Genomic DNA, 56,722 nt, shown 5'->3' with positions numbered 1-56,722 from the left:
GAGGGCGACGACACGCAGTTCCTGGTCGGGGAGCGGGTGGTCAGCCTGACGGACATGCAGGCGGTGCTCGTCAACGCCTGGGAGACCCACGCCTACCTGCACGATCCGCGCCGCGAGCCGGCGATGATCCTCGCCCTCTACATCGAGCCGGCGTGGCTCGGCGCCTTCCGGCACAATTGGTCGGCGAGCGGCGCCCCGGGCTTCTTCCACGAGCCCGCCGGGCAGGTGACGGCGCCGATCCGCGCGCTGGTGCGCGACCTCGCCGCCGAGATGGTCTACGCGCCCGGGTCGCGGCGCGTGCGCGACGAATTGCTGCCGGGGCTGATGATCGCCCTGATCGAGCGCTTCACGAAATGGCGCGAGATCGGCACCTCCCTGCGCGAGGCGAGCCGGTCCGCGCGGGGGGATTGGCGCGTGCGGCGCGCCATCGCGCGGATGCGCGGGGAGGAGGGGCTCGGCCTCGGCGCCGACGCCCTGGCGCGGGAGGCCGGCCTGTCGCGGGCCCATTTCTACCGCCTGTTCGAGCGGACCACCGGCGCCTCGCCGCACGTCTTCCTGAACGCGATCCGCGTCGAGCGAGCCGTGGAGGCGATCGTCGGCGGCGACGAGAGCCTCGCGGATCTCGGCACCAAGCTCGGCTTCTCGGCGCCCGCGCATTTCTCGCGCTTCTTCCGCGACCATGTCAGCGTGCCGCCGAGCGTCTTCCGCACGATCGTGCGCCGGACCGCCGCCTGCGCGGCCTGACCCGCGGCGGCGCGTCCCGGGAGCGCTGCCCGCCGCGTCGAGGACCCCCTCAGGGATCGCCGCTCCGCGCCTGGCTCACGAGGCTCGTGAGATCGGACCCGCCCGAGCAGTAATTCTCGGTCCCGGTCAGAAAGACGTTCCCGACGGCCGACACGACCGCGACCACGAAGGGACCGTCGGACCAGAACCCGAACATCGGCCCGCCGGACTGGCCCGGCATCAGGTCGGCCGCGGTCGTCATCGCCCGGCCGGAGCCGTAATCCCACGCGTCCTCGTCGAGCTTCTTGTTGCGCTGGTAGATCGGGAACAGGCCCGCCGACACGTCGTCCGGATAGCCGATGTTCCACCACCAATCCTCCTCGTCCCAGGCGCTGTCGTAGGTCCGCACGCCCATCCAGCCGAAGCGGTCGCCCAGGCGCTGATCGACCACCAGGACCGCGTAATCCTCGTCGACCGTGCTGGCGCCGGGATCGCCGGTGATCTTGGTGAAGGTCCACCGCCGGACGGTCCTGGCGGTCGCCGCGGCGGTCGCGCCGGCCCGGTGCACCTCGATCGTCTCGGCGGTGCCGCCCCAATTCACCACGTGGCTCGCCGTCAGGACGTGGCGCGGGCCGACGAGCACGCCCGACCCGGTCTTCCCGGAACTCAGGATCTTGCACACGCAGCCCCACGGGTACCGGGTGTCGTCGTAGCTCCGCCGGTCGTCCTCCCCCCAGACGACGAGCGGGTCGACCGGGATCCCGCGATGGACCAGGCGGGGCGGCAGCCTTCGGGGTGCCTGCACCGGCCTCAGGGCGGACGAGACCCAGGCCGGGCGATGCGGCGCGATCCGCTCGCGCGGGCTGCCCATCCCCTTGCGCGTCGTCTGGTCCGGGACCGCCCTGGCGACGGAGAGGTCGGACCAGAGGTGGCGCAGGGTCTCCGGCACCGGCTCGCTCGCCTCGATGCACGGATCCCGGTCGCGCAACTCGTCCCAGGTCAGCGGCCTCTCCTCGCGCCGCGCCCGGGCGGGCTGCGGCGGGCCCGAATTGTCCAGATTCATGTCCGACCCCTCGATCCGGCGCTCTGCGGAGGGGAGGATCGGACCATAGTTGAGGATCGGCAGCATCCCCGGATCGAAGGACAGATCTGATCGGGCCTCCGGCGAGGACGCGGCCGCGGATCGGCCCGCGCGGCCGCCCCGCTCGGATTTTGAGACGTTTCGGTAAGTCGTGAGACGGGCGCGCCTCACGGCCCGCCGGCGCCCGGAGGCAGATTGTCCGCGACGAGGCCTGCCAAGAGGCTCGGGTCAAAGAGACTCGGGTCAAGAGCCTCGGGCGAGGAAGCGAGCATTGGGCATCGAGCAACGCCGCTCCGTCGGGCAGTCGGTCGAGCGCGTCGAGGACGCGGCTCTCCTGTCCGGACGCGGCCGCTACATCGACGATCTCGGGCACAGGCCGGGCACGCTGCACGCGGCAATCCTGCGCTCGCCGCACGCGCACGCGGACATTCTCGCCATCGACGCCGCGGCCGCCCGGGCGCTCCCGGGCGTGGCGGCGGTGCTCACCGGGAGCGACCTCCTCGACCTCGCCGGGCCCCTCGTGCCGGCCCTGCGCGCCGCCGTCGACGCGCGCGCGATCGCGGTCGACCGGGTCCGCTACGTCGGCGAGCCGGTCGCCGTCGTGCTGGCGCAGGACCGCTACCTCGCCGAGGACGGCTGCGACCTGATCGAGGTCGCCTACCGGGCCCGTCCCGCCGTCGTCGACCCGCTGGCGGCGCTGGAGCCGGACGCCCCGGTGCTGCACGAGGGCGTGGGCCGCAACCTCGTCAGCGACCGCTCCTTCCGGTACGGCGACCCGGAGACCGCCTTCGCGCAGGCCCCCCGCACCCTCTCGGTGACGGTCCGCTACCCGCGCAACACCGGCTCGCCGATGGAGACCTACGGGGTCCTCGCCGAGTACGACCCGGGCGACGGGTCCTACGACATCCTCGCCAACTTCCAGGGGCCCTTCAGCATCCACGCGGTGATGGCCCGCGCGCTCAAGGTCCCGGGCAACCGCCTGCGCCTGCGCACGCCGCCGGATTCCGGCGGCAGCTTCGGGGTCAAGCAGGGGGTCGCGCCCTACGCGGTCCTGATCGCCGCCGCCGCCCGGGCGGTCGGGCGGCCGGTCAAGTGGATCGAGGACCGGATGGAGCACCTCGCCGCCTCGGTCTCGGCGACGAACCGCGTCACCACCCTGACGGCGGGGTTCGACGGGGAGGGCCGCATCGCCGTCCTCGACTGGGACCAGGTGGAGGATTGCGGCGCCACCCTGCGCGCGCCGGAGCCGGCGACCCTCTACCGGATGCACGGCAACATGACGGGCGCCTACGCGATCCGGCACGTGCGCATCCGCAACCGGGTGGTGCTCACCAACAAGACGCCGACCGGCCTCGTGCGCGGCTTCGGCGGCCCGCAGGTCTACTACCCGCTCGAGCGCCTCGTGCAGCGCATCGCCGCGACGCTCGGCCTCGACCCGCTCGACGTGATCCGCCGCAACCTGATCCCGGCCGACGCCTTCCCGTACCGGACCGCGACCGGGGCGCTCTACGATTCGGGCGACTACCCGCGCGCCCTCGACGAGGCGGTCCGGGACGGCGACCTCGCGGCCCTGCGCCGCCGCCGCGACGAGGCCCGGGCGGCGGGCCGGCTCTACGGCATCGGCTTCACGGCCGCGGTCGAGCCCAGCGTCTCGAACATGGGCTACATCACCACGGTGCTGAGCGCCGCCGAGCGGGCCAAGGCCGGCCCGAAGAACGGCGCCCAGGCCACCGCGACCCTCACCCTCGACCCGGTCGGCTCGGTGACCGTGCAGGTCGCCTCCGTGCCCCAGGGCCAGGGCCACCGCACCGTGCTCGCCCAGGTGGTGGCGGACGTCCTCGGCATCCCGATGGATCAGGTGCGGGTGACGGCCGACCTCGACACCGCCAAGGACGCGTGGTCGATCGCCTCGGGCAACTATTCCAGCCGCTTCGCCGCCGCGGTCGCCGGGGTGGCGCACCAGGCCGCCACGCGCCTGCGCGCGCGCCTCGCCCAGGTCGCGGCGGCCCAGCTCAACGTGCGGGCCGAGGACCTCGTCTTCGCGGGCGGCCGCGTCGCCTCGCGCACGAACCCGGACGCCGCCCTCCCCTTCGCGCGCGTCGCCGCGACGAGCCACTGGTCGCCCGGCCTCGTGCCGGACGAGGTCGGCGCGGTCATCCGCGAGACCGCCTTCTGGTCGCCGCCTGAACTGACCGCGCCGGACCCGGCCGACGCGGTCAATTCCTCCCTCTGCCACGGCTTCATCTTCGATTTCTGCGGCGTCGAGGTCGATCCGGTGACCGGCAAGCTCGCCGTCGACCGCTACGTCTCGATGCACGATTGCGGCCGGATCCTGCATCCCGGGATGGTCGAGGGGCAGGTGCGCGGCGGCTTCGCGCAGGCCCTGGGCGCGGCCGTCTACGAGGAATTGTCCTACGGCGAGGACGGGGCCTTCCTGGCCGGGACCTTCGCCGACTACCTCCTGCCGACCGCGACCGAGATCCCGGACCTCACCGTCCTGCACCTCGAGAGCCCCTCGCCCTTCACGCCGCTCGGCGCCAAGGGGGTCGGGGAGGGCAATTGCATGTCGACGCCGGTCTGCCTCGCCAACGCGGTCGCGGACGCGCTCGGCGTCGAGACCATCGACCTGCCCCTGACCCCGGCCAAGCTCGCGGCCCTGGCCGCGGGCGGCGACGAGCCCGCCCCGCCGGAGGGCCGCGCCGCGGCGGCCGCCCGGCCCGGCGACCGCACCATGCGGGGCGAGGGCGCCGCCGCGGTCGCGGCCTCTCCCGAGGCGGTCTGGGCGATGCTCCTCGATCCCGCCGTGCTGACCTCGGTCATCCCCGGCGCGCACGGGGTGCGCAAGCTGTCGGACACGCATTTCCGCGCCGACGTCACCCTCGGCGTCGGCCCCGTGAAGGGGCGCTACAAGGCCGACATCACGCTCTCCGACCTCGATCCGCCCCGCGCCGCCACCCTCGCCGGCGCGGTGACGGGGGCGCTCGGCAATGGCGGCGGGCGCGGGCGGATCACCCTGGAGCCGGACGGCCGGGGCGGCACCCGGATCGGCTACACCTACGAGGCCTCGGTCGGCGGCAAAGTCGCGGCGGTGGGCGGGCGGCTCCTCGACGGGGCGGCCCGGGTGATCATCGGCGGGTTCTTCGCGGCGCTCGCCCGCCGGGCCGGCGGGGGCGCGGCCGCGGGCGGCGCGCCCGGCCTCCTGCGCCGCCTCCTCGCGATGCTCGGGATCTCGGCATGAAGCCCGCCCGCTTCGACTACCTGCGCGCCGAGAGCCTCGACGAGGCCCTGCAGGCGCTGGCCCGCCACGGCGACGAGGCCCGGATCATCGCCGGGGGCCAGTCCCTCGTGCCGATGCTGAACATGCGGCTGACCAAGCCCGCCCTCCTCGTCGACGTGATGCGGATCGAGGCCCTGCGCGCGCCCCGGCGCGCCGACGGCGCCCTCGTGGTGCCGGCGGGCGTGAGGCAGGCCGCCCTCCTCGACCGGCCGGGCTTCGCCGAGGCGCAGCCCCTCCTCGCCGCCGCGATGCCCTGGGTAGGCCACGTCCAGACCCGGGCCCGCGGCACGCTCTGCGGCTCCGTCGCCCACGCGGATCCGAGCGCCGAGATCCCGCTCTGCCTCGTCGCCCTCGGGGGCGAGGTGCACCTGCGCTCGGCCAAGCGGGCGCGGCGCGTGCCCGCGGAGACGTTCTTCGCCGGCATGATGGTGACCGACCGGGCCGACGACGAACTCGTCGAGGCGGTCGGCCTGCCCGCGCGCGCCCCGGGCACGGGCTACGCCTTCGCGGAGGTGGGCCGGCGCCACGGCGACTTCGCCATCGTGGCCTGCGCGGCCGTCGTGGACGGCGCGCGCATGCGCCTCGCGGTCGGCGGCGTCGCCGACCGGCCGACCGCCCGCGACTGGCCCGCGCTCGACGGGGCGGCCCTCGACGACGCGCTCAACGCCTTCGCGTGGGACCTCGGCGCGGGCGACGACGTCCACGCCACGGCCCGCTACCGCCGCGACCTCGTGCGCCGCCTCGGCCGCCGGGTTCTGGACCACGCCGCAGAGGAGGCGCGCCGATGCCGAAGCTAGGGGCGGGAGCCCGCCACGCGGTCGCCTTCACGCTGAACGGCAGCCCGGTTCGGGTCGAGGTCGAGCCGCGCACGCTGCTGACCGATGCCCTGCGCCACGGGCTCGGGATGACCGGCACCCATGTCGGCTGCGAGCACGGCGTCTGCGGCGCCTGCACGGTGACGATCGACGGCGCGTCGGCCCGGGCCTGCCTGACCCTCGCGGTCGCGGTCGAGGGCTGCGACCTCACCACCGTCGAGGGGCTGGCGCCGGAGCCCGGACGGCTCGGCCTGCTCCAGGCGGCCTTCCGGCGCCACCACGCCCTGCAATGCGGCTTCTGCACGGCCGGCATCCTGATGTCGCTCGACGCCTATCTGCGCCGGCACCCGCGCGCGTCGCGGGCGGACCTCACCGAGGTGATCGGCGGCCATCTCTGCCGCTGCACCGGCTACGCCCCGATCATCGAGGCCGCCTGCGAAGCCGCCGCCGCCCTGCGCGGCGACGCGATCGAGGAGACCCCATCCCATGCTTGACCTCGGCACCAGCTTCCTGGCGAGCGTCTCCCGCGACCCGCGGGGCCTCGCCATCGTGGACGGCGAGACCCGCCTCACCTACGCCGAATGGTACCGGATCATCTCCGGCGTGGTCGCGGGGCTCGACGCGCTCGGCCTTGAGCCCGGAGATCACCTGGTCACGGTGCTGCAGAACCGCCTGGAGGCGGCGACGCTCCACTGGGCCTGCCAGTTCGCCGGCCTCGTCCTGACGCCGATCAACTGGCGCGCCAGCCCCGAGGAGATCGACTTCGCGGTCGGGAACGCGGGCGCGAAGGCGCTCGCCTACGAGGAGGTGTCGGCGCCGAGCGTGCGGGCGAGCGGGGGCGCGCGCGCCTGCCCGCGCATCGCGGTCGGCCTGCCGCCCGAGCCCGGCGAGACCGCCTTCGCGGCCCTCGCGGCCCGGGACGCCGCGCCGGCCGCGCCGCGGGCGGATGCCGAGGCGATCTCGCTGATGCTCTACACCTCGGGCACCACGGCCAAGCCCAAGGGCGTGCCGCGCCGCCACCGGGCGGAGCGGGCCGCCGCCCTCGCCCACGTGGCCCAGAACCTCTACGGGCGCGGCGAGCGCACGCTCGGCGTGATGCCGCTCTACCACACGATGGGGGTGCGCTCGCTCCTCGCCATGTCGTTGATCGGCGGCGCCTTCGTGTGCCTGCCGCGCTTCGACGTGGCGGCGGCTCTGCGCCTGATCGCGGCCGAGCGGGTGACGAACCTCTACCTCGTGCCGACCCTCTACCACGACCTCGTCCACCATCCGGACTTCGCGGCCACCGACACGTCCTCGGTGCGCAAGCTCGGCTTCGCGGGCGCGCCCATGACGGACGGGCTCCTGCGCCGGCTCACCGAGGCCTTCCGGCCGGACCTGTTCGTCAACCATTACGGCTCGTCGGAGGTCTACACCTTCACGATCAACCAGGACGCCGCGGGCAAGCCCGGATCGGCCGGGCGCGCCGGCCTCAACACGATGGTGCGGATCGTGCCGCTCGGCGCCACCGATCCGGAGGCGGCGGCGCCCGGCGAGGAGGGCGAGATCGCCGTCATCGCGCGCGGCGACGAGGCCTTCGAGGGCTACTGGCACCGCCCCGAGGCCGACGCCAAGGCCTTCCGGAACGGCTGGTACTTCACGGGCGACACCGGCTTCATGGACGCGGACGGCGACGTCTTCGTCACCGGCCGGGTCGACGACATGATCATCACGGGCGGCGAGAACGTCTCCCCGGTCGAGATCGAGAGCTGCCTGTCCCTGCACCCGGCCGTCTCGGAGGTCGCGGTGGTCGGCCTGCCCGACGAGCGCTGGGGCAAGGTCGTCACCGCCTTCGTGAAGCGCCGCGGCCCGGCCGACGAGGCCGCCCTCGACGCCCATTGCCGCGCCGCCGGCCTCCCGAGCCACAAGCGCCCGCGCGCCTACGTCTTCGTTGCCGAGATCCCGAAATCCCCCGTCGGCAAGCTCCTGCGCCGCCAGCTCGTCGCCGGCGCCTACGAGGCCGAGGGCGACCCCTCCGCCGCCGCCTGACGCGGCCCCTCCCCCGACGACCAACCAGAGAGTTCCGCCATGACCAGCGATCCCCGCCTGTCCGACCTCGACGGCTTCCGGGTCGAGATCGACCCCGCGCGCGAGCGCGCCGACGTGATCCTCGCCCGTCCGCCCATGAACGTGATCGCGATGCCCCAGCGCGACCAGATCCGCCGGGTGTTCGAGGCCCTCGACGAGGACGACCGCGTGCGGGTGATCGTGCTGCGGGCCGAGGGCGAGCACTTCTCCTCGGGCGGCTACATCAAGGGCTTCCTCGACGCCTCGCCCGAGCACGTCTCCAAGCTCGCCTGGAACATCGCGGCGCCCGCCCGCTGCACGAAGCCGGTCATTGCGGCCAATCGCGGCTACACGTTCGGGGTCGGGTTCGAGATCTCCCTCGCCTGCGACTTCCGCATCGTCTCGGAGACCTGCCAGTACGCCCTGCCCGAGCAGAAGCTCGGCCAGATCCCGGGCTCCGGCGGCTCGGCCCGCCTGCAGAAGATCGTCGGCATCACCCGCACCAAGGACATCGTGATGCGCTCGAAGCGCATCCCGGGCCGGCAGGCGCTCGACTGGGGCATCGCCACGGAATGCGTGCCGGACGGCGAACTGGAGGCGACGGTCGACGCCCTCGTGGAGGAGCTGCGCGCCTTCTCGCCGATCGCCCAGCGCACGGCCAAGAAGCTCCTCAACGACACCGAGGATTCGACGCTCGCGATCGCCATCGAGCTCGAGGGCCATTGCTACAGCCGCCTGCGCCAGTCGGACGATTTCCGCGAGGGCGTCGAGGCCTTCCACGCCAAGCGCAAGCCGAATTTCCGCGGCTCGTAGGCCGCCCCCCGCCCGGCGCCCTCCGCCCGGCGGTCCCCGCCCAGATTCCCGCCCCCGAGCCGGCCGCAAGACCGGCGGGGCGGACCCGCCCGCGCGGCCGACCCGGCCGCGTGATCCACGACGCCTGCCCGGCGCAGCGAGGCTGCCCGGAGCCTCGCGCGTTCCCAGAGGAGGAACCCCGTGACTGCCGCCACGACGATCCCGGCGCCGGACGCCGCGCTGACCAAACCCACGACCCGCCAGACGGCCACCGCCGTGATGGCCTCGCTGTTCGGGTGGGGGCTCGACCTGTTCGACCTCTTCATCCTGCTCTACGTGGCGCCGGTCGTCGGGGCGCTGTTCTTCCCCGCCGACAAGCCGATGCTGTCGCTGGCGGGCGCCTACGCGTCCTTCGCGGTGACGCTGCTGATCCGGCCGCTCGGCTCGGCCCTGTTCGGCTCCTACGCCGACCGCCTCGGCCGGCGCCGCGCCCTCATGGTGGCGGTGATGGGCGTCGGCCTCTCGACGGCGGCCTTCGGGCTGCTGCCGACCGTCGGGCAGATCGGCTGGCTCGCCACCGCGGTCTTCCTGGCCTTCCGGCTGATCCAGGGCATCTTCGTGGGCGGCGTGGTCGCGGCCTCGCACACGATCGGGACCGAATCCGTGCCGGAGCGCTGGCGCGGCCTGATGTCGGGCGCGGTCGGCGGCGGCGGCGCCGCCATCGGCGGCCTGCTCGCCTCGATGATCTTCTACGTCGTCTCCCTGATGGCGCCGGGCGAGGCCTTCGCGTCCTGGGGGTGGCGCGCGATGTTCTTCTCGGGCCTGCTGACCTCGGTGGTCGGGCTGATGCTGTTCCGCAACCTGGAGGAATCGCCGATCTTCCGGCAGCTCCAGGCCGACAAGGCGGCCCGCCGCGCCGGGGCGCCCGTCGTGGCCTCGCCGGTCCGCGCGCTGTTCTCCGCCGAGCACCGGCGCGCCTTCCTGGTCGCGATCCTGGTCTCCTTCGGCGGCGGCGCGGCCTATTACCTGACCTCGGGCTACCTGCCGACCTTCCTCAAGCTCGTGAACGGGGTGCCGAACGCGACCGCCTCGATCATGCTGGTCGGCGCCAACGTCGCGGCCGCCCTCGGCGCCTGCGCCCTCGGCGAGCTGAGCCAGCGCATCGGGCGCAAGCCCACCTTCCTGCTGATGGGCGTCCTGCGGCTCGTCGCCTTCCCGGCCCTGTTCCTCGCCATGGCGAAGACCTCGGACACGACCCTGCTCGCGGTCTACGTCCTCGTCCTCTCCTTCGTCGCCAATGCGAGCTACGGCCCGCTGCTGATCTTCCTCAACGAGAAGTTTCCGACCGCCCTGCGGGCGACCGGCACCGGCCTGACCTGGAACGTCGGCTTCGCGCTCGGCGGGATGCTGCCGACGCTAGTCTCGCTGGCGGTCGACGGGCCGAGCCAGATCCCCATGATGCTGGCGATCTTCACCACCGTCGTGACGGCCGTCTACCTGATCGGCGCCGCGCTGACGGAGGAGACCCGGGGCAACCTCGACCGCGTCTGAGCGGGCGGCCGCGCGGGCCCGGACCCGTCGCGGCGTTCGCGGGCCGGCGGGGCGCGTCCCCGGCACCATTCGCCGAAGCGGTCACCGGTTCGGCGGCACGCACGATGCGGGAATGCGACACTCAGCGGAATCGCGTCGGGCCGGTCTGCTTGGCCGGTCTGCTTGGCCCGTCTGCCTGGCCATTCTGCCTGGACGGGCCGCTCCCATGGAGGTGTGGATGCCCGAGGAGCCGCTCTGGACCTTCGCCCTCGCCCTCTACGGCCGGCCGGGCGCCGCGCCGGCCTGCCTCGCCCTTCAGGACGAGGCCGGCGCCGACGTCCCGCTCGTCCTCCATCTCCTCTGGTGCGCCGCGACGGGCCGCACCCTCGACGCGGCCGCGATCGCCGCGACGGACGCGGCCCTGGCGCCCTGGCGCGACGCCGTCGTGGCGCCGCTGCGGCGGGTGCGCCGCGCCATGAAGGCGCCGCTCCTCCCCGCGCCGGGGGCGGAGGCGCTGCGGGAGCGGGTCAAGGCCGCGGAGATCGAGGCGGAGCGCCTCGCGCTCCGCGCGCTCGCCGCCCTGGCGCCCCCGCCCGGCGCACGAACGGACGCGACCGCCGCGGCCTGGCGCCACCTCGATCTCTATGCCGCGCATCTCGGCCGGCCGCTGCCGCGGGCACCCTGCGCGGCGCTGGTGCACGCCCTCGCGGGCGGCTGACCTTCCGCGAGACGCCCCGCGTGCGGGGGCCGCGGCGCCTGAGCGACGCCCACATCCGCCATTCCGAAGGGATCTGGCGGATCACGAGCCCGCGCGGCGCCTGAGCGAAGCCCCAATCCGCCATCCCGAAGGGATCTGGCGGATGTGGCATGGGACGGCCGAGGCCGCCGCATGACGGCCCTAACCCTCCGCCTCGCGCCAGCGCCGCACCCCGCCCGAGTCGATGTCGAACAGGTCGAGGACGCGGCCCACCGTGTGGTCGATCATCGCGGCGAGGCTCTCCGGCCTCGCGTAGAAGGCCGGCACCGGCGGCGCCACGATCGCCCCCATCTCGGAGAGGGCCGTCATGGTCCGCAGGTGGCCCGTGTGCAGGGGCGTCTCGCGCACCATCAGCACGAGGCGGCGGCGCTCCTTCAGCGTGACGTCCGCGGCCCGGGTCAGGAGGCCGGAGGTCGCCCCGGTGGCGATCTCCGCCATGCTGCGCATCGAGCAGGGGGCCACGATCATGCCGCGGGTCCGGAAGGAGCCCGAGGAGATCGCCGCCCCGATATCGGCCTGCGCGTAGGTCCGGGCGGCGAGCGCCCGCACCTCCGCCACCTTCAGGTCCGTCTCGTGCGCGAGCGTCACCTCGGCCGAGCGCGACATCACCAAGTGGGCGGGGATCGCGAGGTCGCGCAGGATCTGGAGCAGGCGGATGCCGTAGATCACGCCCGAGGCGCCCGAGATGCCGACGACCAGGGGCAGGTCCGTCACGCCGCGGGGCCCCCGCCGCGCGCCCCGCCCCTCCCGTGGCGTGTCGCCCCCATGCCGTCCCCCCGCCTCGTCCCGCGCCCGCGCGCCGGGTCGGGGGCGATCCTAGGAGCGGGCGCGGCCGGCTGTCGAATAAGGATGGCTGATGGCCGCGATCAGCGGGACCTCGCTGCCGGGTCAGGGGCCCGCCACGATGTGGGTCTGGAGCGCCGCCGCCGCCGCCGAGAGCTCCTCGGCGAGGATCTCGACGAAGCGCGTCGCGGCCTGCGTCAGCGGGGTCTTCGGGTGATGGATGATGACGAGCTGGCGGGTGATGCGCGGCGCGACGATCCGGTAGGCCTTGAGCGAGCCCTCCGCGAGCTGCCGGCTCACCGCGATGCTGGGCAGCACCGTGAACCGCGCCGAGCGCGCGACGAAGTCGGCGATGGCCGAGGGAAGGTCGAGCTCGATCTGCGGGCTCAGGCTGACATCCTGCGCGCCGACCCTCCGGTCGAGTTCGAGACGCAGGCCGTGCCGGGCCGAGGGCAGGACGAGGTCGAGCTCCACGAGGTCGCGCATGCGCACCGGAACCGGGATCGGCAGCGGCGTCGCGCTCGCCCCGACCACCACCATCTCCTCGTCGAGGAGCGGCTCCATCATCAGGCCGAGGCGCCGGTTCGGCTTGTTGATCACCGCGAGGTCGAGGCTGCCGTCGCCGACCCCGTCGATGAAGGTGCTGGAATAGCCGTCCGCCAGCGAGAGCTCGACCTGCGGGTAGGCGGCGGAGAAGCGCGCGAGCACGCTCGGCACCACGCTCATCGAGAGCGACGACAGGATCCCCGCCGTGACCCGGCCGGACACGCTTTGGGCGAGCCGCGCCATGGCGGCCCGGGCCTCGGCCACGTCCCGCAGGATCGGCTGCACCAGCCGGTGCAGCATCCGGCCGGCCGCGGTCGGCACCATGGCCTTGGGCTGGCGCTCGAACAGGCGCTGGTCGAGTTCCCGCTCCAGCTTGGCGATCTGCATGCTCAGCGCGGGCTGCACCACGTTCATGCGCTGGGCGGCGCGCGTCACGCTGCCCTCCTCGAACAGGGCGACGAAGTAGGAGATCTGACGCAAATCCACCGACGGGAATCCAGACTTCCGGACGCGCGGGCCCGGCCTCGCGCCGGGCAAAAAACACGTCCGGCGACAAGATCATACCGGCGCGGCCGGGGCAATTCAGACGGCCTGATCCGCCCCATCAGCAATCCTTATTTCAGTCCCCGACGCGGAGCGCCTAACCAGGCGGGACGAGGCGCCCGGGAGCGCCCGACCGGGAGGCGACGATGATTCTGCAGGCCCCTGCCCGATCCCTGCGCGACTGGCTCGGCCGCCTCGCCGAGAGCGGCCGGCTCAGCGTGGCGCGGCCCGGAATCGGCCTGAGGCACGAGGCCGCCGCGGTGGCGAACCGCCTGGACGGGCGGAGCGCCACCCTGTTTCCCCGCCCCGGCGGGCAGGACGGCACCATCGTGTCGGGGCTGGTGTCGAGCCGGGCCTGGATGGCCGAGGCGCTCGGGACGAGCGAGGACCGCCTCGTCTCGCATTTCCAGCAGGCCTGCGCGGCGCCGCTACCCTGGCGCGAGCAGGAGACGGGACCGGCCCAGGAGGTGGTCCACCGCGCCGGCATCGACCTGCTGCGCCTCCTGCCCGTGCCGACGCTCAACGAGCACGACGGGGGGCCCTACATCTCGGCCGGGCTGATGATCTCGCGCGATCCCGAGACCGGCGCGCAGAACGTCGCCATCCTGCGCTGCCAGATCAACGGGCCGGACCGCATCGGCGTGCTGGTCCTGCCCCGCCACACCGACCACTTCTACCGGCGGGCGGAGGCCGCGGGCCGCGGGCTCGACGTGGCGCTGGTCGTGGGGGTCGACCCGGCCTGCCTCCTCGCCTCGCAGGCGATCGTGCCGCTCGGGCAGGACGAGCTGGAGATCGCGGGCGCCCTCACGGGGGCGCCCCTGCCGGTGGTGAGGTGCCTCACCAATCCGGTGCGCGTGCCGGCCGAGGCCGAGATCGTCATCGAGGGGCGGATCCTGCCGGAGGTGCGCGAGCCCGAGGGCCCGTTCGGCGAGTTCCCGCAATATTACGGCGAGCGGGCGAGGCGCCACGTCATGCAGGTCGACGCGGTCACCCATCGCGCCCGGCCGATCTTCCACATGATCGTGGGCGGCGGCCTGGAGCACCTCCTGCTCGGCGCGATCCCGCGCGAGGCTACGATCCTGGCCACCCTGCGCCGCAGCTTCCCGGGCGTCGAGGACGTCCACCTCTCCCTCGGCGGGGTCGGGCGCTATCACCTCTACGTCAAGCTGCGCAAGACCCAGGAGGGCGAGGCCAAGAACGTGCTGCTCGGCGCCTTCGCGGCCCATTACGACATCAAGCACGCGGTGGTGGTCGACACGGATGTCGACATCCACGATCCCGGGGAGGTCGAGTGGGCCGTCGCCACGCGCTTCCAGGCCGACCGCGACCTCGTGGTGGTGGCGCAGGCGCAGGGCTCGAAGCTCGACCCCTCGGCGCGCGACGGCGTCGGCGCCAAGATGGGGCTCGACGCGACGGTCCCCCTGGACGCGCCCCCCATGAAGTTCACGCGCATCCGCGTGCCGGGCGAGGCCGAGGTCGACCTCGCGGCCGTGATTGCGCCGGGCGCGGATTGGCGCGACGCGGTCGCCGATCGGCGCGACGCGGTCGCGGGCTGAGCGCCGTGCCCGACCTTCCCGCATCCGTCGACGTCCTGATCGTCGGCGGCGGCTCGGCCGGCTGCGTCATGGCCAACCGGCTCTCGGCCGATCCCGGCCGCCGCGTCCTGCTCGTCGAGGCGGGGCGCGACACGCCGCCCGGGCGCGTGCCGGCCGAGATCCTCGACAGCTACCCGATGCCGCTGTTCTTCGGCGACACCTACATCTGGCCGGGCCTCGACGCCGCCGTGACGCGCGGGGCGGACGGGCGGGTCCGGCGCCGCGCCTACGAGCAGGGCCGGGTGATGGGCGGCTCGTCGAGCATCAACGTGCAGGCCGCCAATCGCGGCCTGCCCCGCGACTACGAGGCCTGGGTGGAGGCGGGCGCGGCGGGCTGGGGCTGGGACGACGTCCTGCCCTATTTCCGCCGGCTCGAGACCGACCTCGACTGCGACGGCCCGCTGCACGGCCGGGACGGCCCGGTGCCGATCCGGCGCATCCTGGAACCCGCCTGGCCGCCGTTCGCGCGGGCGGTGGCGCGGGCCTTCGACGCCACCGGCCTGCCGCGGCGCCTTGACCAGAACGGCGAGTTCGAGGACGGCCTCTTCCCGCCCGCCTTCTCCAACCGCGACGACGCCCGGGTCTCCGCCGCGGCGGCCTACCTGGACGCCGAGACCCGGGCGCGGGACAACCTCGTCATCGCGGCGCAGACCCGGGTGACCGCCCTCACGCGCGACGGGCGCCGGGTCACGGGGGCGCAGCTGCGCGGACCCGGCGGGCGCCCGCACCGGGTCGCGGCGCGGCGGGTCGTGGTCTGCGCCGGGGCGCTGCAATCGCCGGCGCTGCTCCTGCGGGCGGGGATCGGGCCGGCCGAGCACCTGCGCGCCTGCGGGATCGCCGTCGTCGCCGACCGGCCCGGGGTGGGCGAGAACCTGCGCGACCATCCGGCCCTGACGGTGGCCCAGTACCTGCCCCGCCCGCTCCGGCTGCCGCCGAGCCAGCGCCGGGCGAGCTTCCTGGCGGTGCGCTCCTCCTCCGGCCTGCCGGGCGGCAGCGCCTCCGACATGTACCTCACCGCCTCCGCCCGCGGCGGCTGGCACGCGCTCGGGGCCCGCCTCGCCCTCTACTTCCTGTGGGTGAACCAGCCGCACTCGGTCGGGCGGCTGCGGCTCGACCCGGCCGACCCGTCCGGCCATCCCGACATCGACCTCAACCTCCTCTCCGACCCGCGCGACCTCGACCGGCTGGCGGCCGGCCTGCGCGACCTCGTCGCGCGCGTGGTCTCGCCCCACCTCAACCCCGACCCGGCGGCGCTCGTCCCGGCGAGCTTCACGCCGGCGATCAAGCGGCTCAGCCGGTTCAGCCCGGGCAACCGGCGCGTCACGGCGCTCCTGGCGGCCCTCCTCGACGGCCCGGCCCCGCTGCGGCGGCGGATGCTGCGCCTCGTCTCCGGCGGGGTCGCGCTCGGCGAGGTCGTGGGGGACGATGCGGCCCTGCGGGACCTCGTGCGCGACCTCGTCTTCGGCGTCTGGCACGCGAGCGGCACCTGCCGCATGGGCGATCCGCAGGATCCGGGGGCGGTGGTCGACCCCGCCGGCGGCGTGATCGGCGTCGCCGGCCTGACGGTCGCCGACGCCTCCGTGATGCCCAGCCTGCCGAGCGCCAACACCAACGTCCCGACCATGATGGTCGCCGAGAAGATCGCCGACCACCTCGCGGGCCGCCCGCCCCCGGCCTGACGGACCGGGGCCGGGCCCGCCGAGGGCGCGCGGCCGAAAGGTCCAGCGCATGGCCTGCCACGACACCGACGCGGCGGCGCGCGAGGACCTGATCGGCGCCCCGACGCTCTCGCTCGCGCATCGCCGCCGGGACCGGCACGCCGCGTCGATGCTGCGGCCGATGGACCACCGCGTCCGCCGGGCCCTTCGGCTGCTCCGGCAATCGGGCGCGGCGGCCGACTCGGGGCCGGAGCGGGACCTACGCCGAAGGGCCGCGCGCGATCCGGCTGAGGTAGTCGAGCTTGCTCGACCGCATGTGGTCGACGCACAATTGCGCGAAGGCCCAGCGGTCGCGGCCGCGCAGCAGCTCGATCATCGTCTCGTGCTGGCTCAGCGACAGGCGCAGACCCTCCGCATCCGCGAGGTTCTTGGCGCGCATCGGCAGGGTCAGAGCCATGTAATCCTGCAGGGTGCGCACCAGGTAGGCGTTGCCGCAGGCCGAGAACAGCGCGAGGTGGAAGGCGTCGTTGGCCCCGTGGATGGCGAGGAGGTCCCCTCTCTCGGCCTCGCGCCGATAGGCGTCCTGCAGGCGGCGCAGCTCGGCGAGCAGCCCGGGCGGCGCCGGCAATCCGATCAGCAGCGCGGCCTCGCGGGTGAGGAACTCGCGCACGTCGTAGATCTGGCGCACCTCCTCGGCCGCGTAGGAGCGCACCGTCGCGCCGACGTTCCTCTCCCGCCGCACGATGCCGCGCCGCTCCACCGCCACCAGGGCCTGCCGCACGAAGTGGCGCGAGGCGCCGTAGCGCGCCATCAGGGCATCCTCGGTCAGGCGCGCTCCGGGGGCGAGGCGCCCGAAGATGATGTCCTCCTCCAGGCGCGCCGCGACCGCCTCGGCGCCCGCGCGCGGCGGGGCGAGGAGATCCGCCAGCGCGCCGCTCACCGGGCCGCCCCGCGGCCGGCCAGGCGGTAGCATTCCTCGACGAGGCGGAGCGTGGCGAGGTTGTCCTCCGGCGCGGTCTCGAACGGGCCGCCATCCGCGAGCCGCTCGACGAAGTGCGCGATCGCCGCGTCGTAGGAGCCCTGGTAGGTGGCGGCCGGATCGAAGTGCCACGCGCGCCCCTCGCCGGGCGCCTCGCGCGCCTCGGGCGCCGTGAGGGTCAGGTCGCCGCCGGCGAGGTGCAGGGCCCCGTCCGGCCCGTAGATCTCGAGCCGGTCCGCCGCGCCGGGCGGCGCGCCGTGCGCCGCGAAGCTCGCGAAGAGCTGCACGGCGAGGCCCCCCTCCCCCGCGAGCTGGACGAGCGCGCTGTCCTCGCCCCGCAGGGCCGCGCAGGTGCGGCTCATCGCGCAGGCCGCGACGGTGAGGGGGCCGAGCAGCATGCGCAGGGTGTCGAGGTGGTGGATCAGCACCTCGGCGGTGAGCATGCGCGCCTCGTCGCGCATGAAGGGCTGGCGCTCGAGGGCGGGGTAGCGCCCGTCGGCATCGGGCAGCGTGCCGCTGGTCAGCACGGTGAGCCGCGCCGCGAAGGGACGGCCGACCGCGCCCGCGCGCAGCAGCGCGGCCGCCTGCCGGTAGGTGTCGCGGAAGCGCCAGTTCTCGTGCACCATCAGGCGGCAGCGCCCGCCGACCTCCGCCGCCAGCGCCTCGGCCTCGGGCAGCGTCGGCGCGAGCGGCTTCTGGCACAGGACCGGCAGCCCGCGGGCGGCCGCGAGGCGCACGAGGTCGGCATGCGCGGCCCGCGGCGCCGCGACGTCCACCGCGTCGATCCCGCCCTCCGCCAGCATCCGGGCGGCGTCCGCGTAGGTGCGGGGGATCCCGAACTCCGCGGCCCGGGCGGCGCGACGGGCCTCGCTCGGGTCGGCGACGGCGACGACGCGCGCGCGGCCCTGCAGGGCCGCCCAGGCGCGCAGGTGATACTGGGTGACGAAGCCCGCCCCGACCAGCCCGACCCGCAGCCCGCTCACTGCAGCGCCTCCGGGCGGCGGGCCACGTCGGCGGGGATCGCCCGGCGGGTCGCGGCGTCGAACAGGTAGGCGGCGTCGGCCGCGAAGTGGAGCTCGACCGCCTCGTCGACCCGCGCCCGGGTGCCCCGCGGCAGGCGGGCGGTGCACTCGGCCCCGCCCTCCCCCTCGACGACGAGCAGCGTCTCGGCCCCGAGGGGCTCGACCGCGACGACCCGGCCGCGCACGCTCCCGCCCGCCTCGCCGGCCGCGGCGCGGTCGAGGTGCAGGTCCTCGGCCCGCACCCCGAGCACGATCTCGCGCCCGGCGGGCCCCAGCGTGCCGCTCCGCCAGCGCGCCAGCGGGGCGGTCACCGCCGCCTCGGCCACGCCCGCCTCCGCCAGCCGGGCCGGAAACAGGTTCATGGGCGGCGCGCCCAGGAATCGCGCCACGAAGGTGTCGGCGGGGTTCCAGTACACGTCGAGGGGCGCGCCGATCTGCGCCACGCGCCCGCCATTCATCACGCAGATGCGGGTGCCCATGGTCATGGCCTCGACCTGGTCGTGGGTGACGTAGATCATCGTGGCGCCGAGGCGGTGGTGCTGCTTGATCAATTCGTTGCGGGTGTTGACCCGCAGGGCGGCGTCCAGGTTGGAGAGCGGCTCGTCGAACAGGAACACCATCGGCTCGCGCACCATCGCGCGCCCGAGGGCGACGCGCTGGCGCTGCCCCCCGGAGAGCGCGTGGGGCTTGCGCGCGAGGAGCGGCACGAGGCCCAGGATCTCGGCGGCCTGCCGCACCCGCCGCTCGATCTCGGGGCCGGGCGTGCGCCGCCGCCGCAGGCCGAAGGCCATGTTCTCGTAGACGCTCATGTGCGGGTAGAGGGCGTAGGACTGGAACACCATCGCCATGTCGCGGTCCTTGGCCGGCACGTCGTTGACGACCCGCCCGTCCACAGAGAGGGTGCCCGACGAGATCGTCTCCAGGCCGGCGATCATCCGCAGCGTCGTCGACTTGCCGCAGCCCGAGGGGCCGAGCAGGACCATGAACTCGCCGTCGCCCACCGTGAGGTCCACCTCGTCGACGGCGACGACGCCCGCGCCGTAGCGCTTGCTGATCCGGTCGAGGCGGACGACGGCCATGCGGGGCTCCTACTTGACCGCGCCCGCGGTCATGCCGCGGATCAGCTTTTCCGAGAAGAACGCGTAGGCGAGGATCACCGGCACCACCGAGATCATCACGCCGGCCGCGATCATGCCGATGTCCTGGAAGTGGTCGCCCATGAAGGCGCGGATGCCGACCGGCAGCGTGCGCTTGTCGGGGTCGGTGATCAGCACCACGGCGAACAGGAACTCGTTCCAGAGCTGGATGACGTTGAGGATCACCGTGGTGGCGATGGCCGGCATGCCGACCGGCAGCACGATGCGCCGGAAGATCTCGACCTCGCCGTAGCCGTCCATCCGCGCCGCGTCGAACAGGTCCTGCGGGATGCGCGCGAAGAAGCCTTCGAGCAGGTACACGGTGAGCGGCAGCTGCAGCGAGACGTACACGACGGTGAGCCCGGCGAGGCTGTTGTAGAGGCCGTAATCGACCAGGATCTGGTAGAGCGAGATCAGGGTGATCTGGGGCGGGAAGATGATCGACGAGAACAGGATGCCGTAGATGAGGCGGTTGCCGGGGAAGCGGTAGCGCGCGAGCGCGTGCGCCGCCGCCGCCCCGATCAGCGTCACGGCCGCAACCGCCGTGACCACGACCGCGGACGAGTTCCAGAAATAGGTGGCGAAGTCGGAATCGACCCAGGCGATCCGGAACTGCTCCCAGTGCACCGGGCTCGGCCAGGCGTAGTGGTCGGCCGAGATCTCGCCGGTGGTGCGCACCGACATGGTGGCGAGCCACAGGAAGGGGCCGAACGTGTAGAGCGAGTAGAGGGCGATGACGAGGCCGAGCGCCCCGCGCCCGAACAGCCGAGCGGACGCCACGTCAGTACTCCAGCCTCTCCGAGGATCTGAACAGCCGGTTGAGCACCAGCACGCAGGCGCAGACGACGCCGAACCACACCGCCGCGATGGCGGACGGGTAGCCGAGATCGAAGGTGTTCCAGTTGAACGCGCGCTTGTAGACGTAGGTCGAGACCGTCTCGGTCGCCCAGAGCGGGCCGCCTCCGGTCATGATCCAGACGAGGTCGAACACCTTCATCTTGCCGATGAAGGCGAGGACGTAGAGGTTGAGCAGCGTCGGGCGCAGCATCGGTACGATGATGTGGCGCAATTTGGCGCCCCAGCCGCAATTGTCGAGCTCGCTCGCCTCCAGCACCTCGGAGGGCAGCGCGTGGATGGCGGCGAGGCAGACCACCATGTTGAACCCCGCCCATTTCCACGCATGCGTGACGATGAGCGCGGCGAGCGCGGTGGCGGGGTCGCCGAGCCAGGAGCGGGTGAGCGCGTCGAGGCCGAGCGCCCGCAGCGCCACGTTCACCACCCCCCAATCGTAGTTGTAGATCCACATCCACAGGATCGCGACGACCACGTAGGAGAGCAGCACGGGGGCGAACCACGCCACCCGCAGGAATCTCCCGAAGGGCACGCCCGCGTAGAGGGCGAGCGCGAGGAGCAGCCCGGTGGCGACGTCGAGGACCGGCGCCGCGAAGGCCCACACGAAGGTGTTGCGCACCGCGACCCAGAAGGTCTCGTCGGCGAGGAGGTCGCGGTAATTCGCGAGGCCGACCGCTTGGCGCTCCATCCCCTCGATGGTGAAGAAGCTGTCGTAGAAGGTCCGGATGGCCGGGTAGGCGGTGAGCCCGGCATAGACCGCCAGCGCCGGCCCCACGAAGAGCGCCACCACCGGCAGGCTCGCCCGGCGGGGATCGAAGGCGCGCGCGCGCGCCGCCGCGGGCGGGGCGGCCGGCGCCGCCGCGTCCACGCCCGCCGTGCCCGACATCGCCTCAGCTTCCCTTGTGGCAGGCGGCGTCCATCCGCTCGGCCGCGTCCTTCACGGAGATCAGCCCGGCCGGCAGCGCGTTATTGATCACCTGGGTGTAGGTCTCGGCGCACTTCGCCCGGTAGTGGAACAGCGGCGTGCCGAAGAAGTACGTCACGCCCTGGTTGCGGGCCTGCAGCTGGCGGAAATAATCCTCGTGGGCGGACTTGATCCGGCTCGGGTCGGACTTGAGGCCGGTCTGGAGCGAGACCTGCTCCATCCACTTGGTGCCGTTCTCGACGCTGCCGATGGACCTGAGCAGCGCACCGGCGCAGTCCTTGTTGCGGCTGCGCGCGTAGACCACGAAGCTGCCCGCGACCGAGAGCGTCTTGCAGGTCGGGCACCGGCCCTCGTCCATGGCCGGGAACTGCATGATGCCGAGGGGAAAATCCGCCGGCATGCCGCCGCTCTCCGGCGGCGCGAAGGCGCGGCCGGTGAACCAGCTCGGGTCGGGGAAGACCAGCGCGCCGGGCTTCTGGTAGAAGTAGTAGTGCGACTCCCCGAGCTTCAGGGTCGAGAAGCTCTTCGGATAGGCCCCGGCATCGACCAGGTCCTTGAACCACGTCATCACCGCGAGGACCCGGGGATCGCGGAAGGACAGGTCCCCGCTGAGGAGCTTGCCGTAATCCTCGGTCCCGAGCTTGCGCAGCAGCGACTCGAACAGCAGCAGGCCGCCCGGGAAGGGCCGGTCGCCGACGCCCTGCGCCACGGGCGTCACGCCCGCGGCCACGCCCTTCCTGACGAGGTCGGCGAAGGCGCCCTGCGTCAGCTGGCCGGATTCCGGCACCGCGACGCCGACCTTCCTGACGAGATCCCGGTTGTAGTAGAGTTCGACCGTGTAGGCCTCGACCGGCAGGCCGTAGAGGTGGCCCTTCGCGGTCCAGGCGGGCTTCGCCCATTCCTCGATTGCCCCCGTGTCGACGCGGGTCTCGAGCGGTTCGAGGAAGCCGCCCTGCAGGAATTCGGGCTGGTCCGGCTCCATGTAGAAGACGTCCGGCGCCTGACCGGTGCGCACGGCGGACTTGGCCTGCGTGTAGATGTCGGCCTTGGGGATGAAGCTCAGCTTCACCCGGCACTGGGCATTCGCGGCCTCGAACTCCTTGACCCGGGCGCTCACCCACTCGCGCTTGGCGGGCTCGTCGGGCCAGTTCGACCACATGGTGATCTGCGTCGGCTCCGCGGCCCGCGCGCCGCCGGCCGCCAGCGCGGCCCCGAGGACCAGCGCGGCCACCCTCCCTCGTCCCATGCGGCGCTCCTCACGGCCACCTTGTCGTTGCGCGGCAAGGGATCAGGTTGCCGGGACATTGTCAATAACGAACCGCCTGATTGGCCGTGAAGACCGGTAGATCGCCGTTGACGCGGCGGTTTTATTGACAATGCACCGGGCCGTCGTAGAAGCGGACGGGCGACGGAGCGGGGAGGAGCGGGATGGCCGGCGACGCGGGCAAGGGGTTGCGCAAGGGGCTCACCAGCTACGGCGACGCGGGCTTCTCGCTGTTCCTGCGCAAGGCCTTCATCAAGGCCATGGGCTATTCCGACGACGCGCTGAACCGGCCGATCGTCGGCATCACCAACACCTTCAGCGACTACAATCCCTGCCACGGCAACGCCCCGGCCCTGATCGAGGCGGCCAAGCGCGGCGTGATGCTGGCGGGCGCCATGCCGATGGTGTTCCCGACCATCTCGATCCACGAGAGCTTCGCCCACCCGACCTCGATGTTCCTGCGCAACCTGATGGCGATGGACACCGAGGAGATGATCCGCGCCCAGCCGATGGACGCCGTCATCGTGATCGGCGGCTGCGACAAGACCCTGCCGGCCCAGATCATGGCCGCGGCGAGCGTCGACCTGCCGACCGTGGTGATCCCGGTCGGCCCGATGGTGGTCGGGCACCACAAGGGCGAGGTGCTGGGCGCCTGCACGGATTGCCGCCGGCTCTGGGCCGCGCACCGGGCCGGCGAGATCGACGAGGCCGAGATCGAGGTGGTGAACGGGCGGCTCGCCCCCTCGGTCGGCACCTGCATGGTGATGGGCACGGCCTCCACCATGGCCTGCATGATCGAGGCGATGGGCCTCGCCCTGCCCTACGCGGGCACGATCCCGGCGCCGCATGCCGAGCGGGTGCGCCTCGCCGAGGCGAGCGGCCGCCGCGCCGCCGCGATGGCGGTGGCGGGCGGGCCCCGCCCGCGCGCGCTCCTGACGCCCGCGAGCCTGCGCAACGCGCAGGTGGTGCTGCAGGCGATCGGCGGCTCGACGAACGGGCTCATCCACCTCACCGCGATGGCGAACCGGGTCGGGGCGAGGATCGACCTCGACGCCTTCGACGCGGTCGGGCGCGAGGTGCCGGTGCTGGTCGACCTCAAGCCCTCCGGCGCGCACTACATGGAGCATTTCCACCACGCCGGCGGCGTGCCGAAGCTCCTGCGCGAACTCGGCGACCTCATCGACCTCGACGCCCCGACCGTGGCGGGCGGCTGCCTGCGCGACGTGGTGGCGGCGGCCGAGGAGGTGCCGGGCCAGACCGTCATCCGCTCGCCCGCCGACCCGATCAAGGCGGCGGGCGGTCTCGCGGTGCTGCGCGGCAACCTCGCGCCGCGCGGGGCGCTGATCAAGCACGCGGCGGCGAGCCCGCGGCTCCTGCAGCATACCGGCCGGGCCGTGGTGTTCGAGTCGATCCCCGACATGGCGGCGCGGATCGACGCGCCGGACCTCGACGTCGGGGCCGACGACGTGCTGGTCCTGCGCAATGCCGGCCCGAAGGGCGCGCCCGGGATGCCGGAGGCCGGCTACCTGCCGATCCCGAAGAAGCTCGCCCGGCAGGGCGTCAAGGACATGGTGCGGATCTCCGACGCCCGGATGAGCGGCACCGCCTTCGGCACGATCGTGCTCCACGTCACGCCGGAATCGGCGGTGGGCGGCCCGCTCGCGCTGGTGCGCACGGGCGACGCGATCCGCCTCGACGTGGCCGGGCGGCGCATCGACCTCCTGGTGGACGAGGCGGAATTGGCGCGCCGGCAGGCCGCCCTGCCCGAAGCCCCGCGCCCGGCCTGGGCGCGGCGCGGCTACGCCCGCCTGTTCCACGACACGGTCACGCAGGCCGACGAGGGCTGCGACTTCGCCTTCATGGCCCCGGACGGCGGCGCGACGGAGGGGTGATCCGGGATCCGCTTGATCAAGCGGATTTGGTATGACAAGCCCGCGCGGCGCCTGAGCGACGCCCAAATCCGCATGGCCGAAAGGGGAGATGGCGAAGCCATCAACCGGATGGCGGATGATGCGATTGCGCCCGATCCGCCGAGATTTGCGCCGAGCGTGAGGGCGATCCCGGCTTCCGGCGTCCCGTACCGATGCGCGGGATGGCGTCGGACGGCGTCCCGGTGATCGCGCGCCCGGGGTCACGGCTCCCGTTTCCCCGGACGACGGGAGCGGGAACTCGGCGTCGGGGCGGCCGGTCTCGGCGGCACGGCGGTGCTGAACCCGGCGATCGGGAACCGTCTCGGCCCGAGCGAGGCCTGCTCTAGAGCATTTTCCGACGAAGTGGATGCCGGTTCGTCGCAGACAATGCGGCAAGATCAAAGATCGAGAGCGGCACCCGGTTGCAACGTGATCGGGTGCCGCTCTAGACGCCGAACGCCAATCCCTCGCGCGCGTAGTCCTCGCGGACGCATTGCAGGATGAGGGGGATCTCCGGTGAGGGATCGTCCTTGCGGTAGCTCATGATGACGGGGATGAGGGCCCGCTCCTCGTTCAGCGGCCGGTAGGCGACGCCGTCGCGGCGGAGGCGCTCGACGGAGGCGGGGACGACGCACACCCCCGCCTCGGCGGCCACGAGGCCCAGCGCCGTCTGCAATTCGCGCACCTCGTGGATCACCGGAGGGCGCACCGCGTGGTCGCGGAACAGCGCCAGGATGCGGTCGGCGTTGTTGGGGCGCGCGCTCTTCGGGTAGATGATCAGCGGCGTGTCGGCGAGGTCGCGCAGCCGCAGCGGCCCCGGCGGGCGGGCGGCGTCCCAGGCTGTCGGCACGGCGACGATCATCGTCTCGTTGCGCAGCAGCACGCGCGCGATCGCCGGGTCCTCGATCTCGATGCGGCCGAACCCGACGTCGATGCGGCCCTCCTTGAGCGCCGCGATCTGCTCCAGCGTCAGGAGTTCGAGCAGCGTCAGGTCCACGTCCGGGCGCTTCAGCCGGTAGCCGCGCAGGATCTCCGGCAGGCGGCCGTACAGGGTCGAGGCCACGAACCCGACCCGGAAGCGGTTGCGCTCGGTCAGGCGCAGGCGCCGGCCCGTCTCGCGCAGGTCGTCCATTCGCTCAAGGATCTGCAGCGCCTGCTCGAAGATCAGCCGGCCCGGCTCGGTCAGGCGCAAGGGCCGCGCCCCGCGCTCGATCAGGGACAACCCGAGTTCGTCCTCGAATTGCTGGATCTGCTTGCTCAGCGCGGGCTGGGCGACGTGCATCGTCTCGGCAGCCCGCGTGAAGCTCTGCTCGCGGGCGACGGCCACAAAGTAGCGCAAGTGCCGGAGCTCCACTTATTCCTCCCAGGAATGTTTTCGTTCCCAATCGGTCTTGGACGCCGCAATGCCCCCTGTCTAGAACGTGAAGAAGAGGAAACGCCCAGGAGCGAGCGAGGCCCGGCCGATCCGGCCCATCGAGCGCCACGCCCTTCCTGCGCAGGTGAGAGGACGATCCGAGCCGGCCGCGCCCCGCGTGGACCCGCAACGATCCCGCTCGCTCCCGAGCCACGCCCGTGAGGCCAGGAGGACGTCGTGCTGGAAGATCTGCATCAGATTGTCGAGACCGCGGTTGAGGATAATCCCGAGACGGGCACCTATCGCTGCCGGCGCGACATCTTCACGGATCCCGACATCTTCGAGTTGGAGATGCGGCATATATTCGAGGGGAACTGGATCTACATGGCCCACGAGAGCCAGATCCCGAACCCGAACGATTATTTCACGACCTATATGGGCCGCCAGCCGGTGGTCATCACCCGCAACCGCAAGGGCGAGCTCCAGGCCTTCGTCAACGCGTGCAGCCATCGCGGCGCGATGATCTGCCGGCACAGGCGCGGCAACAAGGCGACCTTCACCTGCCCGTTCCACGGCTGGACCTTCAGCAACGGCGGCAGGCTGCTCAAGGTCAAGGACCCGGAGGGCGCGGGCTATCCCGACAGCTTCAACCGCGACGGCTCGCACGACCTGACGCCCGTGGCCCGGTTCGAGAGCTACCGCGGTTTCCTGTTCGGCAGCCTCAACCCGGACGTGAAGCCGCTCACCGAGCACCTCGGCGAGGCGACGAGGATCATCGACATGATCGTCGACCAGTCGCCGGACGGGCTCGAAGTGCTGCGCGGCGCCTCGACCTACGTCTTCGACGGCAACTGGAAGCTCCAGACCGAGAACGGCGCCGACGGCTATCACGTCAGCGCGACGCACTGGAACTACGCCGCCACGACGAGCCGCCGCAAGGAGACCCACGTCATCGACAAGACCCGCGCGATGGATGCGGGCGGCTGGGCGAAGCAGGGCGGCGGCTTCTACTCCTTCGCGCACGGGCACCTGCTGCTCTGGACCACCTGGGCCAACCCGGAGGACCGCCCGAACTGGGACCGGCGCGAGGAGCTGGCGGCGGCTCACGGGCAGGCGATGGCGGACTGGATGATCAGCCGCTCGCGCAACCTCTGCCTCTACCCGAACGTCTACCTGATGGACCAGTTCTCGTCGCAGATCCGCACCTACCGGCCGATCGCGGTCGATAAGACCGAGGTGACGATCTACTGCATCGCCCCGAAGGGCGAGGCCCCCGAGGCGCGGGCCCGGCGCATCCGCCAGTACGAGGATTTCTTCAACGCGAGCGGCATGGCGACCCCGGACGACCTCGAGGAGTTCCGGGCCTGCCAGCTCGGCTACCAGGGCCGGGCGGCGCGCTGGAACGACCTCTGCCGGGGCGCCACCCACTGGATCGAGGGCGCCGACGAGGGCGCGCGGGCGATCGGCCTCGAGCCGCTGCTCAGCGGCGTCAGGACCGAGGACGAGGGCCTGTTCGCGATCCAGCACCGCTACTGGATGGAGACGATGCGCCGGCACCTGCCGTAGCGCGACGCGCCCGAACCCTCCCGGTCCGCGCGGGAGGGGTCCGCAAGCCAACGCCATCGACGACGGACCGGCCCCTCCCGGGCGCCGAACGCCCCGTCACGCCCGCAGGAGACCCCGATGACCCTGACCCTGGAAGAGGTGCAGCAGTTCCTCTACCGCGAGGCCCGCTACCTCGACGACCGCGACTTCGACGCCTGGCTCGCGCTCTACGCCCCCGACGTCGAGTTCTGGATGCCGTCCTGGGACGACGACGACCAGCTCGTCACCGACCCGCAGCGCGAGGTCTCGCTGATCTACTACGACAGCCGCGGCGGCCTGGAGGACCGGGTCTTCCGCATCCGCACCGAGCGCTCCAGCGCCACCAGCCTGCCGGAGCCGCGCACCTCGCACCACATCTCGAACGTCGAGATCCTCGCGCAGGACGAGCTCTCCTGCCGGCTGCGCTTCAACTGGCTCACCTTCAACTACCGCTACAAGACCGTCGACACCCATTTCGGCACGTCGTTCTACACGCTCGACACGAGCGGCGGCACCCCGCTGATCAAGAAGAAGAAGGTCGTTCTGAAGAACGACTACATCCACCACGTCATCGACGTCTACCATATCTGAGGAGGGCGCCGTCATGTACACTGTCGCGCTCAACTTCGAGGACGGGGTCACCCGGTTCGTCGGCTGCCGGCCGGGCGAGACGGTGGCCGACGCCTCCTACCGGATCGGCATCAACATCCCGCTCGACTGCCGGGACGGCGCCTGCGGCACCTGCCGGGTGCACTGCGAGTCCGGCCGCTTCGATCCGGGCAGCTACATCGAGGACGCGCTGTCCGACGAGGAGGCCGCCCAAGGCTACGGCCTCGCCTGCCAGATGCGCCCGCGGACCGACCTCGTGCTCGCGGTCGCGGCCTCCTCGCACCTCTGCAAGACCGGCGGCGCCGCGCACAAGGGCACGATCGGGGCGGTGCGGCGGCTGTCCGACACCACCTTCGGGCTCACGGTCGAGACGCCCGAGCCGATCGGCTTCCTGCCGGGGCAGTACGTCAACATCGCGCTGCCGGGCAGCGGCCAGCAGCGCTCCTACTCGTTCAGTTCGGCCCCGGGCGGCACGCGGGCGGAGTTCCTGATCCGCAACATCCCGGGCGGGCTGATGAGCACCTACCTGGCGGAGGCTGCCAAGCCCGGCGCGAGCCTCGACCTGACCGGCCCGGCGGGCAGCTTCTACCTGCGCGAGATCCGCCGGCCGGTGCTGATGCTCGCCGGCGGCACCGGGCTCGCACCCTTCCTGTCCATGCTGGGCAGGATCGCCGAGGGCGGCAGCCCGCACCCGGTCCACCTCGTCTACGGGGTGACGCACGACGCCGACCTCGTGGAGGTCGAGGCGCTGGAGAAGGCCGCCGCCGCCATCCCGGGCTTCAGCTTCGCCACCTGCGTCGCCTCCCCCGACAGCGCGCATCCGAGGAAGGGCTACGTCACCGAGCACCTCGCGCCCGAGCACCTCAACGGGGGCGACGTCGACACCTACCTGTGCGGCCCGCCCGCCATGGTCGACGCGGTGCGCCGCAGCCTGTCCGAGCGGGGCGTGACGCCCGCGAGCTTCCACTACGAGAAGTTCGCGGCGAGCGGAGCGGGAGGCGCGGCATGAGCCGGGACATCCACACGCCCGGGCGCTTCGCGGGCAAGGCCGCGGTGGTCACGGGCGCCGCGCAGGGCATCGGCCGCGAGGTGGCGCTGCGGCTCGCCCGCGAGGGCGCCGCCCTCCTCCTCACCGACCGCTCGGAGATCGTCGAGGAGACCGCCGCGGAGTGCCGCGACCTCGGCGCGACGGCGGCGGTCCGTCTCGCCGACGTCGAGGCGTCCGAGCCCTGCGAGGCCGTGATGGCGGCGGCGGTCGAGGCGTTCGGGCGGCTCGACGTGCTCGTCAACAATGTGGGCGGCTCGATCTGGTTCAAGCCCTTCGCCCATTACGCGGCCCACGAGGTCGAGGCCGAGATCCGGCGCTCGCTCTTCCCGACCCTGTGGTGCTGCCGGGCGGCGCTGCCGCACCTGCTCGCCGCCGGGGGCGGCAGCATCGTCAACGTCTCGTCGGTCGCGACGCGGGGCGTGAACCGCGTGCCCTACGCGGCCGCCAAGGGCGGGGTGAACGCGCTCACCGCCTGCCTCGCCTGGGAATACGCCGCCCACGGCATCCGGGTGAACGCGGTCGCGCCCGGCGGCACCGAGGCGCCGCCCCGGCGCATCCCGCGCAATCCCGCGCCGCCGGGCGAGCAGGAGCGCGCCTGGATCGCCGAGGTGGTGGCCCAGACCAAGGCGTCGAGCCTGATGGGCCGCTACGGCACCGCGGCCGAGCAGGCCGCCGCCATCCTGTTCCTCGCCTCCGACGAGGCCTCCTACGTCACCGGCGTCACCCTGCCGGTGGCGGGGGGCGACCTCGGCTGAACCGACCCCCCGAGAAGACCAACCCTCAAGAGAGGAGACGCCCCATGTCCACGATCACCGAGTCCACGATCACCGATTCCCCCGAGGCGCAAGCCCTGTTCGACAAGGTCGCGGGCCTCGACACCGCCGCCGGCAACCCGCGCCTCAAGCGGATCGTGCGCCGCGTCGTCGCGGATGCGTGCCGGATCATCGAGGACCTCGACGTCACCCCGAGCGAGTTCTGGACCGCGATGAGCTACCTGACCGAGACCGGCCGGAAGAACGAGTTCGGGCTGCTCATGCCCGGCCTCGGCATCGAGCACTTCATCGACCTGTGCGTCGACGCCAAGGAGCGCGCGGCCGGGATCGCGGGCGGCACGCCGCGCACCATCGAGGGACCGCTCTACGTCGCGGGCGCGCCGCTCGCCAAGGGCGAGGCGCGGCTCGACGACGACCCGGAGGACGGCGAGGTGCTGATCGTCGAGGGCCGGGTCACGGGCCGGGACGGCGCGCCCCTGCCGGGGGCGGTGGTGGATGTCTGGCACGCCAACACGCTCGGCAACTACTCGGTCTTCGACACGAGCCAGAGCCCCTGGAACCTGCGCCGCCGCATCGAGACGGACGGGAACGGTTGCTACCGCTTCCGCAGCATCCTGCCGAGGGGCTACGGCTGCCCGCCTCAGGGCCAGACCCAGAAGCTCCTCGACCAGCTCGGCCGGCACGGCCGGCGCCCGGCCCACATCCACTTCTTCGTCTCGGGGCCCGGGCACCGGCAGCTCACGACGCAGATCAACCTCGCGGACGACCCCTACGTCCACGACGACTTCGCCTTCGGCACGCGCGACGGGCTGGTGGTCGAGGTCGCGCCGGTCACCGATCCGGCGGCGCTCGCCGCTTCGGGGATGACCGCCCCCTTCTCGCGGATCCGCTTCGATTTCGCGCTCAACCCCGAGGTCGCGCACGCGCCCGACCCGGTCGTGGCGCGCCCCCGCGCCGAGGCCGCCTGACGCCTCCCGGGCCTCTCCCGCCCGAGAGGCCCGACCCCCCTCCCGTGCGAACCGGCGGGCACCAAGCCCCGCCGGCACCAAGTCCCGCCGGCACCAAGTCCCGCCGGCACCAAGTCCCGCGCCCTGCTTCCGAAGGCTCCGTCATGCTCGCGAAGACCCAGATCCACGACGCCGCGAGTCCGGCGCCCGCCCGCGACCTCGCGGTCGCGGAGATCCGCTCCACCGTCGTGGACGTCCCCACCGTGCGCAAGCACAAGCTTTCCCAGACCTCCGTCACGGCGCAGAGCTACGTCGTCGTGCAGCTGCGGCTCGCCAACGGCGTCGAGGGCATCGGCGAGGCGGCGACGCTCGGCGGGCCGCGCTGGAGCGAGGAGAGCGTCGAGGGCATCAAGGCCACCATCGATCGCTACCTCGCCCCGTCCCTGCTCGGGCATCCGGCCGACCGCTTCGTGGCGGCGGGCGAGCGCCTCGACGCGGCGGCCAAGCGCAACAACGCCGCCAAGGCGGCGATCGAGACCGCCCTGTTCGACGCGGTCGGCCGAACGCTGGGCCTGCCGGTCGCGGCGCTGCTCGGCGGCGCGGTCCGGGCGAGCCTGCCGGTGCTGTGGACGCTCGCCTCCGGCGACCCCGACCAGGAGATCGCGGAGGCCGAAGCCAAGCTCGACGCGCGCCTGCACCGCACCTTCAAGGTCAAGATCGGCGCCCAGGCGCCGGAGGCCGACCTCGCGCGGCTGGCGCGGCTGGCCCGGGCGCTCGCCGACCGCGCCACGCTCATCGTCGACGCCAACCAGGCCTGGGACGAGACCACCGCCCGGCGCGTCCTGCCGCGGCTCGCCGATCTCGGCATCGCCCTCGTGGAGCAGCCGCTGCCGGCCTGGAACGTCGCCGGGATGGGCCGGCTGCGGGCGCGCGACGATGTCCCGCCGCTCCTCGCGGACGAGTGCGTCTTCACCTCCCACGACATGCTGGCGGTGGCGCAGGCCGCCGCCGCCGACGCGGTCTCGCTGAAGCTCGTGAAGCACGGCGGGCTCGTGGGCCTGCGCAAGGTCGCGGCGGTGGCGGAGGCCGCCGGGATCGCGCTCTACGGCGGCTGCCTGCTGGAGAGCTCGATCGGCGCCGCCGCCCATCTCCAGGCCTTCGCGGGCCTGCGCGACCTGGCCTGGGGCTGCGAGCATTTCGGCCCGCAGATCCTCACCGACGACCTCGTCACCGAACCCCTGCGCTTCCACGATTTCGCGGTGCATCTGCCGGACGGCCCCGGCCTCGGCGTCGCCCTCGATCCCGACAAGCTGCGCCACTACGCCCGGAGCTGATCCCATGCTGTACTGCGTCGAGATGGACGTCGCGATCCCGCACGGCCTCGATCCCGCCCTCGTCGCCGCGCTGAAGTCCGACGAGAAGGCCCGCGCCCAGGACCTGCAGCGGCAGGGGAAGTGGGTTCACCTGTGGCGCGTGGCCGGACGCTACGCGAACGTCAGCATCTTCGACGTCGCGAGCCACGACGAGCTGCACGACATCCTGTCCGGCCTGCCGCTCTTCCCGTTCATGACCATGCGGGTGACGCCGCTCGCGCGCCATCCCTCGGCGATCGCCTGAGCCCGTCGCACCCCCGGGCCCCCGATCGGGCCGGCGCGCGACCGAGACCGCCTCCTCCAGAAGGGACAACGATCATGTCCGCGACACGCAGCATCGACGTCCAGGACGTCATCAACCGCCACGGCGTTTCCGGCTTCCAGGTCCGGATCGTGCTCCTGTGCTTCCTCGTGGTCGCCATCGACGGCTTCGACACCGCCGCGATCGGCTACATCGCCCCGGCCTTGCGCGCGCAGTGGCAGCTCGGCCAGGCGCAGCTCGCGCCGCTGTTCGGGGCCGGGCTGTTCGGCCTGATGGTCGGCGCCTTCCTGTTCGGCCCGCTCGCCGACCGGATCGGCCGCAAGGCGATGCTGGTCGCCACCACGGCGTTCTTCGGGCTCGCCAGCCTCGCCTCGGCCTGGTCGACCTCGATCGAGATGCTGACGGTGCTGCGCTTCGTCACCGGGCTCGGGCTCGGGGGCGCGATGCCGAACGCGATCACGCTCACCTCCGAGTATTGCCCGGAGCAGCGCCGCTCGTTCCTGACCATGGCGATGTTCTGCGGCTTCACGGTCGGCTCGGCGCTGGGCGGCTTCGCGGCCGCGCACCTGATCGCCGATCACGGCTGGACCTCAGTCCTGGTGCTCGGCGGAATCCTGCCGCTCGCCCTGACCCCGCTGCTGGCACTCGGCCTGCCCGAATCGGTGCGCTTCCTCGTCCTCAGGCAGGCTCCGGCGGACCGGGTGGCCGCGCTGCTGCGGCGCATCGCGCCGGGCGAGGACCTGTCCGGCGCCCGCTTCACGGGCATCGCGGCCGCGAAGGGTTCGCCGATCGGCCAGTTGTTCCAGCCCGGCCTCGTCGCCGGCACGCTCTGCCTGTGGCTGACCTTCTTCATGAGCCTGCTGATCTTCTACCTCCTGTCGAGCTGGCTGCCGACGATCATCAGCAGCGCGGGCCTCTCGCTCAAGGAGGCGTCCCTGATCACCGTGATGCTGGCGACCGGCGGCACGGTCGGCGGCCTCGTGCTCGGGGCGCTGATGGACCGGGCCAACCCGCACGCGGTGCTCGGCCTGTCCTATCTCTGCGCGGCGGGGTTCGTGGCCCTGATCGGCAGCGCCACCGGCTCGGTCGCGCTGCTCGCCGTCGCGGTGTTCGGCGCGGGCTTCTGCGTCGCGGGCTCGCAGATCGGCATCAACGCGCTCGCGGCGAGCTACTACCCGACCGCGAGCCGGGCGACGGGCGTGTCCTGGGCGAACGCGGTCGGCCGGGTCGGCTCGGTCGCGGGCTCGATGATCGGCGCCTCGCTCCTCGGCCTCGGGCTCGGCCTGCCGGCCACCTTCGGCCTCGTGGCGGTGCCGGCCCTGATCGCGGCGCTGAGCATCGGGCTCAAGGGCCGGCTCGTCCGCCCTCTCCTGCCCCTCGCGGCCGCCGCGCCGGCGGTGCAGCGGTCCTGACGGCCGGCGCCGCCGCCCCGTCGTCGCGCATCCCTCGCAAAGGACTTGGACCCATGAGTCTCCCACCCGTCGTGATCGCGGTCGCGATCACCGGCTCGGTGCCGCGCAAGGCGGACAACCCCGCCGTCCCGACCCGCGTCTGCGAGCAGATCGAGTCCACCCACGAGGCCTACGAGGCCGGTGCCAGCCTCGTGCACATCCACGTGCGCAACGACGACGAGAGCCCCTCCTCCGACCCGGACCGGTTCGCCGCCGTCCAGGAGGGCGTGCGCAAGCACTGCCCGGGCATGATCGTGCAGTTCTCCACCGGCGGGCGCGGCCGCGACCCGGCCGCGCGCGGCCTCTCGCTGGTCCACCGCCCCGACATGGCCTCGCTCTCCACCGGCTCGGTCAACTTCCCGAGCATTGTGTACGAGAACCCCGCCGCGCTCGTCACCGAGCTCGCCGGGCAGATGCGCCGCTACGGCATCCGGCCCGAGATCGAGATCTTCGACCTCTCGCACCTGCACGGGGCGAGGCGGCTGATCGAGGCGGGGCTGATGGACGAGGCGCCCCACGTGCAGTTCGTGCTGGGGGTGAAGAACGCCATGCCGGCCGACGAGCACCTGCTCGACATCCTGCTTTCCGAGACGCGGCGGATCCTGCCCCAGGCGACCTGGACGGCGGCGGGGATCGGGCGCGAGCAGGCGCGGGTGATGGACTGGGCGCTGGCGCGGGGGGCGGAGGCGGTGCGCACGGGGCTTGAGGACAACATCCGGGTGACCAAGGACCGGCTGGCGGCGAGCAACGCCGAGCTGGTCTGGCTGGCGGCCGAGGCCGTGCGCCGGCGCGGGCGCCGGGTGGCGACCCCGGCCGAGGCCCGCGCCATCCTGCACCTGCGCCCGGCGGCGTAGGCGGGCCCGCCCGCCGACGGGGGCGCGGTCGACGCGGTCCCGCTTCGCGCGGAGGCCTGCCGCCCGGGCCCGGTTCTGCCGGAAGGCCACCTGATCCGACATCCGACCGATTGCTTCGCCATCTCGGATTTCGGCCTGCGGATGTCGGCTTCGCTCAGGCGCCGCGCTCAGGCGCCGCGCAGGCGCGTGATCCGGGATCCGCGTCGATCACGCGGGTCCCGGATCAGTCCCCGTCACGCCAGCTGATCGGGCACGAGCCCGCCGAGGAACCGGAACATCCCGAGCGACATCGCCGCGTCCGCGCCCTGCGCCGTCGCGGGGCCGAGCGCCCGCAGGCACGCGTCGAGCGCGGCGGCCGGATCGATCCAGGCGCCCTCGACGAGCCAGAGCCAGCGCCCGGTCCCGGTTCGCACCTCCCGGTAGGAGGCGACGCCGAGGCCCGCCCGCGTCGCGGCCTCGTCGCTCTCGCACAGGTGCACCGCGAGCACGCCGGACAGCGCCATCATGCGGGGGCTCGCCCGCGTCGCGAGCCACGCGCGCAGGCGCTCCGCCTCCCCGGGCAGCGGGCCGAGTTCCGCCACGAACAGGCCGCCCCCGGTCCCGCGGGCGACCGTGTGGGTCACCGCGCAGCCCATCCGGCCCATGCCGCGAAACAGCGGCAGGGCGGCGAGCGTGCGCGGCGTCGGGGTCTCGAGGGCCCGCAGATAGGCCGGGGAGCGCAGGGTGCCGGCGGCCTCGACCTCGTAGAGCGTGAAGTAGCGCCAGCCCGCCAGCCGCGGGTCGCGCAGGGCCTCGACGTAGCGGCGCGCCCGCAGGAAGCCCGGGATGGCGACGCGCTCGGGCAGGTGCTCGTGCGTGTACCAGTCGTTGAACTCGTCCTCGCGCGCGGGATCGATGCCGCCCCACAGGGCCAGCGCGGCCTCCCCCAGGAGCCCGGGCGGGAGGGGTGAGGCGGGGTCGCTCGGCATCGGCGGCGTCCTGCTATTCGAGGATGATCTTGCGCGTGAAGGCGACCGCGTAATCCGTCATCGCGTCGCACCGCGCGGAGGCGGCCGCCTCGTCGCCGCGGCCGATCGCTTCGGCGAGATCGGCGTGGACCCGCGCCACCTCCATCAGGTCCCCGAACCGGTCGTGATGGACGTAGAAGAAGCGGCGCGAGAGCGCGTGCAGCGGCGACAGCGCGCGGGCCGCGTAGGGGTTGCGGGCGCATTCGCAGGTGAAGCGCTTGAGTGCGAAATGAACCCGCAGGTAGAGGAGCGGGTCGCGCTTCGCGCCGGCCTCGCGGAGTTCGACCGCGCTGCCCAGGTGCGCCTCCCGCTCGGCCCGGGTGGAACGCCGGGCGGCCCAGACCGAGACCAGCCGCTCGAGCTCGCGACGGGCGTCGAGCACCAGGAGCTGCTCGGAGACCTGCACCTCGGTGATCTTGATGCCGTGCCGCCGCAGCAGCACCACCAGGTGGTCGGCCGCCAGCCGCTGCAGCGCCTCGCGCACCGGGGTGCGCCCGATGCCCGTGCGCTCGCTCAGGGCCGCCTCCGACCACAGGCTGCCCGGCGGGAGCGCCGCCGTGACGATCAGCTCCTCCAGGGCGGCATAGGCCTGATCGCCGAGGCGCAGCGCGGCATTGCCGGCGGGGGATTCGGCGGGCGCGTCGCGGGAGAGCGGCAAGGGACCTCGGGGCGGCAGGGAGGCGGGTCCTCCCTGGTAGGCCGAATCCGCCCCGGGCGACAATCGTCGCGCGGCCGGGTGGCGCGCGGCGCTCAATCCAGCCGCGCCCCGTCGCGGTTCAGCCGCGCGCGCAGGTCCGCCCCCGCGATGGCGCGGGGCGCGACCCGGTCGAGCGCGGCGATGGCGGCCGCGTGCCCGATCGCGTGGCCGTAGCTGAAGCACTGGGCGGTCACCCGGGCGGAGGCGACCGCCTCGTGCTCCGCCGACAGGCAGCGGCCGGCGAACAGCAGCCCCTCGCCGCGCTCCGGCACGAAGCAGCCGTAGGGCACCTCGTAGACGTCGTCGATGAGCCACTCGACCCGCGGCTTGGCCCCGGAATGCAGCTCGATCGGCCAGGGCGAGCGGGCGATCCCGTCGGCGAACTTGGTGCCCGCCACCACGTCGGCGTTGCGCAGGAGCGCGACGCCCCTGGCCTGCCTGGTCTGGCGCACGCCCACCTGCACGCCGGTGTCGTTCACGAAGCTCGCCTCGCACCCCGCGAGGTGGTCGCGGAAGAAGCGGGCGTATTCCCGCACCTGGCGCCGCCCCTCGATCTCGGCCTCGGTGAAGTCGCGCGCGAACAGCGTGTTCAGTTCGCGCCCGTCCGCCCCGATCACGCGGGTGCAGTTGCAGAGGAGTTCGCCCGGGCGCGTGGTCGTGAACAGCCAGATCTTCGCGCGCGGGAGCGTGTAGCCGTTCCCGGCCGCCTTCTCGCGGATGAGGGCCGAGACCTCCTCGCCCATGATCGTGTCGGTCCCGTAGCGGCTCACGAAGCGGGCGGTGTCGACGCCCATCAGCCGGAAGATCATGGTCGGATTCTGCACGCGCCCGTCCTGCCCGACGAACGAGGGCAGCCCGGCCATCGCCACGACGTCGGCGTCGCCGCTCGCGTCGACCGTGACCTTGGCGCGGATGCGGGCCCTGCCCTCCTTGGTGAAGGCGACGACGCCCTCGACGCGCTCGGCCCCCTCCACCAGGGCGCCGGTGACGACGGCGTGGTAGATGATCCGCACGCCGGCCTCCGCCAGCAGCGCGTCGGCCGCCTCGCGCCAGACCAGCGGGTCGTGCACGCGGGTGTAGGTCTTGCCGTAGCGCACCGGCTCGGCGAGCCCGCCGCGCGCCTCCAGGGCCGCCACGAACTCGTCGAGGAAGCCGTGGACCACCTGGCGCGGCGGCGCGGCGCGGTCCTCCGTCGCCGCGTACATGCCGCAGATGGTCCCGGAGAGACCCGCGACGGCCCCTCCGCCGCAGAACCCGTAGCGCTCCAGGAGCGTGACCCGGGCGCCCTGCCGGGCCGCGGTGACCGCCGCGGCGACCCCCGCCGCCCCGCCGCCGACCACGAGCACGTCGGTCTCCAGGGAGAACCCGGTGCGATCGTCGATCCCCTCACTCACGTCCCACTCCCGGTTCGTCCGTCGAAGCCCGCGACCCCGCGCGGGCCGGTCCCGCATCCCGATCCGGGATGCCGCGCATCGTTTCCTCGGCCGCCCGGATCAGTTCACGAGCGAGCAGCCGCCCGCCTCGAGGGGCCGGAACGCCTCGGCGGCCGGCACCTTGCGCAGGAGCTTGTAGTAATCGTAAGGCCCGCCGCTCTCCGCCGGAGCCTTGACCTCGAACAGGTAGAGGTCGTGCGTGGCCCGGCCGTCGCTGCGCACCGCGCCGTGCCCGAAGAGCGGGTCGTCGGTCTCCAGGCGCTTCATCTCCTGCACCACCGCCCGGCCGTCGTCGCGCCCCGCGGCGGCCCGGGCCTTCAGGTAATGCGTGACGGCCCCGTACACGCCGGCATGGACCATGTTCGGGTAGACGCCCCCGCTGCGGGCCGCGAAGCGCTTGGCGAAGGCGCGCGTGCCCTCGTTCAGGTCCCAGTAGAAGGCCTCGGTCAGCACCAGCCCCTGCGCGGCCTTCAGCCCGAGGGAGTGGATGTCGCTCAGGGTGATCAGCATGCTGGCGAGCTTCTGCCCGCCCTGGACCAGGCCGAACTCCGCCGCCTGCTTGACGCCGTTGATCGTGTCGGCGCCGGCATTGCCGAAGGCCACCACCTTGGCCCCCGAGGCCTGCGCCTGGACCAGGAACGACGAGAAGTCGCCGGTCCCGACCGGGTGGCGGACCTTGCCGAGGATGCGGCCGCCCGCGGCCGTCAGCGCCTCGCTCGCGTCGCGCTCCAGCGCGTAGCCGAACGAGTAATCGACCGTGATGAAGTACCAGGTGTCGAAGCCCGCCTTGGTCAGGGCGCCCCCGGTGGAATTGGCCAGCGCCCAGGTGTCGTAGGTCCAGTGCACCGTGTTGGGCGAGCAGTTCTTGCCCGTGAGGTCCGAGGTCCCGGCGCCCGAGACCAGCAGCACCCGGTTCTTCTCGCGGGCCACCTCCGCGACGGCGAGGGCCACCGACGAGGTCGGCACGTCCGCGATGGCGTCGACGCCCTCCTGGTCGAACCAGCGCCGGGCCAGCGCCGAGCCGATATCGGCCTTGTTCTGGTGGTCGGCCGAGACCACCTCGATCGGGAGGTCGCCGACCCGGCCGCCGAAATCCTCGGCGGCCATCTGGGCCGCCAGCGCCGAGCCGCGCCCGCCGAAATCCGCGTAGATCCCGCTCATGTCGGTGAGCACGCCGATCCGCACGGCCTTCTCGCCCGCCCGGGCGCCCCCGGCCGAGAGGGCGACCGCCAGCAGGGCCGCCCCGACCATCCGCACCGTCATGATTTCCCTCCCTCGTTGGTCCCGTTCGGTCTCGCCGGGGCGGTCGGGAGCGCCGCGCCGCCCGCTGGGCCGGGGCGCCGGCTCACGCGGCGAACAGCCCCGCATCCATGAAGGGCAGCGGATCGGCGATCCGGTGCGGCGCGAACTCCATCTGGTCGAGGATGTCGCGCCGCACGTCGATCCCGCGCGCGACCTCGACCAGCGCGAGACCCTCGGGCTCGACCCGGAACACCGCGCGCTCGGTGATGACGAGGGCCGATTGGCCGCGCTCCGCGACGCCCCGGCGGACCGGATAGGTCACCTGCTCGGCGCGGGCGACGAGCTTGCGCACCGTGCCCTCGCGCCGGATCGACAGCCCGCCCTCCCCGATGGCGCAGTCGAGCCCGCCCGTCGTGAAGGTGCCGGTGAAGAGGAGGTCCCGGGCATTCTGGGCGATGTCGATGAAGCCCCCGGCGCCCGGGTTGCTGGAGCCGAACCAGCTGACGTTGACGTTGCCGCCGGCGTCGAATTGCGCGAAGGCCAGCGCCGCGAACGGGCAATTGCCGCCGTCGATGAAGTCGAATTGCTGCAGGCCGTCGAGCAGGGCCTCGGGGCCCATATTGGCCGAGAACTGCCAGCCGCTCATCACGACGCCCCCGAAGGGACCGTGCTCGGTGGTGAACTGGTAATCGTCGATGCGGCCGTGGTCGAACAGCCCGGCCTCCGCCATGACGAGGGGCGCGTCCGAGGAGGCGCCGAAGCCGAAGATGCTGGTCCGGCCTGGCCTGACCTCGGCGGCGGCGCGCCGGGCGATGACCTTGTCCGGCCCGAGGGCGAGCCGCGGCAGGTCCGACGGGGCCGCGCGCCGGCCGCCGAGATAGACCGGGTCGAACAGCGTGTCGGTGCCCGACATCTGGTCGGGCTCGACGACGTAGTGGTCGACGAGCGTGCCGGGCACGCGCACGTGGTGGGCCGGGCGCGAGTGCCGCTCCACCTCGCGCCGCACCTGCGCCACCACGATGCCGCCGGACGCCTTCACGGCGAGGGCGAGGGCCGTGTTGGACGACATCAGGGCCTCGTCCTCGTAGGAGAGGTTGCCGAAGGCGTCCGCCGAGGAGGCGCGGATGAAGCCGACGTTCAGCGGGAAGGTCGGGTAGAACAGGTACTCCTTGCCCCTGAACTCGATCAGCTCGATCAGGTCCTCGGTCGCGCAGGGCGTGAATTTGCCGCCCTGCTGGCGCGGATCGGCGTAGGTGCCGAGGCCGATCTCGGTCATGTAGCCGGGGCTGCGGCGCGCGACCTCGCGCAGCCAGTGCATGCTGGCGCCGATCGGCCAGCTATAGGCCTCGACGCGGTTCTCGCGGATGAGCCGCATCAGTTCGGGCCGGGTCCGCTTCACCGGGTGCAGCGGGTTCACGTAGGAGCCGGAGATGATCCGCCTCATCAACCCCTCGATCGCGACGTGGTCCATGCCGCGGATGTCGATCGAGTCCCCGGTCCCGCACGGGAAGTAGAAGGTGAGGTCGCGCGGGTCGCCCTCCTCCTGGAAGCGCGCGCCGAGCGCCTTCAGCAGGGCATCGGGCGTGATCCAGCCGATCACGCCGACGCTCGCGACCGTGTCCCCCGAGCGGACGAGGCCGGCGGCCTCGGCGGCGGTGATGCGCTTGCTCATGCCGTGACTCATGCCGTGACTCCGAAGCGCCGCAGCGTCCCTTGCGCGACGGGGTGGCCGCAATCGGCCGCGAACAGGCGGTTCGCCCAGGCATCCGCGGCCTCCGCCGTGCCGGCGATCGCGGGGGCGTAGAAGTGCTTGGTGGAGGCGACGGCCGGCGGCGGCAGCGCCGCCAGGGCCTCGGCCTCGCGCAGCGCCGCCTCCAGGACGCTCGCGCCGGGGGCGACGAGCGCGTCGGCGAGGCCGAGGCGGTGGGCCTCGCGCCCGTCGAACGGCGCCGCGCCCCAGGTCAGGCGGCGGGCCGCCACGGGCCCGACGCGGGCGACCACGGCCTGCAGGCCCCAGGGCGGGATCCAGCCGATCGAGACCTCCGGCAGGTGCCAGCGCGCCTCGCTCGCCGTGACGACGACGTCGCAGGAGATCGCCAGCACGAAGCCGCCGCCGAGCGCGAATCCGTCGACGGCCGCGATCACGGGCGTGCCCAGGAAGGCGATCGAGCGGGCAAGCGCCGCGGTCCGGGCCTCGTGCGCGCACATCCCGGCGAGGTCGGTCTCGGCGAGTTCCTTGAGGTCGCTCCCCGCGCAGAAGCCCGGCGCCGCGCCGGTCAGCACGATGGCGCGGGTGTCGGCCTCCCGGTCCAGCCGCGCGAATTCCCGCGTCAGGTCCTCCACCAGCTGGACGCCGATCGCGTTCCGGCGGCGCGGGCGGTCGATCGTCAGGATCGCCACGCTGCCTTTTCTCTCGACGATGAGGTCCGACACGCCTTGCCTCCATTGGATATCGGTACCATGGTACAAATGTGCACGCCGCGTCAACGGGCGGGCGACAACGAGACGACCAGGGAGGATGGAGGAATGGGCATCAGGAGATTGCTGCGCGCGCTCGGCGCGTGCGCGGCCGCCGTCGCGGCCGGCCCGGCGCTCGCGCAGCCGGGGCCCTTGCCGGAGCCCTTGGCGGTTCGGATCGGGGTGCTGACGGATCTCTCGAGTCTCTACGCGGACACCAACGGCAGTGGCGCCGTGACGGCGGCCCGCATGGCGGTCGAGGATTACCAGGCGGCGGGCGGCACGGTGAGGGCCGAGGTCGTGTCCGCCGACCACCAGAACAAGGCCGATATCGGCTCGACGATCACGCGGGAATGGTTCGACCGGGGCGGCGTGGACGTCGTCGTGGACGTGCCGAACTCGGCCGTGGCCCTCAGCGTGACGGAGCTGGCGCGTCAGAAGAACAAGGTCTTCATGAATTCGGGTGCGTCCTCGTCCGATTTCACGGGCAAGAACTGCACCCCCAACAGCATTCACTGGACCTACGACACCTACGCGCTCGCGACCGGCACCAGCCGGGCCGTGGTGGCCTCGGGCGGGGATTCCTGGTACCTGCTGACGGCGGATTACGCGTTCGGCCACACGATGGAGGCCGACATCCGCAAGATCCTCTCGGCCTCGGGCGCCACGGTGGTGGGCAGCGCCCGCACGCCCCTCAACACCCCCGACTTCTCGTCCTTCCTGCTGCAGGCGCAGGCCTCGAAGGCCAAGGTGGTCGGGCTGGTCAACGCGGGCGGCGACACGATCAACGCGATCAAGCAGGCGTCCGAGTTCGGCATCGTGCAGGGCGGGCAGAAGATCGCCGCCATGGTGCTCTACATCACGGACGTGCACTCCCTCGGCCTCGGCGTCGCCCAGGGGCTGCAGTTCACGGCCGCCTATTACTGGGATCTCAACGACGGCACCCGGGCCTTCGCCAAGCGGTTCTCCGCGCGCATGGGCGGGCGCATGCCGACGCAGCTCCAGGCCGGCGCCTACTCGGCGACGCTGCACTACCTCAAGGCCGTCGAGAAGGCCGGGACCAAGACCGACGGCAAGCGGGTCGTCGAGGTCGCCAAGAGCCTGCCGACCGATGATCCGGCCTTCGGCAAGGGGACGATCCGGGCCGACGGGCGCAAGATGCACAACATGTACCTGTTCGAGACGAAGACGCCGTCCGAATCGAAGGGGCCCTGGGATTATTACAAGCTGATCAGGACCATCCCGGCCGAGGAGGCGTTCCGGCCGATGGGAGAGGGCGACTGCCCGATCGTCACCGGCTCGCGCTGAGGGCCCGCGGCGCGCGGCGACCGCGACGGCGGCCGCCTCGCGCCCTCATGAGGGCCCCGATCTCCTCGAAGACGAGATCGGCGCCCCGAACGGGCGGCGCAGCGTCGTGGTCCAGACCCGTCGTGGTCGAAAGCCCCTGAAGTCCGGCGGAGGGATCGTGCCGAACCTCGACGGATCGTCACGCGCTCACCGGGGCCCCGCGCCGTCCAGGATCGCGACCGCCTCCTCCGGCACCTTCCGCGCCCAGGCGCGGATCGGCCCCGCGGCGCCCGCGCGGAGCGAGGCGAGGAGCGCCGGAGGGGCCGGCTCGGCGATCGCCACGCCGTTCGCGCGCATCCGGGCGTAATTGTCGGCCGTGCGGGTCGCGAGCAGCGCGAACTGGCTCTGCTCGGTCTCCGCGGCCGCCGCCAGCACCGCCTCGCGCTGCGCAGGCGGCAGCGCCTCGACCGCGTCGGTCCGCACGACGGCCAGCGAGATCGGGATCGCGTAGTTGATCGCCGTGAAGTAGCGCAGGTCGTCCCACAATCTGCGTCCGGCGCCGCCGTCCCCGGAGGTGAGGATCCCGTCCAGGTCGCGGCTCCTCACCTTCGCGACGGCCTCGCTGAAGGGCATGAACTCCGCCTTCGCGCCGGCGGCCCGCATCACCTCGGCCGAGGTGGGGTCGTAGGCGCGGATCGCCATCGCGCGGAGGTCGTCCGGGCCGGCCAGGGGCCGCGCCGTCCAGAGGCCGGTCGGCGGCCAGATCGTCATGTAGAGGAGCGTGAGGCCCCGCGCCGCGAGGGCCCGCGCGTAGAGCGGTCGCGCGCGCGCGTTCAGGTCCCTGGCGGCCTCGACGGACTGGACGACGAAGGGCAGGGAGGCCAGCCCGAAGATCGGATCGGTGGCCTCGAGCGGCCCGGCGAAGGCGTCGCCGCCCGAGATCCGGCCGTCCTGTGCCGCGCGGATCATCTCGCCCGAACTGATCTTCAGCGCGTTGTCGAGGGCGTTCGCCACCTCGACGGCGCCCTGCGTCCGCTCGGACACCCGCCGCGCGAAGGTCGTCAGCCCGACGCCCGAGACGGTGCTGGCCGGGTACTCGGTCGCCATCACCCACCGGACCTGCGCCGCGGCCGGGCCGGCGACGAGCGCGGGCAGGAGCCCGAGGAGCACCCCGATCAGCCGCCGCCGCGTCCAACCCGCTCGCTGGGGCAAGCCCCGCCGCCCTCGCCTCATGGTGAGCCCCCTCCCGCCCGCGCGCTCGCCGCTGCGGGAGCGCCATGGTTATCCCAGCAGGGCCGGGAGCGGAACGACCGCGATCCCGGCGGCATCGAGGGCCGCGCGCACGGCCCGCATCACCGGGACGGCGGTCGGCTCGTCGCCGTGGACGCAGAACGTGTCGATCCTCGCGGGAATCTTCCGCCCGGACTGGGAGATGATCGCCTTCTCGGCAATGAAGCGGAGCACCTGGTCGGCCGCCTGCCGCGGATCGTGGATCACCGCGTCGGGCCTCTCGCGCGATCTCATCTGACCGTCATCGTCGTAGACGCGGTCCACGTAGGATTCGGACGCCACCCGGAGGCCGAGGCGCTCCGCGGCCTTCGCCATCTCCGAGCCGACATTGGCGACGTAGATCAGGTCGCGGTCCGCCGTCCGAATGCCGCGCCCGATCGCCATGGCGTAATCCTCGTCGACGTGCGCCATGTTGTTCAGCGCCCCGTGGGGCTTGACGTGGGTGACCGTCGCGCCCGGGCCGCGCGCCAGGGCCTGCAGGGCGCCGATCTGGTAGGTGACGAGGTATTCGAGGTCGAGCGGGCGCATCCGGATCTGCCGGCGGCCGAAGCCCCAGACGTCGTTGAAGCCCGGATGGGCTCCGATCGAGACGCCGTTCGCGAGCGCGGCGCGGATCGTGTCGACCATGATGCCGGGGTCGCCCGCGTGCATGCCGCAGGCGACGTTGGCGGAGCCGATCAGCGGCATCAGCGCCTCGTCGTGGCCGATCTTGAACCGTCCGTAGCTCTCGCCGATGTCGGCGTTGATGTTGATCCTCATGGGGGCCTCCACGGCGGCGATCGCGGATGATGCGCGGGTGATCCAGGCGGCGCGCCCGCCCCGTCACTCGGCGGGTTCCTCCGGCGGGCCCGACAGGCGCCGGACCACGTCGAGCAGCACGGTCGCGCCCGCCACGAGCTCCGCCTCCGACGTGTGCTCGTGCGGGCTGTGGCTGATGCCGCCGGCGCTGGGCACGAAGATCATCGCCGCCGGGCAGAGGCGCGCCATCATCTGGGCGTCGTGCCCGGCGCCCGAGATCATGCGCCGCACCGACAGGCCGCGCCGCGTCGCGGCGGCCTCGATCGCCCGGACCAGGCCCGGGTCGAAGGCCACCGGGTCGAAGCGGGCGAGGCGCCGGACCGTCACGGCGACGTCCTCCGCGCGCGCCACCTGATCGAGCCGCTCGGCCAGGTCGGCCTCGAGCGCCGCCAGCCGGCCCGCATCCGGGTCGCGCAGGTCGACGGTGAACACGGCGCGGGCCGGGATGACGTTGATCGCCTCCGGCTCCAGGCGCAGGCGGCCGACCGTGGCGACGCTGCGCCCGTTCCCGGCCCTGGCGCGCGCGCGCAGCCACGTCACGACCCGCGCGGCGGCCACGCCCGCATCCCGGCGCAGCGCCATCGGCGTCGTTCCGGCATGGTTGGCCGCGCCCTCAATCGTGACCTCCTGCCAGGAAATGCCCTGCACTGCCGCCACGGCGCCGATCGCGGTGCCCTCGCGCTCCAGCACCGGCCCCTGCTCGACATGCAGCTCGACATAGGCGCGCGGCCGCAGGAAGCCCGGCGCGTGCGGCCCCGCGTAGCCGATGCGCGACAATTCCTCGCCCAGCACCGTCCCGTCCACGCCGACCGTCGCCAGCGCCGCCTCCGCCGCGAGGCCGCCCGCGTAGACGAGCGAGCCCAGCATGTCGGGCGCGTAGCGCACCCCTTCCTCGTTGGTGAAGGCGGCGACGGCGAGCGGATGCGCCGGCCGGCCGCCCGCCTCCCGCAGCGCCTCGACCACCGCGAGGCCCGCGAGAACGCCGACGCAGCCGTCATAGGTGCCCGCATCGACGACGGTGTCGATGTGCGACCCGATCATCACCGGGTCGCCCTGCGCGCCTTCGGGCCGCCAGAGCCCGAGCAGGTTGCCGATCCGGTCCACCCTCACCTCCAGGCCCGCCTCGCGCATCCAGCCCGCGACGGCGTCGCGCCCGGCCCTGTCCGCGTCCGAGGCGGCCAGCCGGGTCAGCCGGCCCTGGGCGTCGCGGCCGACCCCCGCGAGCGCCCGCAGGCGGTCGAGGAAGCGCGCGGCGTCGATGGTGGGGGGTGAAGTCATGGGACGGGTCCGGATGTCCGACGGCGTCGGGCGCGCCTAGAGCAGCACCCGATCACGTTGCAATCGGGTGCTGCTCTAGGTCTCTGATCTTGCCGCATTTTCTGCGACGAACCGGCATCCACTTCGTCGGAAAATGCTCTAGTCCTCGAGCGCGCCCTCGGTGACCAGGATCAGGAGCCGGCTCGCGCGGTCGAGGCCGAGATCGGCTCGCCTCCCCGGCTGCCGGAGGGCGGCGACGGCGCCCGCGAGGCCCGCGGCGCCCGACGGGGTCGTCGCGGGGCCGCCCTGCGCGGCGAGGAGCTGCGGGGCCGCCGCCAGGTCCGGCTCGGACACGGTCACGACGCGCACGCCGCGGCGCCGAAGCACGGCGAGGGCCGGGGCGCTCGCCTCGCCGCAGGACAGCATCTCGGCCCGCGTGTGCAGGTCGCCCGGCACGCGCACCGGCCGGTTCGCCGCCAGCGCCGCCGGGAGGCAGGACGCCGTCTCGGGCTCGACCGCCACCACCGATCCGGGCGGGGCCAGCCAGCCGGCGAGCCCCTCGGCCATCGCGGCGGCGAGGCCGCCGACGCCGGCCTGGACGAAGAGGTGCGTCGGCCGGGCCTCGCCCGCATCCTCGACCTGCCGCCGGATCTCCGCGGCCATGACGCCGTAGCCGGCCATGACGTCGCCGACGACGGGGTCGCGGGGATCGTCCGTGGTGTCGGCCACCAGGATGCCGAGGCCTTCCCGCGCCGCGGCCGCCGCGGCATCGACCGCGTCGTCGTAGGTGCCCGCGACCCTGACGATCTCGGCTCCCCATGCGGCGATGCGCCGGGCGCGGGGCGCGGGCACGCCCGCGTGCAGGTAGATGCGGGCGGCGGCCCCGGCGAGGCGCGCCGCGGCCGCGACCGCGAGGCCGTGATTGCCGTCGCTGGCGCAGAGGAGGGTCGGCTGGCCGGTCGGCCGCGCCGCGACGAGGCCGGAGAGGTCGGTCCCGGCGGCCCGGGCCAGGACCCTGAGGCCCGCATAGGTGCCCCCGAGGGACTTGAAGCTGCCGAGCATGCGGCGCCCCTCGTCCTTGGCGAGCACCTGCGCGACGCCGAGATGCGAGGCCAAACCGGGAAGCGGCCGGAGCGGCGTGGGCGCGTAGGCCGGATCGAGGCCGCGCAGGTCCGCGGCGATCGCATCGATCGCGGCAATCATGTCGATCGCGGCGGGGTCGGCGATCGCGGCGGTGGGCGCGAGGGCGGGGTCGGTCATGTCCGCAATGATGCCGGTCCGCGGCGGCGGAAGGCGCCGAAATCATGCTAAGGCTCGCCTGTTTCCGCCGAGAATCCGCCGCCCATGCCGGAAAACGTCGATCTCGACGCCTTCGATCGCGCCCTGCTGGCCGAGGTCCAGCGCGACAACCAAGTGCCGGCCCGTCTCCTGGCGGAGCGGGTCGGCCTGTCCGAGAGCGCGGTGCTGCGCCGGCTGCGGCGCCTGCGCGCCGAGGGGATCATCGTCGCCGACGTGGCCCTGGTGCACCCGGCCGTGCTCGGCGCGCCGCTCACCATCCACGTCCTGGTGTCGCTGGAGCGCGAATCTCCCGATCTCCTCGACGCCTTCGTGCGCCGGCTGCGCGCCCGGCCCGAGGTGAGGGCGGCGTGGTACGTCACGGGCGAGGTCGACTTCGTCGTGCACCTGCAGCTCTCGGGCATGGAGGCCTACGAGGCCTTCGCCCGCGAGGTCTTCCACGCCGATCCGAACGTGCGGGCGTTCCGCACCATCATCGCCATGCGGCAGGTCGCCGGCACGCCGCTGGCGGCCGGCCGCTCGGCCCCGTGATCGCGCGGCCGCGCGGGCCGCTCAGGTCGGCAGAGGAATCGCGCGCAGCCGCGCCACGGCGAAATCGACGAAGGTCCTGACCTTGGCCGGCGCGCGCCGTCCCCCGGGGTGCAGCACGTGGATCGGCAGCGGCGGCTCCTCGTAATCGGCGAGCACGATCCGCAGGCGCCCGTCGCGCAGGGCGGGACCGACCTGGTAGTGCAGCGCCCGCGTCAGCCCCCAGCCCGAGAGGGCCGCGGAGATCGGCGCCTCGTTGCTGTTGCTCTGAAGGGCGGAATGGACGGTCACGCGCTCGTCGCGCCCGAACCGCCATTCCGGCGAGGCCCAGGCGCCGGTCGAGACCGCGATGCGGTGATCCTTCAGGTCCGCGGGCGTCGCCGGGACGCCGTGCCGCTCGAAATAGGCGGGCGACCCGCAGACGACGCGGCGCATCGCCCCGACCCGGATGGCCGTGAAGCCGGAATCCGGCAGGTGGCCGATGCGGATCGCGACGTCGACGCCCTCCTCGACGATGTTCACCACGCGGTCGACGAAGAGCGTCCGCGCGGACATGGTCGGGTAGGCGTCGAGGTAGTCGGTGACGATGGGCAGCACGTGCATCTGCCCGAACAGGACCGAGGCCGTGACCGTGAGCGTCCCGGACGGCGTCGCGTAGGAGCCGGCGGCGGCGGCCTCGGCCTCGGCGAGGTCGGCCAGGATGCGGCGGCAATCCTCGACGTAGCGCCCGCCCGCCTCCGTCAGCTTCACGGAGCGCGTGGTGCGCACGAAGAGGCGGGCGCCGATGACCTCTTCGAGCCCCGCCACCGCGCGCGTCACGGCCGGCGGGCTCATGTGCAGGTGGCGCGCGGCCTCCGCGAAGCTCGCCGTCTCGGCGACTTTCACGACGATGCGCATGGCCTGCCAGCGATCCATCGCCCTCGCTCCCGCCTGCCGGACGCTCCCGCCGGGCGCGCGCCGCCCGCGTCCCCGCCCGCGCCGCGGGATCGCGCCGGGATGGTAGGATACGCGGGAGGACGGCGTCACCTCACCCGCCGGGGGCGGTCGGCTCCGGCGGTCCGCCCCGGCGATCGTCGGCGGATCGGGGGAGGGAGGGCGGAAGGGCCGCGCGGGGCGCGCCTCGTCAGAGCGCGAGCCGGATCCGCTCCGCGCCCTCGGCCGGCACCGCCGAGCAGATCAGCACCTCGTCCCGCGCGACGGGCGCGCCCGGCTCCCTGAGATGGGTCACCGTTCCGGCCAGGAGCTTGGTCCGGCAGGTGCCGCAGCTCCCCTGCCGGCAGCCGAAGGCGGGACTGAGACCTCGGGCCTCCGCCAGGTCGAGCAGGCTGCCCGAATCCGGGGTCCAGCGCGCCTCCTTGGCGGACTCGGCGAAGATCACCGGAACGGGCGCGGCCGAGGCGGGCGGGCGCGGCGGAGCGGCGGGCGCGGCCGGTGCCGTCCGGACCAGCGAGGAGGGACCGAACGCCTCCGCGTGGATCCGCGCGTCGGCGACGCGGGCGGCGCGCAACCCGTCGTAGAGCGCCTGGACGAAGCCCGGCGGCCCGCAGAGGAAGAAATCGGCGTCGCCGAAGGCGAGGAAGCGCCGCAGGAGGGCGATGTCGATCCGGCCCGCGGCCTCGTAGTCGACGCCCTCCCGGGCCCCGTCGGGGTCGCCGAGCACGCGCACGATCGGCACGGCGCCCCGCGCTGCCTCGGCGAGGTCGGCCAGCTCCCGGTCGAAGGGGCGGTCGGCCTTCGTGCGGGCGGCGTGGACGAGCGTGGTCGGGCGGGTGCTCCGGGTGCGCAGCCCCTCGTAGACGACGTGCCGCAGCATCGCCAGGAGCGGCGTGATCCCGATGCCGCCGGCCAGCATGACCGCCGGCCGCGGCGCGCGGGCGTCGATGGTGAAGCCGCCGCGCGGCGCGCCCGCCTCGATGGCGTCGCCGACCCGGATCGCGTCGTGCAGGTGGCGCGACACCGCGCCGTCCCGCTTGACGCTGATGCGGTAGACCGCGTCCGAGGGCGCGACCGACAGCGTGTAGGTCCGCAGGCTCGCCCGGTCCGACCCGGGCAGCGTCACGCGGATCGGCAGGTGCTGCCCCGCGCGATGCGGGATGAGCCCGGCCCCGTCGCCCGGAACCAAGTGGAACGAGCGGATCGCGCGGCTCTCCTCGACGATCCTCGTCACCCTGAACGGGCGCCAGCGGGCCGCGCGCTCGGCCGCGCGGAGGCGGTCGGCGGCCTCGCGCCAGTCGCCGGTCATCAGGGAGTTGGGCGACCAGCCCTCCGGCCGGAAGGACCAGCGCAGCGGGAGAGCCTCCCGCCTGCGCACGACCCGGCGGGGCCGGAAGGTCCACAGGCGCTCGGCGCCCTGAAAGGCCGCGATCTCGGGCGAGTCCAGGATCACCTCGGCCTCGCCGGTCATCTGCAGCAGGTCGCCCGTCTCGAAATCGGCGAAGACCAGCCCCGCCCTGCCGTTGAGGAGGATGTTGCCGAGCGTGGCGAAGAACAGGTTGCCGGCGAAGTCAGGCACCGTGAGCGTGCCGTCCGCGGCGACGCGGACGAAGCCGGCCTTGCCGCCGCGATGCGAGACGTCGACCTGGCGGCCGGCCTCGCGCTCCGCGTAGGATGCCACGAAGAACGTGTCCGCCGCCGCGATCAGGCGGCGCGCCGGGGCGTCGAGCGCGGCGCTCTCCTCGACGATGCCGGGGGACGGCGCGCGCGGGTCGCGCACGAAGGCGGCGTCGCGCAGCTGGATGTACTGGGGGCAGTTGCCGAAGCTCTGGTCGACCGCGACGCTTAGGCCGCCCGCCGAGGCGCGCAGGACGCCGTTCGCGCGGTTGCGGCGGCGGGTGTGGAGCTCGATGCCGAGCAGGCCGACCGGCTCGCCCTCCCGCATCCCCGCGCTCGCCGGATCGGCGGCATCGCCCCCCGCATCGATGGTGAGGAGGCGGGGCGTGGGCGAGGCGATGAAGCCGGGCCGTCCGGCCAGGAGCGTGGCCCATGCCTCCCCCCGCCCGTCGACGCTGCCCAGGACCACGAAGGGGATCTGGGCGAAGAAGGCGCGGTGCTGGTCGGGCATGGCGTCCCGCACCACGCGCCGGCCCACCTCCTCCATGTGCGCGGCGACGCCGACCCGCTCCTGGATCGCCTTCTCGCCGGGGTGCCAGGTCGGCACCTGCGTCACGGCTCGAACCCCAGCCATGGCCTCGTCCTCCGATCCGGTTCCGCCGGGCGCCCTCGGGCGCGCCCGCACCCGCGGGTCACGCCGCCGCGGAGGTGCCGACGGGCGTCTCGGCGAAGGGGACGAAGCCCGGCAGGGCCTCGACCCGGCGCAGGAAGGCCGCGACGGCGGGGTAGCCGGACAGGTCGACATTCCCCTCGGGGGCGCGGGCCACGTAGCTGTAGAGCGCGACGTCCGCGATGGTCGGGCCCGCGCCGACGAGCCAGTCGCGGCCGGCCAGATGGGTGTCGAGCCGGCGCAGGAGCGTGTGGGCCCGGCCGATCACCTCCTCGGGATCGCGCTTCGCCCCGAAGACCGTGATGAGCCGCGCTGCCGCGGGGCCGTAGGCCAGCTCGCCCGCCGCCACCGACAGCCAGCGCTGGACGGCGGCCTCGCCGCGCGGGTCCGCGGGCAGCCAGTCGGTCCGGCCGAGCTTGCGCGCGACGTAGACCAGGATCGCGTTGGAATCGGCCACGACCACGCCGTCATCCACCAGCACCGGCACCTGCCCGAACGGGTTGAGCGCCAGGAATTCCGGGGTCTTGTGGGCGCCGGCCCTCAGGTCGACCTCGATCAACTCGTGCGGCGCGCCCACGAGCGAGAGGAACAGGCGCGCCCGGTGCGCGTGGCCCGACAGGGGATGGTGGTAGAGCTTCATGATCGTCCTCGCCGCGGCGGCCGGGCCGTCCCCGGGCCGCCCGCGGAGGATGGCGAGGTCCCCGCGCGGCGAGAATGAGCGCTCTCGACAGTTCATCGTTCCGGATGCCGGAACAATCCGCGCGGCCGGTGCGGCGCGCCGGTCCTCGCGGGCGCGACGGTCAGCGGCGGGGCGTCGGTTGCTCCGCGGCGTCGCTCGCCGGGCCGGCCGCCGGCGCGGCGAGCGTATCCCGCGCGAAGGCCCCGAGCGAGACGCGCGCGACCTGCCGCAGCGCCTCGCGGTCGGCGCCCGACGACGCCAGGACGCCCATGCCCGAGGCCACCGTCGAGAGGAAGCGCGCCAGCGCCGCCGGGTCGGCCTCCCGCGGCAGGTCGCCGTCCTGCCTCGCCCGCACGAACCGCTCGCGAAGCTCCGCCTCGGTCTGGGCGCGCCGCGACGCCAGTTCGAACGGGATGTTCTCCGACCCGGCCCCGCAGGCGAGCCCGCCCTGGACCAGCAGGCAGCCGGGGGGATTGGCCGGGTCCGTGTGGCTCTCGGCGATGCTGCCCAGGAAGCGCTCGGCCACGTCGCGCGCCGTCGGGGCGGCCAGGACGTACCGCATGTGCTCGGAGCGTCTCTGCGCGTAGCGGTCGAGGGCGGCCTTCAGCAGGCCCTCCTTGCTGCCGAAGGCCGCGTAGAGGCTCGGCGGCTTGATGCCCATCGCCCTGGTCAGCATGGCGAGGCTCGCGCCGTCGTAGCCGTGGCGCCAGAACACCTCCATCGCCTCGTCCAGGGCCTTGTCCGTGTCGAAGGACCGGGGCCGCCCCATCGCCATCGTCCGCCATCTCCGCGTTTTTGTAACGAGTGGTAAATAAGTCGCTTGACGCCCGGCGTCCACGCCGACATGTGTAGCGAACCATACAGATGTCGGAGTCGGTCGTGACCCCTCAGCGTGACGCCTCCCCTTCCGCTTCCCCTGCCCGCTCCTCCCGCTCTCGTCTCCGCCCCGGCCTCGCGGCCGGCCTCCTGCTCGCGCTGCTGGCGGGCGCATCCTACCACGTCGCGTCGCCGGCGCTGCTGCGCGGGACCCGGGCCGTCGCGGCGACGCCGCCCGCCGAGCAGGCCGCGCCGGCCGCCGTCGCCGCCGTCGAACCGCGCGAGATCCGCCTCTGGGACGAGTTCTCGGGGCGCCTGGAGGCCGTCGACCGCATCGACGTGAGGGCGCGGGTCGGCGGCGCGGTCCAGGCCACCCACTTCGTCGAGGGCGAGATGGTCAAGGCCGGGGACCTCCTGGTGACGATCGACCCCGCGCCCTACGCGGCCGAGGTGCAGCGCCTGGAGGCTCAAGCGGCCGGCGCCGAGGCGCGCCTCGCCCTGACGGCGAGCGACTTCGCGCGCGGGCAGCGCCTGTCGGACCAGCGCATCGTCACGGCGCGCGACCTCGACGTCCGGGCCAACGCGTTCAAGGAGGCGAAGGCGAGCCTGGAGGCCGCGAGGGCGGCGCTTCAGGCGGCGCGCCTCAATCTCGACTACACGGAGGTCCGGGCGGCCGTGGCCGGCCGCGTCGGGCGCCGCGAGATCACGCCCGGCAACCTCGTGGCGACCGGGGCGGGCGCCGCCGTGCTGACGACCCTCGTCTCGGTCGATCCGATCGACGCGAGCTTCGACGCGGACGAGGCCACCGTCCTGCGGGCGCTGGCCTCGATCGCCGAGCCGTCGAGCGGGCGCGGCAAGCTCGCGCGCGTTCCGGTCGAGATGGTCACGGCCGATGGCGGCCGCGCCAGGGGCCACCTCCAGTTCATCGACAACAGGGTCGACGCGCGCAGCGGGACGATCCGCGTCCGCGCGCGCTTCGCCAACCGGGACGGCCGCCTGATGCCCGGGCAGTTCGCGCGCATCCGGCTCGGGCAGGCCGTGCCCGAGACGCTCCTGCTCGTGGACGAGCGGGCGGTCGGCACCGACCAGGACAAGAAGTTCGTCCTGGTGGTGGGCGCGGATGGCCGGGCCGCTCTCCGGGCGATCACCCTCGGCCGGGCCGTCGACGGCCTGCGGGTCGTGACCTCCGGCCTCGCCGCCGGCGAGCGCATCGTGGTCAATGGGCTGCAGCGCATCCGGCCCGGCACGCTCGTCAGCGCCACTCCGGTGACCATGGGCGCGCGGTCGCCCTCGCAGGACGGACCGTCCGCTCCGGGCAAGCTCGCGCAGCGCTGAGCAGGTTCGCGCAGCGCTGAGCAGGTTCGCGCAGCGCTGAGCAGGTTCGCGCAGCGCTGAGCAGGTTCGCGCAGCGCTGAGCAGGCGCGCGGCGCAGGCGCCTCCCCGGTCCCCGCCCGGCCCAATCCCCGACAAGGCCCTCACGGCGGCCGTCCGCGGCCGCGTCTTCCCGCGATCGTCCTCGCCCCCGGAGGGCGCCATGAACCTCTCCAAGTTCTTCATCGACCGCCCGATCTTCGCGGGCGTGCTCTCCGTGCTCATCTTCATCGCGGGCCTGCTCTCGCTCCTCGCGATGCCGATTTCCGAGTATCCGGACGTGGTACCCCCCTCCGTGGTGGTCCGCGCGACCTTCCCGGGCGCCAATCCGAAGGTCATCGCCGAGACCGTCGCGACGCCGATCGAGGAGCAGATCAACGGCGTCGAGGGCATGCTCTACATGTCGAGCCAAGCCACGACGGACGGCATCATGACGCTGACCGTCACCTTCCGGCTCGGCACCGACCCCGACAAGGCCCAGCAGCTGGTCCAGAACCGCGTCGCGCAGGCCGAGCCGCGCCTGCCGGCCGTCGTGCGCCAGCTCGGCATCGTCACGGTGAAGAGTTCGCCCGACCTAACCATGGTCGTGCACCTCCTGTCGCCGGACGGCCGCTACGACATGACCTACCTGCGCAACTACGCCGTCCTGAACATCAGGGACCGCCTGGCCCGCCTCGACGGCGTCGGGCAGGTGCAGCTGTTCGGGTCCGGCGACTACGCGATGCGCATCTGGCTCGACCCCCAGAAGGTCGCCGAGCACGGCCTCTCGGCCGGCGACGTCGTGCGCGAGATCCAGGCCCAGAACGTGGAGGCGGCGGCCGGCGTGATCGGCGCGTCGCCGGCCGTTCCCGGCCTGGACCTGCAGCTCTCGCTGAACGCGCAGGGCCGCCTGACCAGCGAGGAGCAGTTCGGCGACATCGTCGTCAAGACCGGGCCGGACGGCGAGATCACGCGCCTGCGCGACCTCGCGCGGATCGAACTCGGCGCCGCCGACTACGCCCTGCGCTCGCTCCTCGACAACAAGTCCGCGGTCGCGATCCCGATCTCCCAATCGCCGGGCTCGAACGCGATCCGGATTTCGGACGAGGTCCGCCGCACCATGGCGGAGATCAAGACGACCATGCCGGAGGGCGTCGATTACCGGATCGTCTACGACCCGACGCAGTTCGTGCGCGCCTCGATCGAGGCGGTCATCCACACGCTGCTGGAGGCGGTCGCCCTCGTGGTGCTCGTCGTGATCCTGTTCCTGCAGACCTGGCGGGCCTCGATCATCCCGCTGCTGGCCGTGCCGGTCTCCATCGTCGGCACCTTCGCGGTGATGCACGCCTTCGGCTTCTCGATCAACGCGCTGAGCCTGTTCGGCCTGGTCCTCGCCATCGGCATCGTCGTCGACGACGCCATCGTGGTGGTCGAGAACGTCGAGCGGAACATCGAGAGCGGGCTGGCGCCGCGGGAGGCCAGCCACCGCGCCATGCGCGAGGTCTCGGGCCCGATCATCGCCATCGCCCTCGTCCTCGTCGCGGTGTTCGTGCCGCTGGCCTTCATCAGCGGCCTGACGGGCCAGTTCTACAAGCAGTTCGCCCTGACCATCGCGATCTCGACGGTGATCTCGGCGGTGAATTCCCTGACCCTCTCGCCGGCCCTCTCGGCGCTCCTGCTGAAGGATCACGGCGCGCCCAAGGACCGGCTGACCCGGATCCTGGACGGGCTGCTCGGCTGGTTCTTCCGGCGGTTCAACCGAGCCTTCGGGACGGCGTCCGCCGGCTACGGGCGCGGGGTCGGCCTCGTCGTCTCGCGCAAGGCGGCGATGATGGTCCTCTACCTCGTGCTCGTCGGCGCGACCGCGCTCCTGTTCCGCCAGATCCCCGGCGGCTTCGTGCCGGCCCAGGACAAGCAGTACCTCGTCGGCTTCGCGCAACTGCCCGACGGCGCGACCCTCGACCGGACCGAGGAGGTGATCCGCCGCATGAGCGAGATCGCCCTCAGGGAGCCCGGCGTCGAGAGCGCCGTCGCGTTCCCGGGCCTCTCGATCAACGGCTTCACCAACAGCGCGAATTCCGGGATCGTGTTCTCGACCCTGACCCCGTTCGAGCAGCGCCGGGACCCCGCGCTGAGCGGGGCGGCCATCGCGCGATCGCTGAATGCGAAGTACGCCGCGATCCCCGAGGCGTTCATCGCGATGTTCCCGCCGCCGCCCGTCAACGGGCTCGGCACGATCGGCGGGTTCAAGCTCCAGATCGAGGATCGGGCCGGCCTCGGCTACGAGGCCCTCAACGAGGCCACCCAGGCCTTCATGGCCAGGGCCGCCCAGGCTCCGGAACTCGCCGGCCTGTTCTCGAGCTTCCAGATGAACGTGCCGCAGCTCTTCGCGGACATCGACCGCACGAAGGCGCGTCAGCTCGGCATCCCGGTGACGGACGTGTTCGACACGCTGCAGATCTATCTCGGATCGCTCTACGTGAACGACTTCAACAGGTTCGGCCGGACCTACTCGGTCCGCGTGCAGGCCGACGCGCCCTTCCGCGCTCGCCAGGACGATGTCGGCCTGCTGAAGGTGCGCGCCGCCTCGGGCGAGATGGTGCCGCTCTCGGCCCTGCTCCGCGTCCGGCAGACCGCCGGCCCGGAGCGGGCCATGCGCTACAACGGCTTCCTGTCCGCCGACATCAACGCGGGCGCGGCCCCCGGCTCCTCGTCGGGGCAGGCCCAGGCGGCGGCGGCGCGCATCGCGGCCGAGACCCTGCCGCGGGGCTTCGCCTTCGAGTGGACCGACCTCACCTACCAGGAATTCATCGCCGGCAATTCGGGAGTCTGGGTGTTCCCGCTCGCGCTGCTCCTGGTGTTCCTGGTGCTGGCCG

The 56,722-nt window shown here is 73.2% G+C and carries 48 protein-coding genes (2 of these 48 only partly in view); 24 read left to right on the top strand and 24 right to left on the bottom strand.

The window, feature by feature from the left end; genetic code table 11:
• Window positions 1–744, top strand: the 3' portion of a protein-coding gene (locus MET2598_RS0121465; RefSeq protein WP_012331234.1) for an AraC family transcriptional regulator. It extends 114 nt beyond the left edge of the window; 744 of the gene's 858 nt are visible here — the last part of the coding sequence; its start codon lies off the left edge, out of view; its stop codon occupies window positions 742–744.
• Window positions 745–793: 49 nt separating this feature from the next.
• Here the strand turns inward: MET2598_RS0121465 and MET2598_RS0121460 are convergent, their stop codons facing one another.
• Window positions 794–1,852 (bottom strand): trypsin-like serine peptidase, encoded by a 1,059-nt coding sequence (locus MET2598_RS0121460; RefSeq protein WP_018262298.1) that lies wholly within the window; start codon window positions 1,850–1,852, stop codon window positions 794–796.
• A gap of 223 nt (window positions 1,853–2,075) precedes the next feature.
• Between MET2598_RS0121460 and MET2598_RS0121455 the strand changes: the two genes are divergently transcribed.
• The 7 genes from MET2598_RS0121455 (at window position 2,076) to MET2598_RS0121425 (ending at window position 10,982) form a co-directional block, all read left to right on the top strand.
• Window positions 2,076–5,042: a xanthine dehydrogenase family protein molybdopterin-binding subunit gene (locus tag MET2598_RS0121455; protein ID WP_018262297.1), complete on the top strand. Its 2,967-nt coding sequence runs from the start codon at window positions 2,076–2,078 to the stop codon at window positions 5,040–5,042.
• Window positions 5,039–5,878, top strand: coding sequence for an FAD binding domain-containing protein (locus MET2598_RS0121450; RefSeq protein WP_012331237.1), 840 nt, complete (start codon window positions 5,039–5,041; stop codon window positions 5,876–5,878). The genes MET2598_RS0121455 and MET2598_RS0121450 overlap by 4 nt, the downstream gene beginning before the upstream one ends.
• A complete protein-coding gene (locus MET2598_RS0121445; protein WP_012331238.1) occupies window positions 5,866–6,390 on the top strand; it encodes a (2Fe-2S)-binding protein in 525 nt (174 codons plus the stop codon). The genes MET2598_RS0121450 and MET2598_RS0121445 overlap by 13 nt, the downstream gene beginning before the upstream one ends.
• Window positions 6,383–7,924, top strand: a complete 1,542-nt coding sequence (locus MET2598_RS0121440; protein ID WP_012331239.1) for an AMP-binding protein — start codon at window positions 6,383–6,385, stop codon at window positions 7,922–7,924. The genes MET2598_RS0121445 and MET2598_RS0121440 overlap by 8 nt, the downstream gene beginning before the upstream one ends.
• A gap of 39 nt (window positions 7,925–7,963) precedes the next feature.
• Window positions 7,964–8,755 carry an enoyl-CoA hydratase/isomerase family protein gene (locus tag MET2598_RS0121435; RefSeq protein WP_012331240.1) on the top strand — a complete coding sequence of 264 codons (792 nt, stop codon included), beginning with the start codon at window positions 7,964–7,966 and terminating at the stop codon, window positions 8,753–8,755.
• 180 nt (window positions 8,756–8,935) lie between these two features.
• A complete protein-coding gene (locus MET2598_RS0121430; protein WP_018262296.1) occupies window positions 8,936–10,285 on the top strand; it encodes an MFS transporter in 1,350 nt (449 codons plus the stop codon).
• Window positions 10,286–10,502: 217 nt separating this feature from the next.
• Window positions 10,503–10,982, top strand: a complete 480-nt coding sequence (locus MET2598_RS0121425) for a TIGR02444 family protein (RefSeq protein WP_036270946.1) — start codon at window positions 10,503–10,505, stop codon at window positions 10,980–10,982.
• Window positions 10,983–11,162: 180 nt separating this feature from the next.
• On the opposite strand, the gene MET2598_RS0121420 is transcribed toward MET2598_RS0121425, so the two are convergent.
• Entirely contained in the window at window positions 11,163–11,735 is a 573-nt protein-coding gene (locus MET2598_RS0121420; protein WP_012331243.1) for a UbiX family flavin prenyltransferase, read from the bottom strand.
• Window positions 11,736–11,909: 174 nt separating this feature from the next.
• Window positions 11,910–12,836 (bottom strand): LysR family transcriptional regulator, encoded by a 927-nt coding sequence (locus MET2598_RS0121415; protein ID WP_018262294.1) that lies wholly within the window; start codon window positions 12,834–12,836, stop codon window positions 11,910–11,912.
• 203 nt (window positions 12,837–13,039) lie between these two features.
• On the opposite strand from MET2598_RS0121415, the gene MET2598_RS0121410 reads away from it, so the two are divergent.
• Together MET2598_RS0121410 and MET2598_RS0121405 are read left to right on the top strand one after the other, a co-directional pair.
• Window positions 13,040–14,449 carry a UbiD family decarboxylase gene (locus MET2598_RS0121410; protein ID WP_018262293.1) on the top strand — a complete coding sequence of 470 codons (1,410 nt, stop codon included), beginning with the start codon at window positions 13,040–13,042 and terminating at the stop codon, window positions 14,447–14,449.
• A gap of 5 nt (window positions 14,450–14,454) precedes the next feature.
• Complete coding sequence (locus MET2598_RS0121405) at window positions 14,455–16,167, top strand: GMC family oxidoreductase (protein WP_018262292.1); 1,713 nt, start codon at window positions 14,455–14,457, stop codon at window positions 16,165–16,167.
• Between the two features lie 238 nt (window positions 16,168–16,405).
• On the opposite strand, the gene MET2598_RS0121400 is transcribed toward MET2598_RS0121405, so the two are convergent.
• The 6 genes from MET2598_RS0121400 to MET2598_RS0121375 are packed head-to-tail and all read right to left on the bottom strand — an operon-like array spanning window position 16,406 to window position 22,306.
• Entirely contained in the window at window positions 16,406–17,086 is a 681-nt protein-coding gene (locus MET2598_RS0121400) for a GntR family transcriptional regulator (RefSeq protein WP_012331247.1), read from the bottom strand.
• Entirely contained in the window at window positions 17,083–18,108 is a 1,026-nt protein-coding gene (locus MET2598_RS0121395; RefSeq protein ID WP_018262290.1) for a Gfo/Idh/MocA family protein, read from the bottom strand. The genes MET2598_RS0121400 and MET2598_RS0121395 overlap by 4 nt, the downstream gene beginning before the upstream one ends.
• A complete protein-coding gene (locus MET2598_RS0121390) occupies window positions 18,105–19,226 on the bottom strand; it encodes an ABC transporter ATP-binding protein (RefSeq protein ID WP_012331249.1) in 1,122 nt (373 codons plus the stop codon). Before MET2598_RS0121390 ends, MET2598_RS0121395 begins: the two co-directional genes overlap by 4 nt.
• Window positions 19,227–19,235: 9 nt before the next feature.
• A complete protein-coding gene (locus tag MET2598_RS0121385) occupies window positions 19,236–20,063 on the bottom strand; it encodes a carbohydrate ABC transporter permease (protein WP_012331250.1) in 828 nt (275 codons plus the stop codon).
• 1 nt (window position 20,064) lies between these two features.
• Window positions 20,065–21,021 (bottom strand): carbohydrate ABC transporter permease, encoded by a 957-nt coding sequence (locus tag MET2598_RS0121380; RefSeq protein ID WP_012331251.1) that lies wholly within the window; start codon window positions 21,019–21,021, stop codon window positions 20,065–20,067.
• A 4-nt stretch (window positions 21,022–21,025) separates the two neighbouring features.
• Entirely contained in the window at window positions 21,026–22,306 is a 1,281-nt protein-coding gene (locus MET2598_RS0121375; protein ID WP_012331252.1) for an ABC transporter substrate-binding protein, read from the bottom strand.
• A 182-nt stretch (window positions 22,307–22,488) separates the two neighbouring features.
• Between MET2598_RS0121375 and MET2598_RS0121370 the strand changes: the two genes are divergently transcribed.
• The gene (locus MET2598_RS0121370; RefSeq protein ID WP_018262288.1) at window positions 22,489–24,216 is read left to right on the top strand and encodes an IlvD/Edd family dehydratase; all 1,728 of its coding nucleotides are present in this window, start codon (window positions 22,489–22,491) and stop codon (window positions 24,214–24,216) included.
• A 463-nt stretch (window positions 24,217–24,679) separates the two neighbouring features.
• Here MET2598_RS0121370 and MET2598_RS0121365 read toward each other — a convergent pair whose 3' ends face one another.
• On the bottom strand, window positions 24,680–25,588 hold the full coding sequence (locus MET2598_RS0121365) for a LysR family transcriptional regulator (protein WP_012331256.1): 909 nt from the start codon (window positions 25,586–25,588) through the stop codon (window positions 24,680–24,682).
• A gap of 237 nt (window positions 25,589–25,825) precedes the next feature.
• Between MET2598_RS0121365 and benA the strand changes: the two genes are divergently transcribed.
• The 9 genes from benA to MET2598_RS0121320 all read left to right on the top strand — a co-directional run bounded on the left by benA (window position 25,826) and on the right by MET2598_RS0121320 (window position 34,489).
• Window positions 25,826–27,154: a benzoate 1,2-dioxygenase large subunit gene (gene benA / locus MET2598_RS0121360; protein WP_018262287.1), complete on the top strand. Its 1,329-nt coding sequence runs from the start codon at window positions 25,826–25,828 to the stop codon at window positions 27,152–27,154.
• 117 nt (window positions 27,155–27,271) lie between these two features.
• Entirely contained in the window at window positions 27,272–27,763 is a 492-nt protein-coding gene (gene benB / locus MET2598_RS0121355; RefSeq protein ID WP_018262286.1) for a benzoate 1,2-dioxygenase small subunit, read from the top strand.
• Window positions 27,764–27,776: 13 nt separating this feature from the next.
• Window positions 27,777–28,790 (top strand): benzoate 1,2-dioxygenase electron transfer component BenC, encoded by a 1,014-nt coding sequence (benC, locus tag MET2598_RS0121350; protein ID WP_012331259.1) that lies wholly within the window; start codon window positions 27,777–27,779, stop codon window positions 28,788–28,790.
• Window positions 28,787–29,584 (top strand): 1,6-dihydroxycyclohexa-2,4-diene-1-carboxylate dehydrogenase, encoded by a 798-nt coding sequence (locus MET2598_RS0121345; RefSeq protein ID WP_018262285.1) that lies wholly within the window; start codon window positions 28,787–28,789, stop codon window positions 29,582–29,584. The genes benC and MET2598_RS0121345 overlap by 4 nt, the downstream gene beginning before the upstream one ends.
• 44 nt (window positions 29,585–29,628) lie before the next feature.
• Window positions 29,629–30,570 carry a catechol 1,2-dioxygenase gene (catA, locus tag MET2598_RS0121340; RefSeq protein ID WP_018262284.1) on the top strand — a complete coding sequence of 314 codons (942 nt, stop codon included), beginning with the start codon at window positions 29,629–29,631 and terminating at the stop codon, window positions 30,568–30,570.
• 143 nt (window positions 30,571–30,713) lie between these two features.
• Complete coding sequence (locus tag MET2598_RS0121335; protein WP_018262283.1) at window positions 30,714–31,883, top strand: muconate/chloromuconate family cycloisomerase; 1,170 nt, start codon at window positions 30,714–30,716, stop codon at window positions 31,881–31,883.
• Window positions 31,884–31,887: 4 nt separating this feature from the next.
• Window positions 31,888–32,166 (top strand): muconolactone Delta-isomerase, encoded by a 279-nt coding sequence (gene catC, locus MET2598_RS0121330; RefSeq protein ID WP_012331263.1) that lies wholly within the window; start codon window positions 31,888–31,890, stop codon window positions 32,164–32,166.
• A gap of 74 nt (window positions 32,167–32,240) precedes the next feature.
• Entirely contained in the window at window positions 32,241–33,596 is a 1,356-nt protein-coding gene (locus MET2598_RS0121325; protein WP_012331264.1) for an MFS transporter, read from the top strand.
• Between the two features lie 53 nt (window positions 33,597–33,649).
• Window positions 33,650–34,489 (top strand): 3-keto-5-aminohexanoate cleavage protein, encoded by an 840-nt coding sequence (locus tag MET2598_RS0121320; protein ID WP_036270472.1) that lies wholly within the window; start codon window positions 33,650–33,652, stop codon window positions 34,487–34,489.
• Between the two features lie 233 nt (window positions 34,490–34,722).
• Here MET2598_RS0121320 and MET2598_RS0121315 read toward each other — a convergent pair whose 3' ends face one another.
• From MET2598_RS0121315 to MET2598_RS0121290, 6 genes are all read right to left on the bottom strand, one after another.
• A complete protein-coding gene (locus MET2598_RS0121315) occupies window positions 34,723–35,457 on the bottom strand; it encodes a DUF4286 family protein (protein ID WP_018262281.1) in 735 nt (244 codons plus the stop codon).
• Between the two features lie 13 nt (window positions 35,458–35,470).
• The gene (locus tag MET2598_RS0121310; RefSeq protein ID WP_012331267.1) at window positions 35,471–36,154 is read right to left on the bottom strand and encodes a GntR family transcriptional regulator; all 684 of its coding nucleotides are present in this window, start codon (window positions 36,152–36,154) and stop codon (window positions 35,471–35,473) included.
• A 92-nt stretch (window positions 36,155–36,246) separates the two neighbouring features.
• Window positions 36,247–37,587 (bottom strand): FAD-dependent oxidoreductase, encoded by a 1,341-nt coding sequence (locus MET2598_RS0121305; protein ID WP_012331268.1) that lies wholly within the window; start codon window positions 37,585–37,587, stop codon window positions 36,247–36,249.
• 99 nt (window positions 37,588–37,686) lie between these two features.
• Entirely contained in the window at window positions 37,687–38,889 is a 1,203-nt protein-coding gene (locus MET2598_RS0121300; RefSeq protein WP_012331269.1) for an ABC transporter substrate-binding protein, read from the bottom strand.
• An 82-nt stretch (window positions 38,890–38,971) separates the two neighbouring features.
• On the bottom strand, window positions 38,972–40,540 hold the full coding sequence (locus tag MET2598_RS0121295) for an acyl CoA:acetate/3-ketoacid CoA transferase (protein ID WP_018262280.1): 1,569 nt from the start codon (window positions 40,538–40,540) through the stop codon (window positions 38,972–38,974).
• A gap of 8 nt (window positions 40,541–40,548) precedes the next feature.
• A complete protein-coding gene (locus MET2598_RS0121290) occupies window positions 40,549–41,301 on the bottom strand; it encodes an enoyl-CoA hydratase/isomerase family protein (protein ID WP_012331271.1) in 753 nt (250 codons plus the stop codon).
• A 93-nt stretch (window positions 41,302–41,394) separates the two neighbouring features.
• Here MET2598_RS0121290 and MET2598_RS0121285 point away from each other — a divergent pair, with 93 nt between their 5' ends.
• Complete coding sequence (locus MET2598_RS0121285; RefSeq protein ID WP_026190857.1) at window positions 41,395–42,633, top strand: ABC transporter substrate-binding protein; 1,239 nt, start codon at window positions 41,395–41,397, stop codon at window positions 42,631–42,633.
• A gap of 186 nt (window positions 42,634–42,819) precedes the next feature.
• Here MET2598_RS0121285 and MET2598_RS0121280 read toward each other — a convergent pair whose 3' ends face one another.
• From MET2598_RS0121280 to MET2598_RS0121265, 4 genes are all read right to left on the bottom strand, one after another.
• Window positions 42,820–43,824 carry a TRAP transporter substrate-binding protein gene (locus MET2598_RS0121280; RefSeq protein WP_442918996.1) on the bottom strand — a complete coding sequence of 335 codons (1,005 nt, stop codon included), beginning with the start codon at window positions 43,822–43,824 and terminating at the stop codon, window positions 42,820–42,822.
• A 69-nt stretch (window positions 43,825–43,893) separates the two neighbouring features.
• Window positions 43,894–44,661: a LamB/YcsF family protein gene (locus tag MET2598_RS0121275; protein WP_018262277.1), complete on the bottom strand. Its 768-nt coding sequence runs from the start codon at window positions 44,659–44,661 to the stop codon at window positions 43,894–43,896.
• 63 nt (window positions 44,662–44,724) lie between these two features.
• Window positions 44,725–45,978, bottom strand: coding sequence for a Zn-dependent hydrolase (locus MET2598_RS0121270; RefSeq protein ID WP_018262276.1), 1,254 nt, complete (start codon window positions 45,976–45,978; stop codon window positions 44,725–44,727).
• Window positions 45,979–46,116: 138 nt separating this feature from the next.
• Window positions 46,117–47,217: a pyridoxal-phosphate dependent enzyme gene (locus MET2598_RS0121265; RefSeq protein ID WP_018262275.1), complete on the bottom strand. Its 1,101-nt coding sequence runs from the start codon at window positions 47,215–47,217 to the stop codon at window positions 46,117–46,119.
• Window positions 47,218–47,301: 84 nt separating this feature from the next.
• Between MET2598_RS0121265 and MET2598_RS0121260 the strand changes: the two genes are divergently transcribed.
• Window positions 47,302–47,784, top strand: a complete 483-nt coding sequence (locus MET2598_RS0121260; protein WP_012331277.1) for an Lrp/AsnC family transcriptional regulator — start codon at window positions 47,302–47,304, stop codon at window positions 47,782–47,784.
• Between the two features lie 21 nt (window positions 47,785–47,805).
• Here MET2598_RS0121260 and MET2598_RS0121255 read toward each other — a convergent pair whose 3' ends face one another.
• From MET2598_RS0121255 to MET2598_RS0121240, 4 genes are all read right to left on the bottom strand, one after another.
• On the bottom strand, window positions 47,806–48,696 hold the full coding sequence (locus MET2598_RS0121255) for a LysR family transcriptional regulator (protein ID WP_018262274.1): 891 nt from the start codon (window positions 48,694–48,696) through the stop codon (window positions 47,806–47,808).
• Window positions 48,697–48,904: 208 nt separating this feature from the next.
• On the bottom strand, window positions 48,905–50,965 hold the full coding sequence (locus tag MET2598_RS0121250) for a 2Fe-2S iron-sulfur cluster-binding protein (RefSeq protein ID WP_026190855.1): 2,061 nt from the start codon (window positions 50,963–50,965) through the stop codon (window positions 48,905–48,907).
• Between the two features lie 58 nt (window positions 50,966–51,023).
• The gene (locus MET2598_RS0121245; RefSeq protein WP_012331280.1) at window positions 51,024–51,641 is read right to left on the bottom strand and encodes a glutathione S-transferase family protein; all 618 of its coding nucleotides are present in this window, start codon (window positions 51,639–51,641) and stop codon (window positions 51,024–51,026) included.
• Window positions 51,642–51,801: 160 nt separating this feature from the next.
• On the bottom strand, window positions 51,802–52,455 hold the full coding sequence (locus tag MET2598_RS0121240; protein WP_018262271.1) for a TetR/AcrR family transcriptional regulator: 654 nt from the start codon (window positions 52,453–52,455) through the stop codon (window positions 51,802–51,804).
• Between the two features lie 89 nt (window positions 52,456–52,544).
• On the opposite strand from MET2598_RS0121240, the gene MET2598_RS0121235 reads away from it, so the two are divergent.
• A complete protein-coding gene (locus MET2598_RS0121235; RefSeq protein WP_018262270.1) occupies window positions 52,545–53,831 on the top strand; it encodes an efflux RND transporter periplasmic adaptor subunit in 1,287 nt (428 codons plus the stop codon).
• 199 nt (window positions 53,832–54,030) lie between these two features.
• Window positions 54,031–56,722 carry the 5' portion of an efflux RND transporter permease subunit gene (locus MET2598_RS0121230; protein ID WP_012331283.1) on the top strand. It continues 500 nt past the right edge of the window, so only the first 2,692 of its 3,192 coding nucleotides appear in the window; its start codon is at window positions 54,031–54,033; its stop codon lies beyond the right edge, outside the window.

Source organism: Methylobacterium sp. WSM2598 (assembly GCF_000379105.1).
GTDB lineage: Bacteria > Pseudomonadota > Alphaproteobacteria > Rhizobiales > Beijerinckiaceae > Methylobacterium.
This window is presented reverse-complemented; position numbering and strand designations above follow the sequence as displayed.

What these genes read in the sequence shown, in the direction of transcription:
- MET2598_RS0121260 (WP_012331277.1), top strand. Translation starts at nt 47,302, where the DNA reads ATGCCGGAAAACGTCGATCTCGACGCCTTCGATCGCGCCCTGCTGGCC.
- MET2598_RS0121445 (WP_012331238.1), top strand. Translation starts at nt 5,866, where the DNA reads ATGCCGAAGCTAGGGGCGGGAGCCCGCCACGCGGTCGCCTTCACGCTG.
- benC (WP_012331259.1), top strand. Translation starts at nt 27,777, where the DNA reads ATGTACACTGTCGCGCTCAACTTCGAGGACGGGGTCACCCGGTTCGTC.
- MET2598_RS0121375 (WP_012331252.1), bottom strand. Translation starts at nt 22,306, where the DNA reads ATGGGACGAGGGAGGGTGGCCGCGCTGGTCCTCGGGGCCGCGCTGGCG.
- MET2598_RS0121275 (WP_018262277.1), bottom strand. Translation starts at nt 44,661, where the DNA reads ATGAGGATCAACATCAACGCCGACATCGGCGAGAGCTACGGACGGTTC.
- MET2598_RS0121245 (WP_012331280.1), bottom strand. Translation starts at nt 51,641, where the DNA reads ATGAAGCTCTACCACCATCCCCTGTCGGGCCACGCGCACCGGGCGCGC.
- MET2598_RS0121425 (WP_036270946.1), top strand. Translation starts at nt 10,503, where the DNA reads ATGCCCGAGGAGCCGCTCTGGACCTTCGCCCTCGCCCTCTACGGCCGG.
- MET2598_RS0121325 (WP_012331264.1), top strand. Translation starts at nt 32,241, where the DNA reads ATGTCCGCGACACGCAGCATCGACGTCCAGGACGTCATCAACCGCCAC.
- MET2598_RS0121300 (WP_012331269.1), bottom strand. Translation starts at nt 38,889, where the DNA reads ATGACGGTGCGGATGGTCGGGGCGGCCCTGCTGGCGGTCGCCCTCTCG.
- MET2598_RS0121320 (WP_036270472.1), top strand. Translation starts at nt 33,650, where the DNA reads ATGAGTCTCCCACCCGTCGTGATCGCGGTCGCGATCACCGGCTCGGTG.
- MET2598_RS0121295 (WP_018262280.1), bottom strand. Translation starts at nt 40,540, where the DNA reads ATGAGCAAGCGCATCACCGCCGCCGAGGCCGCCGGCCTCGTCCGCTCG.
- MET2598_RS0121450 (WP_012331237.1), top strand. Translation starts at nt 5,039, where the DNA reads ATGAAGCCCGCCCGCTTCGACTACCTGCGCGCCGAGAGCCTCGACGAG.
- MET2598_RS0121235 (WP_018262270.1), top strand. Translation starts at nt 52,545, where the DNA reads ATGTCGGAGTCGGTCGTGACCCCTCAGCGTGACGCCTCCCCTTCCGCT.
- MET2598_RS0121335 (WP_018262283.1), top strand. Translation starts at nt 30,714, where the DNA reads ATGCTCGCGAAGACCCAGATCCACGACGCCGCGAGTCCGGCGCCCGCC.
- MET2598_RS0121370 (WP_018262288.1), top strand. Translation starts at nt 22,489, where the DNA reads ATGGCCGGCGACGCGGGCAAGGGGTTGCGCAAGGGGCTCACCAGCTAC.
- benB (WP_018262286.1), top strand. Translation starts at nt 27,272, where the DNA reads ATGACCCTGACCCTGGAAGAGGTGCAGCAGTTCCTCTACCGCGAGGCC.
- MET2598_RS0121270 (WP_018262276.1), bottom strand. Translation starts at nt 45,978, where the DNA reads ATGACTTCACCCCCCACCATCGACGCCGCGCGCTTCCTCGACCGCCTG.
- MET2598_RS0121435 (WP_012331240.1), top strand. Translation starts at nt 7,964, where the DNA reads ATGACCAGCGATCCCCGCCTGTCCGACCTCGACGGCTTCCGGGTCGAG.
- MET2598_RS0121250 (WP_026190855.1), bottom strand. Translation starts at nt 50,965, where the DNA reads ATGGCTGGGGTTCGAGCCGTGACGCAGGTGCCGACCTGGCACCCCGGC.
- MET2598_RS0121265 (WP_018262275.1), bottom strand. Translation starts at nt 47,217, where the DNA reads ATGACCGACCCCGCCCTCGCGCCCACCGCCGCGATCGCCGACCCCGCC.
- MET2598_RS0121240 (WP_018262271.1), bottom strand. Translation starts at nt 52,455, where the DNA reads ATGGCGATGGGGCGGCCCCGGTCCTTCGACACGGACAAGGCCCTGGAC.
- MET2598_RS0121315 (WP_018262281.1), bottom strand. Translation starts at nt 35,457, where the DNA reads ATGCCGAGCGACCCCGCCTCACCCCTCCCGCCCGGGCTCCTGGGGGAG.
- MET2598_RS0121460 (WP_018262298.1), bottom strand. Translation starts at nt 1,852, where the DNA reads ATGCTGCCGATCCTCAACTATGGTCCGATCCTCCCCTCCGCAGAGCGC.
- catA (WP_018262284.1), top strand. Translation starts at nt 29,629, where the DNA reads ATGTCCACGATCACCGAGTCCACGATCACCGATTCCCCCGAGGCGCAA.
- MET2598_RS0121410 (WP_018262293.1), top strand. Translation starts at nt 13,040, where the DNA reads ATGATTCTGCAGGCCCCTGCCCGATCCCTGCGCGACTGGCTCGGCCGC.
- MET2598_RS0121345 (WP_018262285.1), top strand. Translation starts at nt 28,787, where the DNA reads ATGAGCCGGGACATCCACACGCCCGGGCGCTTCGCGGGCAAGGCCGCG.
- MET2598_RS0121285 (WP_026190857.1), top strand. Translation starts at nt 41,395, where the DNA reads ATGGGCATCAGGAGATTGCTGCGCGCGCTCGGCGCGTGCGCGGCCGCC.
- MET2598_RS0121255 (WP_018262274.1), bottom strand. Translation starts at nt 48,696, where the DNA reads ATGGATCGCTGGCAGGCCATGCGCATCGTCGTGAAAGTCGCCGAGACG.
- catC (WP_012331263.1), top strand. Translation starts at nt 31,888, where the DNA reads ATGCTGTACTGCGTCGAGATGGACGTCGCGATCCCGCACGGCCTCGAT.
- MET2598_RS0121390 (WP_012331249.1), bottom strand. Translation starts at nt 19,226, where the DNA reads ATGGCCGTCGTCCGCCTCGACCGGATCAGCAAGCGCTACGGCGCGGGC.
- MET2598_RS0121380 (WP_012331251.1), bottom strand. Translation starts at nt 21,021, where the DNA reads ATGTCGGGCACGGCGGGCGTGGACGCGGCGGCGCCGGCCGCCCCGCCC.
- MET2598_RS0121440 (WP_012331239.1), top strand. Translation starts at nt 6,383, where the DNA reads ATGCTTGACCTCGGCACCAGCTTCCTGGCGAGCGTCTCCCGCGACCCG.